General features: G+C 71.3%; 58 protein-coding genes and 1 pseudogene (1 of these 59 only partly in view). 27 read left to right on the forward strand and 32 right to left on the reverse strand.

Annotated features, from left to right (window positions below):
• On the forward strand, positions 1 to 496 hold a 496-nt coding region (locus FQY64_RS14705), incomplete at its 5' end, for a hypothetical protein (RefSeq protein ID WP_186760863.1).
• Between the two features lies 1 nt (position 497).
• Here the strand turns inward: FQY64_RS14705 and FQY64_RS05335 are convergent.
• From FQY64_RS05335 to FQY64_RS14710, 8 genes are all read right to left on the reverse strand, one after another.
• Positions 498 to 905: a hypothetical protein gene (locus FQY64_RS05335; RefSeq protein WP_146472668.1), complete on the reverse strand. Its 408-nt coding sequence runs from the start codon at positions 903 to 905 to the stop codon at positions 498 to 500.
• 55 nt (positions 906 to 960) lie between these two features.
• Positions 961 to 1,326, reverse strand: coding sequence for a hypothetical protein (locus FQY64_RS05340; RefSeq protein WP_146472669.1), 366 nt, complete (start codon positions 1,324 to 1,326; stop codon positions 961 to 963).
• 129 nt (positions 1,327 to 1,455) lie between these two features.
• On the reverse strand, positions 1,456 to 1,818 hold the full coding sequence (locus FQY64_RS05345; protein ID WP_146472670.1) for a hypothetical protein: 363 nt from the start codon (positions 1,816 to 1,818) through the stop codon (positions 1,456 to 1,458).
• A gap of 148 nt (positions 1,819 to 1,966) precedes the next feature.
• Positions 1,967 to 2,704 (reverse strand): DUF6683 family protein, encoded by a 738-nt coding sequence (locus FQY64_RS05350; RefSeq protein WP_146472671.1) that lies wholly within the window; start codon positions 2,702 to 2,704, stop codon positions 1,967 to 1,969.
• A 102-nt stretch (positions 2,705 to 2,806) separates the two neighbouring features.
• Positions 2,807 to 3,139 carry an EscF/YscF/HrpA family type III secretion system needle major subunit gene (locus FQY64_RS05355; RefSeq protein WP_146472672.1) on the reverse strand — a complete coding sequence of 111 codons (333 nt, stop codon included), beginning with the start codon at positions 3,137 to 3,139 and terminating at the stop codon, positions 2,807 to 2,809.
• 107 nt (positions 3,140 to 3,246) lie between these two features.
• Complete coding sequence (locus tag FQY64_RS05360) at positions 3,247 to 3,660, reverse strand: hypothetical protein (RefSeq protein ID WP_146472674.1); 414 nt, start codon at positions 3,658 to 3,660, stop codon at positions 3,247 to 3,249.
• Positions 3,661 to 3,806: 146 nt separating this feature from the next.
• Entirely contained in the window at positions 3,807 to 4,112 is a 306-nt protein-coding gene (locus tag FQY64_RS05365; RefSeq protein ID WP_146472676.1) for a hypothetical protein, read from the reverse strand.
• Positions 4,113 to 4,115: 3 nt separating this feature from the next.
• A complete protein-coding gene (locus FQY64_RS14710; protein ID WP_186760864.1) occupies positions 4,116 to 4,325 on the reverse strand; it encodes a hypothetical protein in 210 nt (69 codons plus the stop codon).
• A 145-nt stretch (positions 4,326 to 4,470) separates the two neighbouring features.
• On the opposite strand from FQY64_RS14710, the gene FQY64_RS14715 reads away from it, so the two are divergent.
• A complete protein-coding gene (locus FQY64_RS14715; protein WP_186760865.1) occupies positions 4,471 to 5,073 on the forward strand; it encodes a GNAT family N-acetyltransferase in 603 nt (200 codons plus the stop codon).
• On the opposite strand, the gene FQY64_RS05375 is transcribed toward FQY64_RS14715, so the two are convergent.
• The 13 genes from FQY64_RS05375 to FQY64_RS14720 form a co-directional block, all read right to left on the reverse strand.
• Positions 5,052 to 5,654, reverse strand: coding sequence for a hypothetical protein (locus FQY64_RS05375; RefSeq protein ID WP_146472680.1), 603 nt, complete (start codon positions 5,652 to 5,654; stop codon positions 5,052 to 5,054). The two genes, FQY64_RS14715 and FQY64_RS05375, sit on opposite strands and share 22 nt — an antisense overlap.
• Positions 5,655 to 5,719: 65 nt before the next feature.
• A complete protein-coding gene (locus FQY64_RS05380) occupies positions 5,720 to 7,369 on the reverse strand; it encodes a LysM peptidoglycan-binding domain-containing protein (RefSeq protein WP_146472682.1) in 1,650 nt (549 codons plus the stop codon).
• A gap of 253 nt (positions 7,370 to 7,622) precedes the next feature.
• A complete protein-coding gene (locus tag FQY64_RS05385; RefSeq protein ID WP_146472684.1) occupies positions 7,623 to 8,294 on the reverse strand; it encodes a hypothetical protein in 672 nt (223 codons plus the stop codon).
• A 23-nt stretch (positions 8,295 to 8,317) separates the two neighbouring features.
• The gene (locus FQY64_RS05390) at positions 8,318 to 8,800 is read right to left on the reverse strand and encodes a hypothetical protein (RefSeq protein WP_146472686.1); all 483 of its coding nucleotides are present in this window, start codon (positions 8,798 to 8,800) and stop codon (positions 8,318 to 8,320) included.
• The gene (locus FQY64_RS05395) at positions 8,797 to 10,092 is read right to left on the reverse strand and encodes a FliI/YscN family ATPase (RefSeq protein WP_229814849.1); all 1,296 of its coding nucleotides are present in this window, start codon (positions 10,090 to 10,092) and stop codon (positions 8,797 to 8,799) included. Before FQY64_RS05395 ends, FQY64_RS05390 begins: the two co-directional genes overlap by 4 nt.
• Before the next feature lie 32 nt (positions 10,093 to 10,124).
• Positions 10,125 to 10,793, reverse strand: coding sequence for a FliH/SctL family protein (locus FQY64_RS05400; protein ID WP_146472690.1), 669 nt, complete (start codon positions 10,791 to 10,793; stop codon positions 10,125 to 10,127).
• On the reverse strand, positions 10,790 to 11,392 hold the full coding sequence (locus FQY64_RS05405) for a hypothetical protein (protein ID WP_146472692.1): 603 nt from the start codon (positions 11,390 to 11,392) through the stop codon (positions 10,790 to 10,792). Before FQY64_RS05405 ends, FQY64_RS05400 begins: the two co-directional genes overlap by 4 nt.
• 11 nt (positions 11,393 to 11,403) lie before the next feature.
• The gene (gene sctJ, locus FQY64_RS05410) at positions 11,404 to 12,150 is read right to left on the reverse strand and encodes a type III secretion system inner membrane ring lipoprotein SctJ (protein WP_146472694.1); all 747 of its coding nucleotides are present in this window, start codon (positions 12,148 to 12,150) and stop codon (positions 11,404 to 11,406) included.
• Positions 12,151 to 12,163: 13 nt separating this feature from the next.
• Positions 12,164 to 12,568 (reverse strand): hypothetical protein, encoded by a 405-nt coding sequence (locus FQY64_RS05415; RefSeq protein ID WP_146472696.1) that lies wholly within the window; start codon positions 12,566 to 12,568, stop codon positions 12,164 to 12,166.
• Between the two features lie 30 nt (positions 12,569 to 12,598).
• Positions 12,599 to 12,934 carry a hypothetical protein gene (locus tag FQY64_RS05420; protein WP_222431759.1) on the reverse strand — a complete coding sequence of 112 codons (336 nt, stop codon included), beginning with the start codon at positions 12,932 to 12,934 and terminating at the stop codon, positions 12,599 to 12,601.
• A gap of 108 nt (positions 12,935 to 13,042) precedes the next feature.
• Positions 13,043 to 14,308 (reverse strand): type III secretion system inner membrane ring subunit SctD, encoded by a 1,266-nt coding sequence (gene sctD, locus FQY64_RS05425; protein ID WP_146472698.1) that lies wholly within the window; start codon positions 14,306 to 14,308, stop codon positions 13,043 to 13,045.
• An 89-nt stretch (positions 14,309 to 14,397) separates the two neighbouring features.
• Positions 14,398 to 16,422: a type III secretion system export apparatus subunit SctV gene (sctV, locus tag FQY64_RS05430; protein WP_146472700.1), complete on the reverse strand. Its 2,025-nt coding sequence runs from the start codon at positions 16,420 to 16,422 to the stop codon at positions 14,398 to 14,400.
• 331 nt (positions 16,423 to 16,753) lie between these two features.
• Complete coding sequence (locus FQY64_RS14720; protein WP_186760867.1) at positions 16,754 to 17,041, reverse strand: flagellar biosynthetic protein FliO; 288 nt, start codon at positions 17,039 to 17,041, stop codon at positions 16,754 to 16,756.
• Between the two features lie 193 nt (positions 17,042 to 17,234).
• Here FQY64_RS14720 and FQY64_RS05440 point away from each other — a divergent pair, with 193 nt between their 5' ends.
• Genes FQY64_RS05440 through sctT form a run of 6 tightly spaced genes read left to right on the forward strand, consistent with a single transcriptional unit; the run spans position 17,235 to position 21,863 of the window.
• Positions 17,235 to 18,311 carry a sensor histidine kinase gene (locus FQY64_RS05440; protein WP_146472704.1) on the forward strand — a complete coding sequence of 359 codons (1,077 nt, stop codon included), beginning with the start codon at positions 17,235 to 17,237 and terminating at the stop codon, positions 18,309 to 18,311.
• Entirely contained in the window at positions 18,308 to 18,910 is a 603-nt protein-coding gene (locus tag FQY64_RS05445; RefSeq protein WP_146472706.1) for a response regulator transcription factor, read from the forward strand. Before FQY64_RS05440 ends, FQY64_RS05445 begins: the two co-directional genes overlap by 4 nt.
• The gene (gene sctQ, locus FQY64_RS05450) at positions 18,903 to 19,943 is read left to right on the forward strand and encodes a type III secretion system cytoplasmic ring protein SctQ (RefSeq protein WP_146472708.1); all 1,041 of its coding nucleotides are present in this window, start codon (positions 18,903 to 18,905) and stop codon (positions 19,941 to 19,943) included. The genes FQY64_RS05445 and sctQ overlap by 8 nt, the downstream gene beginning before the upstream one ends.
• A 3-nt stretch (positions 19,944 to 19,946) precedes the next feature.
• Positions 19,947 to 20,759 carry an EscR/YscR/HrcR family type III secretion system export apparatus protein gene (locus tag FQY64_RS05455; protein ID WP_186760868.1) on the forward strand — a complete coding sequence of 271 codons (813 nt, stop codon included), beginning with the start codon at positions 19,947 to 19,949 and terminating at the stop codon, positions 20,757 to 20,759.
• 51 nt (positions 20,760 to 20,810) lie between these two features.
• Entirely contained in the window at positions 20,811 to 21,077 is a 267-nt protein-coding gene (sctS, locus tag FQY64_RS05460; RefSeq protein WP_146472710.1) for a type III secretion system export apparatus subunit SctS, read from the forward strand.
• Positions 21,078 to 21,080: 3 nt separating this feature from the next.
• Positions 21,081 to 21,863, forward strand: coding sequence for a type III secretion system export apparatus subunit SctT (gene sctT / locus FQY64_RS05465; protein WP_146472712.1), 783 nt, complete (start codon positions 21,081 to 21,083; stop codon positions 21,861 to 21,863).
• Between the two features lie 7 nt (positions 21,864 to 21,870).
• Here sctT and sctU read toward each other — a convergent pair whose 3' ends face one another.
• A complete protein-coding gene (gene sctU / locus FQY64_RS05470) occupies positions 21,871 to 22,941 on the reverse strand; it encodes a type III secretion system export apparatus subunit SctU (RefSeq protein WP_146472714.1) in 1,071 nt (356 codons plus the stop codon).
• A gap of 196 nt (positions 22,942 to 23,137) precedes the next feature.
• Here sctU and FQY64_RS05475 point away from each other — a divergent pair, with 196 nt between their 5' ends.
• Complete coding sequence (locus FQY64_RS05475; RefSeq protein ID WP_146472716.1) at positions 23,138 to 23,461, forward strand: hypothetical protein; 324 nt, start codon at positions 23,138 to 23,140, stop codon at positions 23,459 to 23,461.
• A 3-nt stretch (positions 23,462 to 23,464) separates the two neighbouring features.
• Complete coding sequence (locus tag FQY64_RS05480; RefSeq protein WP_146472718.1) at positions 23,465 to 24,160, forward strand: hypothetical protein; 696 nt, start codon at positions 23,465 to 23,467, stop codon at positions 24,158 to 24,160.
• Positions 24,161 to 24,249: 89 nt separating this feature from the next.
• Here the strand turns inward: FQY64_RS05480 and crcB are convergent, their stop codons facing one another.
• The 6 genes from crcB to FQY64_RS05510 all read right to left on the reverse strand — a co-directional run bounded on the left by crcB (position 24,250) and on the right by FQY64_RS05510 (position 31,203).
• Complete coding sequence (gene crcB, locus FQY64_RS05485; RefSeq protein ID WP_146472720.1) at positions 24,250 to 24,651, reverse strand: fluoride efflux transporter CrcB; 402 nt, start codon at positions 24,649 to 24,651, stop codon at positions 24,250 to 24,252.
• Entirely contained in the window at positions 24,648 to 26,030 is a 1,383-nt protein-coding gene (locus FQY64_RS05490) for a replication-associated recombination protein A (RefSeq protein ID WP_386112639.1), read from the reverse strand. Before FQY64_RS05490 ends, crcB begins: the two co-directional genes overlap by 4 nt.
• Positions 26,031 to 26,102: 72 nt before the next feature.
• Entirely contained in the window at positions 26,103 to 26,783 is a 681-nt protein-coding gene (locus tag FQY64_RS05495; protein WP_146472722.1) for a hypothetical protein, read from the reverse strand.
• 125 nt (positions 26,784 to 26,908) lie between these two features.
• A complete protein-coding gene (lolA, locus tag FQY64_RS05500; RefSeq protein WP_146472724.1) occupies positions 26,909 to 27,538 on the reverse strand; it encodes an outer membrane lipoprotein periplasmic chaperone LolA in 630 nt (209 codons plus the stop codon).
• An 89-nt stretch (positions 27,539 to 27,627) separates the two neighbouring features.
• Positions 27,628 to 29,982, reverse strand: a complete 2,355-nt coding sequence (locus FQY64_RS05505) for a DNA translocase FtsK (protein WP_146472726.1) — start codon at positions 29,980 to 29,982, stop codon at positions 27,628 to 27,630.
• 153 nt (positions 29,983 to 30,135) lie between these two features.
• Positions 30,136 to 31,203: an alanine dehydrogenase gene (locus tag FQY64_RS05510; protein ID WP_146472728.1), complete on the reverse strand. Its 1,068-nt coding sequence runs from the start codon at positions 31,201 to 31,203 to the stop codon at positions 30,136 to 30,138.
• Positions 31,204 to 31,411: 208 nt separating this feature from the next.
• On the opposite strand from FQY64_RS05510, the gene trxB reads away from it, so the two are divergent.
• The 6 genes from trxB to FQY64_RS05540 all read left to right on the forward strand — a co-directional run bounded on the left by trxB (position 31,412) and on the right by FQY64_RS05540 (position 35,482).
• Positions 31,412 to 32,365 carry a thioredoxin-disulfide reductase gene (trxB, locus tag FQY64_RS05515; RefSeq protein WP_146472730.1) on the forward strand — a complete coding sequence of 318 codons (954 nt, stop codon included), beginning with the start codon at positions 31,412 to 31,414 and terminating at the stop codon, positions 32,363 to 32,365.
• A complete protein-coding gene (locus tag FQY64_RS05520) occupies positions 32,365 to 32,790 on the forward strand; it encodes a GNAT family N-acetyltransferase (RefSeq protein ID WP_146472732.1) in 426 nt (141 codons plus the stop codon). The genes trxB and FQY64_RS05520 overlap by 1 nt, the downstream gene beginning before the upstream one ends.
• The gene (locus FQY64_RS05525) at positions 32,787 to 33,947 is read left to right on the forward strand and encodes a GNAT family N-acetyltransferase (RefSeq protein ID WP_146472734.1); all 1,161 of its coding nucleotides are present in this window, start codon (positions 32,787 to 32,789) and stop codon (positions 33,945 to 33,947) included. The genes FQY64_RS05520 and FQY64_RS05525 overlap by 4 nt, the downstream gene beginning before the upstream one ends.
• A complete protein-coding gene (gene aat / locus FQY64_RS05530; protein WP_146472736.1) occupies positions 33,916 to 34,665 on the forward strand; it encodes a leucyl/phenylalanyl-tRNA--protein transferase in 750 nt (249 codons plus the stop codon). Before FQY64_RS05525 ends, aat begins: the two co-directional genes overlap by 32 nt.
• A gap of 83 nt (positions 34,666 to 34,748) precedes the next feature.
• Positions 34,749 to 34,967, forward strand: a complete 219-nt coding sequence (gene infA / locus FQY64_RS05535; RefSeq protein ID WP_027083105.1) for a translation initiation factor IF-1 — start codon at positions 34,749 to 34,751, stop codon at positions 34,965 to 34,967.
• Between the two features lie 167 nt (positions 34,968 to 35,134).
• Positions 35,135 to 35,482 carry a hypothetical protein gene (locus tag FQY64_RS05540; RefSeq protein ID WP_146472738.1) on the forward strand — a complete coding sequence of 116 codons (348 nt, stop codon included), beginning with the start codon at positions 35,135 to 35,137 and terminating at the stop codon, positions 35,480 to 35,482.
• An 84-nt stretch (positions 35,483 to 35,566) separates the two neighbouring features.
• Here FQY64_RS05540 and clpA read toward each other — a convergent pair whose 3' ends face one another.
• Both clpA and clpS read right to left on the reverse strand, forming a co-directional pair.
• Positions 35,567 to 37,840 carry an ATP-dependent Clp protease ATP-binding subunit ClpA gene (gene clpA, locus FQY64_RS05545; protein ID WP_146472740.1) on the reverse strand — a complete coding sequence of 758 codons (2,274 nt, stop codon included), beginning with the start codon at positions 37,838 to 37,840 and terminating at the stop codon, positions 35,567 to 35,569.
• A 91-nt stretch (positions 37,841 to 37,931) separates the two neighbouring features.
• The gene (gene clpS / locus FQY64_RS05550; RefSeq protein ID WP_144326903.1) at positions 37,932 to 38,252 is read right to left on the reverse strand and encodes an ATP-dependent Clp protease adapter ClpS; all 321 of its coding nucleotides are present in this window, start codon (positions 38,250 to 38,252) and stop codon (positions 37,932 to 37,934) included.
• Positions 38,253 to 38,357: 105 nt separating this feature from the next.
• On the opposite strand from clpS, the gene FQY64_RS05555 reads away from it, so the two are divergent.
• The 5 genes from FQY64_RS05555 to acnA all read left to right on the forward strand — a co-directional run bounded on the left by FQY64_RS05555 (position 38,358) and on the right by acnA (position 43,934).
• A complete protein-coding gene (locus FQY64_RS05555) occupies positions 38,358 to 38,834 on the forward strand; it encodes a hypothetical protein (RefSeq protein ID WP_146472742.1) in 477 nt (158 codons plus the stop codon).
• Between the two features lies 1 nt (position 38,835).
• Positions 38,836 to 39,312, forward strand: coding sequence for an NUDIX hydrolase (locus tag FQY64_RS05560; RefSeq protein WP_146472744.1), 477 nt, complete (start codon positions 38,836 to 38,838; stop codon positions 39,310 to 39,312).
• Positions 39,309 to 40,427: a tRNA 2-thiouridine(34) synthase MnmA gene (mnmA, locus tag FQY64_RS05565; protein ID WP_146472746.1), complete on the forward strand. Its 1,119-nt coding sequence runs from the start codon at positions 39,309 to 39,311 to the stop codon at positions 40,425 to 40,427. Before FQY64_RS05560 ends, mnmA begins: the two co-directional genes overlap by 4 nt.
• Before the next feature lie 26 nt (positions 40,428 to 40,453).
• On the forward strand, positions 40,454 to 41,053 hold the full coding sequence (gene hflD, locus FQY64_RS05570; RefSeq protein WP_146472748.1) for a high frequency lysogenization protein HflD: 600 nt from the start codon (positions 40,454 to 40,456) through the stop codon (positions 41,051 to 41,053).
• A gap of 127 nt (positions 41,054 to 41,180) precedes the next feature.
• On the forward strand, positions 41,181 to 43,934 hold the full coding sequence (acnA, locus tag FQY64_RS05575; protein ID WP_146472750.1) for an aconitate hydratase AcnA: 2,754 nt from the start codon (positions 41,181 to 41,183) through the stop codon (positions 43,932 to 43,934).
• A 609-nt stretch (positions 43,935 to 44,543) separates the two neighbouring features.
• Here the strand turns inward: acnA and FQY64_RS05580 are convergent.
• On the reverse strand, positions 44,544 to 44,981 hold the full coding sequence (locus FQY64_RS05580; RefSeq protein ID WP_146472752.1) for a nuclear transport factor 2 family protein: 438 nt from the start codon (positions 44,979 to 44,981) through the stop codon (positions 44,544 to 44,546).
• Between the two features lie 122 nt (positions 44,982 to 45,103).
• Between FQY64_RS05580 and FQY64_RS05585 the strand changes: the two genes are divergently transcribed.
• Positions 45,104 to 46,783 carry a long-chain fatty acid--CoA ligase gene (locus FQY64_RS05585; RefSeq protein WP_146472754.1) on the forward strand — a complete coding sequence of 560 codons (1,680 nt, stop codon included), beginning with the start codon at positions 45,104 to 45,106 and terminating at the stop codon, positions 46,781 to 46,783.
• A gap of 207 nt (positions 46,784 to 46,990) precedes the next feature.
• Here FQY64_RS05585 and FQY64_RS05590 read toward each other — a convergent pair whose 3' ends face one another.
• Positions 46,991 to 47,761: an NAD kinase gene (locus FQY64_RS05590; RefSeq protein WP_146472756.1), complete on the reverse strand. Its 771-nt coding sequence runs from the start codon at positions 47,759 to 47,761 to the stop codon at positions 46,991 to 46,993.
• A 231-nt stretch (positions 47,762 to 47,992) separates the two neighbouring features.
• Between FQY64_RS05590 and FQY64_RS05595 the strand changes: the two genes are divergently transcribed.
• The 5 genes and pseudogenes from FQY64_RS05595 to FQY64_RS14725 form a co-directional block, all read left to right on the forward strand.
• Positions 47,993 to 51,097 carry an efflux RND transporter permease subunit gene (locus FQY64_RS05595; RefSeq protein WP_146472758.1) on the forward strand — a complete coding sequence of 1,035 codons (3,105 nt, stop codon included), beginning with the start codon at positions 47,993 to 47,995 and terminating at the stop codon, positions 51,095 to 51,097.
• Positions 51,094 to 52,257, forward strand: coding sequence for an efflux RND transporter periplasmic adaptor subunit (locus FQY64_RS05600; RefSeq protein WP_146472760.1), 1,164 nt, complete (start codon positions 51,094 to 51,096; stop codon positions 52,255 to 52,257). Before FQY64_RS05595 ends, FQY64_RS05600 begins: the two co-directional genes overlap by 4 nt.
• A gap of 83 nt (positions 52,258 to 52,340) precedes the next feature.
• Entirely contained in the window at positions 52,341 to 53,540 is a 1,200-nt protein-coding gene (locus tag FQY64_RS05605) for a PQQ-dependent sugar dehydrogenase (RefSeq protein WP_146472761.1), read from the forward strand.
• Positions 53,541 to 53,582: 42 nt separating this feature from the next.
• Positions 53,583 to 53,753: pseudogene (locus tag FQY64_RS15250) on the forward strand (hypothetical protein); the annotation flags it as partial.
• A gap of 4 nt (positions 53,754 to 53,757) precedes the next feature.
• Positions 53,758 to 53,775: the beginning of a nuclear transport factor 2 family protein gene (locus FQY64_RS14725; RefSeq protein ID WP_186760869.1), read on the forward strand. Its footprint extends 249 nt past the window's final position; only the first 18 of its 267 coding nucleotides appear in the window; it begins with the start codon at positions 53,758 to 53,760; the stop codon falls past the right edge of the window.

The raw sequence follows: 53,775 nt of genomic DNA on the forward strand, positions 1-53,775 counted from the left end.
GAACGCGCCCCTGCCGGCGGGCGAAGCGGCGGCGGCGCTCGCGATCGCCGCCGCAGGCCAGACGCAGGACGCGCGGGCGCCGCTTCCCGCGCCGCCTGCGGGCGAACGGCCCGGCACGACGCGCACGGACGCCGGCCCCGGGGTGCCGATCTACACCGCGGAAGGCCCGTTCCGCCGCCCGCTGCGGCGCGGCCTGCGCATGCTGCCGACCGCCCTGCTGCAGGCCTGGCTGTCGCTCGCCGGCCACCCGGCGACGGCCGCGCATGCGCGCCGTGCGGCCGAGCAGGACGCCGAGCGCGCGTTCCAGTGGCTGTTCTGGGCGATGACGCTGGTGGCCTACGCCTGCCTCGGCGTGGCGCTGATCGCGCTGCTGCCGCTGGGCGAGGGCGGCGCGCCTTCGGCCCTGCGCACCGGCATCGGCGCCGGTGCGCTGCTGACCGGGCTCGGCATAGCGCTCGCCGCGTGGTGGATGGCGCGGCGGATGCTCCGGCGCTGACTCAGCGCGACCGCGCGCGCAGGCGCCGCTCGCGCTCGGCCAATCCGGCCTGACGGCCCAGTTCCGACGCCACGCCCCGCAGCCACGCATCCGCACTGGCGCGCCCGTCGCGCGCGACGCGGCGCTCGTACTCCGCACGCAATGTCTGCATGTAGCGCTGCACCTGCGCCTGCCGGTGCGGATCGAGCGCCCGCGACTGCCGCGTAGCCGCGGCCGACGCGCCCGTCACCGCCTGCGGCCGGTTCCGCGCCATGTGCGCGCCAGGCTGCGCCGACTCGAGGATGCTGTCCTGCGTACTCCGGTACGCGTTCTGGCCGACATAGTCGGGCATGAGCGCCATCTCCTGGGCGTTCGCGATCGCCGGCCAGACCGCGGCCAGTGCCACGCCCATCCATACGATGCATTTCATGCGTGCCTCCCTGCCCGGCACGTCGACCGGGACCGAACACGCCTCCGTCGCGACCTCACCGCCCGTCCCCGGGTGCGCGCTCTGCGGCGCCCGCGCGCGAGCCCAGTTCCGAGGCGGCCTTGCGAAGCCAGGCGTCGGCACTCGGCCTGCCGTCCCGCCGCACGCGGCGTGCGTATTCGCTGCGAAGCGCCCGCAGCTGCGCGGCGTCCGGACGGCGTGCGGCAATGCCTGCGCCTCCTTCGTCCGATGACGGCTCGACCTCCGCACGCGGCAGCAACTGGCGATTGATCTCATCGCGCATCGTATGCTCGCGAAGCGCCTCGGCGATCATCTGCGTGGCACCCGGGTCGTACTGGGTCCGGGCGGGCACCGGTGCCGTCGTCAGAACGGCTCCGCATACCAGCATCACGAGCGTCCGCATCGGCTCACCTCCATCCGTTGCGATCCCGCCGCGCGGGAATCCACGGCATCCCGGACACCTCCGAGGGGCTGCGTGTCGCCCTGGAACACCCCGGTTCGACCACGCCGCCACTCGTGCCAAGGAGCGTCCTCACCGCCGCTCCGCGCCCAGCCGGCGTGCACGCTCCGCGCGTCCCGCCTGCCGTCCCATCTCCGCCGCCACCTGTCGCAGCCACGCATCGGCGCTCGCGCGGCCATCCACGCGAACGCGCCGCTTGTACTCGGCACGCAACGCATCCATCGAACCCGCTTGCGCCGGTGCCAGCGACGCTGCAGAGCCACGTTGCCGACGCGCCGCATCGTCGCGAATCGACTTCGACACAGCCGCGTTGCCGGCGATGTCGACGATATTGCGGCTGGCATCGTTGAACGCGCCCATGTAGGCGTCTTCCTGCGCAAGCGCGGGCGGGACCGCGAGCATCAGCGTCACCAGCAACGACAGCGTTCTCGTCATGACAGGTGTCTCCTTCGTTCGCACGTACCTTCGGCGTTGGTCCACTACGGCGCCTGGCCCCGGACGCTGGCCAGTGTCGACGAACCGGCGTTGCGAACCGGTGGAAAACGGGTCTATCACGCTCGCGCTACCTGCGCAAAGACGCCGGTCAACGGACGAGTCCCTCTTCGGTGAGCCGGTACTGCAAGAGATCGAGCCCGATCGTCTTGCGGACCTGCTCGCGCGCGCCCTTGGCGATCTGTGCTTGTTCGGCGGGATTAGGCGTGCGGGCATAGTCCGCCAGGATACTGGCCATCATCTGCGCACGTATGAGCATTTCATCCGCGTAGCGCTGCTTCCTTTCGTCGCTGACGCCACGCAGGCGCTCCGGCTGGTCGCGCAGCAGCGCAGCGGCCATCTGCTTGCGCAACGCGCGCAGGGGCTTCCCGGTAGGCACGCGCGTCGTGCCATGCGCCGCTGCCCAATACACGCCGACCATGTAGGTCGCGACGTCCACCAAGCTGCCCGGTGTCAGACCCTCGCGCGCCAACGCGTCCTGAATGTCGAACCTGCGACTGACTTTCAGAAAGTGCTCGGCCGCTTCCGGATTCCCACGGCGGATGTCGCTCGCGATCGCGGCACGCACTTGCTCGGTGATGCGCGGGTCCCGCCTGAAGCTGAGCAGTTGACCGATATCCGATGGCGCGCGCGAAGCCGCCACGACCTTTGGCGCTTCGTCCTGACGGCGACGCAGCTCGTTCTCGATCGACTTACCGACCGCTGCATTGCCGGCAATGTCCGAAATGATGGAACCGGCGTCGTTGAAGGCGCCCATGTGGATGTCGTCCTGGGCCGCCGCACTCCCTGCAGAAGCAAGGACCGCAATCGTGACGATATGTCTCAGCATGGTGCTGTCCTCCGACAACTCCTCTCGGCGATTCTTGCGAATTCCGGCTGACAAAAATGCGAAGCGGGCCCGTAGGCCCGCTTCGTGGGATCCCCGAGGGGATCAACCCTTACGACCGGCGGTCGTGTTGCCTTCGCCGAGCGTCTTGATGGCGTTCGTGAAGGTGTTCATCATCAGCGAGAACTCCTGCGTGTCCGCCTGGATCTTCATCATTTCGCTCGGCTTGGCGTCATCCGGCAGGCTGTTGATCGCGCGCTCAAGCTGAGCAGCCTTCTGATCCGCAAGCCGGCCCATCGCCTGCGCGATCGCGTACAGCCAGCCCTTGCCGGAAATATTGCGGCCGCCACGGGCGGAGATCGGGCCGGTGTCGTCGTCGATGCCGTTCCCGTTCTGCACCAGGTTGTTGACGATGTGGACGTGGAGATGGGTGCTCATATGCGCCTCCGGTAGTTGGACAGGGGAAAGTCCGATGCGAGGGCCATCCTCTGCCTGGGGCCGCCCGGTCACAATCTGTGGCGTACCCTAGGTCGGGTCCGCCCCAGTCATGCGCCAGGCCGGACGTCGACCTGGCCGGCCGACGCGCTTCGGTGCTCGCGGTTGCGTCGCGCCAGCCACTCAGCCGCGGGGGCGTCGCCCTCGGCCTTGCGCCGCCTCTCGTACTCAAGCGCGTCCTGTACCGCGCGGTGCTGCAGGGGTTCGAAGGCCTGCTCGATACGACGCGCCAGCGCGTCGCGCTCGCTGGCGTCCAACTCCTCGCCGAAGCGGTCGACCAGGCTGAGCCAGGCATCCCGCAACGCCGCGACGTCGAGCGTCGCCGGTGCCGCTTCGTGACGCTCCAGCGCTTCGCGCACTTCGCGGATGACGGCGGCACGATCGGCCTCGGACAGGCCTGGCTGCTCCTGCAGCATCGCCTCCATCTGCTGGAGCAGTTGCATGCGATCGGTTCCCAAGGTCATGGCACCCTCGTTCGTTGTCGATGACCCCGCCTTCCCGGGGCCCGGAGAGCAGAACGTCGTGGCCGTCAGCGCACGGTGATCGGCCGCCACGCAAAAAAGGCGGCCCGCGAAGCGACGCGGACCGCCGGTTGCGTCGGACGACGCGCTCAGTGCGTCACGCCGGTAACCGCCGACAGCCGCTGCGTCAGCCGCCGCGTCGCCTCGCCGTAGTGACGACCGAGCGTTTCGGCCACTTCGGTAAGCCAGTGATCCGCCGCCGGCTGCCCGTCGTCGCGAAGCCGGCGCGAGTACTCCGGCTCCAGGCGGGCCATCTCCTCGCGCAGGTCGCGCTGCATCGAATCGAAATGCTCCAGCAGCTCCGCATGCTCGGTGGCGCTGATGGCGCCTTCGTTGCGCAGCTCGTCGAGGCGGTCGATCAAGGCCTGACGATCGAGGGCAGCCGTGGCGTTCATGGATCAGGCTCCGTTGAGCGCGTCGTTGAAGGCGCTGGTGAACACGCTTTCGAACAACTGGTCGAATTGCGCGTTGCCGGTGCTCAGCGAACCGCCGCCGAACAACGCGTCGCCGATCATCTGGCCGATCATCCCGCCGATCATGCCCCCGATGGGGCCGCCGAAGTACGTGCCGATCGCCTGGCCGATGCTCTGGAAGATGTTGCTGGACATGGTCTCTCTCCTTGCAGAGGGTGGGAGTCGATGGCGCCAGTTTCCGCAGCGGGAGAGCCGCTCCAAGCTAGGTCGTACCCCATTAGGGCGGGCCCTAGGTTCATCGGCGGTGAAGCCTGCGCACACTGGGCGCGTGAGTGCCGCGATGCCCGCCATCCCGTCTTCCGCCGCGCCACGCGAGTTCGCCGGCGCCGAGCTGCTGCGCACGCGCCGGATGCGGCTGCGCGGGCTGCGCTACCACGACGTGCCGGCGCTGTGGCAGATGGGCCGGGATGCGCGTGTCACCGGGCATCTGCTGGATGCGCCGGTGTCGACACTGGCATCGGCGGTGGCGCTGGTGGAGATGGCGAACGCCCTCTACGTGCGGCGGCCTGGGCTGGGGCTGTGGTGCGCGGAGGATGCGGAGGGCCGCTTCGTCGGGTTCTTCTCGCTGATGCCCGAGCCGGACGCCGACGAAGTCGGCATCGGCTGCCGCCTGGTCCCGCGCGCCTGGGGACGTGGCTACGCGCTGGAAGGCGGCGCGGCGCTGTGCCAGCACGCGTTCGCGACGCTGGATCTGCCGTATCTGGTCGGCGTCTGCGCGCCGGAGAACCGCGCGGTGCCGCCGCTGCTGGCGCGACTGGGATTCGCGGCCGATGGCCGGACGCAGCAGGCCGGCAAGCCGGCGCTGCGCTTCGTGCTCGCGCGCCGGGACTGGCGCGGGATCGTGCCGCGGCGACGCGCGCTTCAGGGCGATCCGGTGACGTAAGCCGCGCCGTCGTAGCGCAGCGTGGACACCAGCGGCTGTCCGCGTCCGGAAACGGCGTGCAGTTGCAGATCGTGGAAGCCGCGCGTTCGCGTGCGCATGACCTCCAGCGCGGTCGCGCGTTCGCCGCGCATCAGCGCGCGGGCGCCATCGGCGGTGCCCGCGTAGACCCACCAGAACGCGTTCTCCGCCTCGCGCAGGCACGGGTGCACGCCGCCGACCACCCAGTCGGGCCGCACATCGCCGTCGAGATCCACGCGATGCGCGGCGACCCAATCCGGGCGGAACCGGCTGACGCCGTCGCGCACGCCTTCGCCGCAATCCAGCACGCGTTCGTCGGTCTGCAGCGCACGGGCGATCGGCTCGGGCAGCGCGTCGCCGCCGGCCTGCCCCGCCTCGAAGCGCGCCGGGCTCGCGGGTGTCGACGGCGGCGCGACCGGCGCCGCGTCGCGTCCGCCCGGCGCGGTCAGGCGCGCGGGGCGCGGCGCGGACGGCAGCGAATCGGCATCGCAGGCGGTCAACGCGGGCGCGAGCAGCAGCGCAAGACCGCAGGCGCGGAGGAGATCGAAGGCGCGCGACGTCATTCCCGATCGGCTGGCAACGGCGATGCGCAAGGCTCGCGCAGCGCGCGTTCAGGCCGCGTGGTGGCTCAACCGCGGCGGCCGTCGAAACGACCGTCGAGCAGATCGTGCACCCAGCGGTCGATCACCGCGGAAGGCGCTTCGATATGCACGTGCGGGCCGGTCGAGTGGCCGGTGGAGCCCTGATTGCCGAGATCCTGTCCGTAGCCCACGCGCTGGCCTTCGCGCACGTCGATCGACGACATGTGGAAGATGTAGACGAGCTGGCCGTTGTCGCCGCGCAGGATGACCGCATTGCCGGCCGCGCCGAGCGGCCCGGCATGCACCACGGTGCCGGCGATCGGCGACGGGATCGGCTGCTGCGTCTGCGACTGGCCGGCGCGATGCAGGACGACGTCGCGCACTTCCAGCGTCTGTCCTTCGCGCACGCGCGTCTGGTAGTCGTGATGCGGCTGCATCTGATCGGGATGCGAGACCGCGAACGCCGGCCGGTGACCCGTGCTGTACACCGTGAACGGCGCATAGGTGGGCGCCTCGCCGGACGGCGGGGCGGGCGGTGCGCCTTCGCTTCGCGGCGGGCCGACTTCGGTGCGCGGAGGCGCCGATCCGCCGCCCGGAAGGTTCACGCTCTGGCCGGGATGGATCAGATTCGGGTTGCGGATCTGCGGGTTGGCGCGCAGCAGCGCATCGAGCGACACCCCGTGCCGTTCGGCGATACCCGACAGCGTGTCGCCCGCGCGCACGGTGTAGCTCGACGCACGCTCTGCGCCGCCGCCGGGAATGTGCACGCTCTGGCCGGGATGGATCAGATTCGGGTTGCGGATCTGCGGATTGGCGCGCAGCAACGCATCGAGCGACACCCCGTGCCGCTCGGCGATACCCGACAGCGTGTCGCCCGCGCGCACGGTGTAGCTCGACGCACGCTCTGCGCCGCCGCCGGGAATGTGCACGCTCTGGCCGGAATGGATCAGATTCGGGTTGCGGATCTGCGGGTTGGCGCGCAGCAGCGCATCGAGCGACACCCCGTGCCGTTCGGCGATACCCGACAGCGTGTCGCCCGAGCGCACCGTGTACGTGCTCGCTCGCCCCGGTGGCGGCGACGCCGGCGGCTCCGGCCGCGGCGGCGTTTGCGTCGGCGGCGGCGCCTCGCCCTGGATGCGCGCGCGCACGAACGAGGTCGCTTCGCCGGCGGTGATGCGGCCGTCGCGGTTGATGTCGAGCGGCGCGTTCATGCGGTACGCCGCGGTGCCCTGCGCGAACAGGGTGGAGTTCGGGTCCGGCCGCGGGCTGCCGTACAGCACCGTCGTATAGACGCCTTCCAGCGTGTTGAGATCGCCGGGGTCGGAACGGCGTGCGAAGTAGCGTTCGACGTACTCGAGCTGGTCCACCGCGCTCATGCGCGCCAGCGCGTCGGTGCTGGTGCCGAGCTCGCGCGCGGTGCCGGGCATGAACTGGATCAGGCCGGTGGCGCCGCTGCCGGCGGCGTTGCGCACGTCCGGGCGGAAGGTGCCGCCGGTCTCGAAGCTCATCACCGCCATCAGATACTCCGGACGCGTGCCGAGGCGTTCGGCCATCTCCTCGACGCGGCGGATGAACGCCTCGGTGACGTGCGGATTGCCGCGCACGCCCTGGATGCGGTCGTAATCGAATCCGCCGGGGCTGATGCGGTCGCCGGCGACGTTGCTGTTGCGATCGGCGGATACCGCGCTGACGGTCATGCCTTCGCTCCGGACTGTCGATGCGCCGATTGCATGCGATGGCCGGCGGCGGCGCCATCTGGTGCTCACCCTAGGGGTGCGGCGGTCGCGCGGCCTTGTAGGAGCAACTGTCTTTTTGCCTGGACGGGCGCGGGCTTCCGACGCCACCCCTCCCAACCCTCCCCTGCACGCAGGGGAAGGAGACGCCGCCGCGTCCGCCACGGTTCGGGTCGTGGCCGAGGCCGCTCCTGCGGCGAAGGGGCGGGCGGCGCGCTCAGCCGTGCAGGTGCGGATCGATCGTCAGCGTGCCGAGATTGCGGGCGGCGAAGCGGCGGGCCAGTTCGGGCGCGGCTTCGCGGATGGCGTCGTAGCTCGCGCGCGAGCGCACGTCGGCGCGCAGCGTCCAGCCGTCGGCGGTGCGGCTCAGCAGCAGATCGGTGCCCGGCAGCGTGGCGTCGGCCATGCGCAGCAGCACCTGGCCGTCGTCGCGCTCGCGCGCGTCGGGGCTGACCGCGAGCTGGCGCACATGGCGCTCCAGCAGCTCGGCAAGGCGCGGCGCCGCCGCCTGCTCCAGCGCCTGCGGCGGCAGCGGCCGCTCCGCTGCGGGCGCCAGCGCGGCCGCCATCGCCGCGAGCGCGGCGTCCTGCGACAGCGGCTCGCGCTGCGGTTCCCCGTCGCGCGCATACGCCTTCCGCTTGAGCGCATCGTCGAACTCGCGCGCCTCTACCCGCGCGGCATCGTCGGCGCGCTGGGCGAGCAGCGATTCGATCCGGGCCTCGGGCTGCGCGCCGGCTTGACGCTGCAGCATCAACGCGCGGAACCGGTCCACTTCCTCGGGGTGCACCGGCCGTCGGACGCCGCCGGCCGCGGCCTCGCGCACGGCGCCGGACGTCCGCGCCGGATCGGCAGCCGCCGTGCCGGAATTGCGTTGGTGGATCACGCTCATCTCCGTTCTCTCCGCGATGCCCGTCAACCCCGCGCCACTGCCGCACGCGGCGGCAGGTCGGCCGACGCGCTCTCCTCGGCGCGCGCCGCCAGCCGGCGCTGTTCGCTGCGCCACAGATCCTTGCGCTTCTCCAGCGCGTCCAGCCGCGCCTGCGCGCGGAAGAACGCGGCGCGCGCCTCCTCCACCGCCAGCTCGGCCTGCCGCAACTGTTCCTGGGCGGCGAACAGCCGTTGCCGCACGATGTCGGCAAGCGTCTCCAGATGCGCGATATGCGCCTCGCGCTGGGCGAACGCCTGCGCCGGCGACAGGCCGTCGGGCGGCGGTTCGAGCAGACGCGCGCGCTGCCGGCCGCGCTCGAACTGCAACGCGATCAGCTCGCCCTCGATGCGCACGCACGCATCGCGACAGCGCTGCGCCTCCTCGCGACGCTGCAGCAGCGTCTGCCGCGCCTGTTCGACGCGGTGCGCGCGCAGGCTCAGCAGCACCTGCAGCGGAAAGCGCTTCATCCGAACAGCCTCCGCAGGGCGTCGACCGACGCGTCGAACGGCGCGAGCTGATCCGGCGGCTGCCGCAGCAGCGCGCGGATCGCCTCGATGCGGTCGATGGCGACGTCGGCGTCCGGGTCGCTGCCTTGCCGGTACTCGCCCAGCTGCAGCAGCAGTTCGATTTCCTGGTACTTCGCCAGGTACCTGCGCAGCAGGCCGGCCGCGCGCCGATGCGCCGGGTCGGCCACGCGCGCCATCGTGCGGCTGAGGCTTGAGAGCACGTCGATCGCCGGATAGTGGTGCGCGGCGGCGAGCTTGCGCGAGAGGATCACGTGGCCGTCGAGGATCGAGCGCACTTCCTCCGCGATCGGGTCGTCGCCGTCCTCGCCTTCCATCAGCACGGTGTAGAACGCGGTGATGGTGCCGTGCTCGTTGTTGCCCGCGCGCTCGAACAGCGCCGGCAGCGCGCTGAACACGGACGGCGGAAACCCGCGCCGCGCCGGCGGCTCGCCGATGGCGAGGCCGACGTCGCGCAACGCCCGCGCGAAGCGCGTCACCGAATCCACCAGCAGCAGCACGCGGCGGCCGCGGTCGCGGAAGTGTTCGGCGATGGCGGTGGCCACCCAGGCCGCGCGGCTGCGCTCCAGGGCCGGGCGATCGGAGGTCGCCACCACCACGACCGAGCGCGCCAGCCCCTGCTCGCCGAGGTTGTCGTGGATGAACTCGTTGACCTCGCGTCCGCGCTCGCCGACCAGCGCGATCACGTTGACGTCGGCGTTGCCGCCACGCGCCAGCATGCCCAGCAGCGTGCTCTTGCCGCCGCCGGCGACCGCGAAGATGCCCATGCGCTGGCCTTCGCCGGCAGTCAGCACGGTGTCGATCGCGCGCACGCCGGTGGCGAACGGGCGGTCGATCGCCCGGCGTGCCAGCGGGTTGGGCGAAGCCGCGTAGATCGGCGCCTCCACCGTGGCGCCGAGCGGGCCGCGGCCGTCGATGGGCTCGCCGTGGGCGTCGAGCACGCGACCGAGCAGGCCGTCGCCCGCGCGCACCGCGGCCCGGCGGCCGGTGGCGTAGACCTCGGTCTCGGCCGAAATGCCGTCGAGCGCGCCCAGCGGCGTCAGCAGCGTGTGCTGGCGCGAGACGCCGACCACTTCCGCCATCAGCCGGAACGCCCCCTCGCCCTTCGGGGCGCGCAGCTCGCACAGCTCGCCGATCGCCGCCTTGACGCCCGTCGCGCGGATCAGCGTGCCGTAGGCTTCCGCCACGCGGCCGACCCGTTCGACCGGCTGCACGCGCGCCAGCGCGGCCAGCAGCGCATCGTCCGGCGGCGACGGCGACAGCGCGCTCACGAACGCTGCACTCCCGCCAGCGCGGCGCGGATCGCCTCGATCTGCTGCGCGACGCCGGCGCGCACCTCGCCCGCCTCGGACACCACCACGCAACTGAGCGGATCGAGGCTTTCGTCGTCGACCAGCTCGATCACGCCCACCACCGGATGCGCCTGACGCACGGCGCCGAGCCCGGCCGCGACCGATTCGCGCACGCTCGGATGCACCCGGATCAGCAGGAACTGTTCGGCCTGCGCGGCTTCCACCGCCTGCGCCACCAGCGGCGGCACCACCTCGCGCGCATCGAACGTCGGCGCGATGCGGGCGACGATCGCGCAGGCGAGGTCGCTGACGCGCGCGGCGGCTTCGCCCAGCACGCGCGCGCGGCGCTCGTTGAGATCGGCCAGTTGCTGCGCCATCTGCGTCTGCGCGCGCGACAGGCCCTCCGCGAAGCCCGCGGCATAGCCGCGCTCGCGCGCCTGCGCGATCTCCGCCTCGGCCTGCGCGTAGAGCGCGTTCATGCGCTCGATCAGCGCGTCGATCTCCGACAACCGCGCCCAGGCTTCGGCCGGCACCACGCCCGCCGCCAGCGCGCGCTCGAAGCGGCGCGGCTCGAACACCGCGACCGCGCCCTCGTGCGCGGCGAGCGCGTCGCGCGCGGTCGCCATCGGCAGCGCCGCGTTCATGCCGCCGCCCTCAGGTGATGCGCGTGGGCGCGCGCCACCAGCGCGGGGGACAGATGCGCCGGCGGCAGGGTCTCGGGTTCGTGCAGCAGGCGCGACCACTCGCCCAGCGCCGGCGCGTGCTCGCGGCACCAGGCGTCCAGCTCCGCACGCCCCTGGCGGTCGATGCGCGGCAGCAGCGATTGCCGCGCCAGATCCTGCGAAGCCAGCGCCTCGCGCAGCTCGCGGGCGACCCGTGCCTCCGCCTCGCCGTCGAGCGTTCCGTCCCACAGCGACCGATCCAGCGCCAGCGCGTAGCCATCGCCCAGCAGCGCCTTGAGCCAGCGCACCGGCTCGCGCCGCACCTCGGCGCGGATCGCCGGCGCGAACGCGAGCGTTCCCAGGTCGCGGATCAGCCGCTGCAGACGCGCGCGCGGCCAGGCGGTGACGGTGGTGAGCGCCGCGCCGTCGGGCGAAGGAGCGAGCAGCGCCGGCGCCTTCGCCTGCAGCCAGCGCGACAGCATGCGCCGGCCCAGCGCGCTCTGTTGGGCGTGCGCGAGCAGCGCGCCGTCCACCCCGAACCACGCGGGTTTGGTCTCCACCAGCAGCGTGCGCACGCGCATGGGCGGCTCCGTCACAGGCGCGAGACCGGCGCCGGCGCCTTGCGCTGCGGCCACCAGCGGCGACGCAGCGCCACCGCGGCGCCCGCCAGCATCACCAGACCCGCGCTGATGCCGACCGCCACCGGGCTGATCGCCGCCACCGCCGCGGCCGCGCCCTGCCGCTTCGGCGGCGGCGCGGACTGCACCTCGAAGAACTTGATCGTCACCTTGTTGACGTCGTCGAGGCCCTCGATGCTGTCCTTGATGAACACCTTGAGGTCGGTCTCGCGCGCGCGCAGGTTGGCGCCCGGCCGCTCGAACAGGATCACCGAGGCCGACGAGTCCGCGTTCTGCCCGCCCAGCGGGTCCTTGTCCGGCAGCGCGATGTGCACGCGCGCCTCGACCACGCCGTCGATGCGCGAGAGCGTGCGCTCCAGTTCCTGCGACAGACCGAACAGGTAGCGCGCCTTCTCCTCCAGCGCCGAGGAGGCGAAGCCCTCCTTCTTGAACACGTCGCCCAGCGAGCGGTGCTGCGCGCGCGGCAGCCCGCGCGCGTTGAGCACCTGCATCGCATACGGAATGTCGCCGCGGTTGACGCTCACCTCCCAACCGGTCTTGCTGGCCGAAGGCGCCTTCTCGGCGGGAATGCCGGCGTCGAGCAGCGCCGCCATCAGCTCGTTGGCCTGCTGTTCGTCGAGCTGGCTGTAGAGCGCGGTGCGCCCGCAGGCGGCGAGCATCAGCGCGAGGAGCGCGGCGGTCAGGATGCGTCCGGCGTTCATGACTGCTCTCCCGTCACGATTGCTGGCGGAACAGTTGCGCGATGCCGTCGGACGTGCGGTTGGCCACGTTGGCGGTCAGCTCCGAGGTGAACAGGAACTGGTGGCAGCGCATGGTCATCTGCATCATCTCGCCGGGGGTGAGGTCGGCGGCGTTGGCGCTCATCGCCTTGGAGATCTCGCCGATGTTCTGCGCGCCGCCGTTCAGCCGTTCCAGCGCGGTGAGCACCATGCGCGTGCCCTCGAACGACACCGCCTGCGCGCCTCCGGCACCGGCCGGCGGCGCGCCCGCGGCCGCGCCGGCGCGTTCGTAGGCCTCGGCGAACTGCCGCACCTCCATCGCCGACGCCTGCGGCTGCAGCGCGGCGGCCTGCGGCGCAAGGTTCGTGGCCTCGGCGGCCACCTGGATCGCTTCGATCATGAGGTCCTCCCTGCCCGTGTGCGGGCGGACTTACTGCCGCTTGCCCAGCGTCTCCAGCGCCTGGCCGACGCTGTTCTGCGAGGTGGCGGCGTTGTTGGACATGAACTGCATGCGCAGGCTCTCGGCGGTGAGCGCGATCATCTGCGACGGCTGATCGGAACCGCTGCCGATCGAGCTCGACAGCTCGCTGATGCGCGCCGCCTGGGCGTCGAGCGTCTGACCCCACGCGCGCGACATCGCCTCGTACCAGCTACCGCTGTCGGCGGCCGACACCGCGCCGCGCTCGGCGCGCGAGCGCGCTTCGATCGTGTTGGCGGCGCCGACGAACGTGGTGATCAGGTTGGGGTTGATGGTGTTGTCGCTCATGACGGCTCTCCTGCGATGCGCGGCGTCGCCGCGGGGGGATGGCAGCGCTGCGCGCGTGCGGTTAGCGGGCAGCGGAAACAGGCTGCGGTGGGGGATCTCATGCCGGCCTCACATCCGCACCGTGGTGCGGCCGGGGGCGATGCGCGCGCCGGCGGCGAGTGCGCCGGGCTGGCGTTGAGCGGTCGCCGGCGCCGCGGGTGCGGGCGCGGTCGCCTGGGTGCGCGCGACCAGCTTCACCGGCACCACCTGCCCGCCGTCCATCACCCACACCTGCCGCCCGATCGCCACCAGCGTGCGCCCGCTGGGCAGCGTGGCGCCGATGCGGTACTGCGTGCCGTCGGCGGCGACCACGTGCGGATCGTCGCCGTGCACCACCTCCACCAGCTCCTCCTGCCGCGAAGGCGCGGCGGTGCCGCCCGCCCGCGGCGCGGCATAGGCGGCGGTCGCGACCAGGTTGCGCGGGATCACGCGCCGCACGCCGACCACCTCGCGCATCGCGCGCGAGGTCGCGGCCTGCCGCAGCGCGGTCTCGTCCTCGAAGCGGCCGACGATCTCGACGTCGCCGTTGCCCAGCCAGCGGGTGCGCGCCACCAGGCCCTGACTGCGCAGCACCTCGCGCACGTCGCTGGCGATGTCGTCGCCGGTGCGCACTTCCACGCGCGCGGCGATGCCCTCCGCGCGCAGGCGCTGGCGGATGCGCTCGCGGGTGACGGTGTCGTTCACCGTGCCATGCACGGTCACGCTGCCGTCCGCGCCCGGCTCGACACGCAGACCGGCGACGCCGAGGCCGTTCAGCGCACGCTGCGCACGCACGGCGGGCACCGGCTCGCGCGCGCTCCGCGGCGGCATCACCGCGGCGAAGATCGCCACCGACACCAGCGACAGCGCGGCCAACGCGGCCACCCACGGCAGATGCCGCGTGCGGCGCGCGCGCGCACCGGGCGCGGCCTCCGTTTCCGCCAGCAGCGACCAGCCCGGGTCGCGCTCCTCGCCCACCGCGAACGCCGCGCTGCCGAGCGAGACGCGCTGCAGCGCGGGCAACTCGACCGGATCGCCCGGTCGCAGGGTGCCGTGACCGAGCCGCACCGGCGCATCGATCGCCCGCAGCAGCACGCTCCCGCCCATCACGGTCAGCAGCGCGTGGTGCGGCGCGACGTCGGGGTCCGACAGCACCAGGTCGCAGTCGTCGCCGCGTCCGATCAGCAGCATCTCCTGCGCGGCGAGCGGACGCACGGCACCGGCGTGAACGCCGGAGACGATCCTCAGGACACGGGCGGCGCTCGGCTCGGTCTCATGAGGGGACGGTGGGGGAACGGGGGCAGCCATGGGGGAAGCTCCAACGGGATGCGTCGTCGCCGACGCCAAGGCGCGCATCCACGGCGGGGGAACCGGGGGGAAGGACGCGCGCGTCTGCGCGGAAGTCGCGGCCGGGATGTCGAAGTCGCATCCGCATGTCCGTCGCCTCACGCATTGATCTGGCCCGCCTGCACGATCCGCAGATCGGGCGCGAGTTCCTGGTAGGAGAGCACCGGCAGATCGAAGAAATCGATCTCCAGCAGCTTGCGCAGATGCCGGCGCACGTCCAGCGAGCACAGCAGCACCGGCCGCACGCCCTCCGGCTGGCGCGCGCGCTGCGCGCGCACCTCGGCCGCCAGCCGCGAGGCCAGCTCCGGCGAGATCGCGAGCTGGCTGGCGCCGCCGCTGACCCGCACCGACTGCCGCAGGCGGTCCTCGAGTTCCGGATGCACCAGCAGCACGTGCAGCGTGCGCTCGGCATCGGCGTAGCGGTCGGCGATCTCGCGCTTGAGCGCCACGCGCACGTACTCGGTGAGCAGCACGACGTCCTTCTCGCGCGCGCCGACGTCGGTGATCGCCTCGAACACGTCGCGCAGGTTGCGGATCGGGACGCCCTCCTCCACCAGCCGCCGCAGCACGTCCGACACGCGCTGCGGCGCGACCACGCGCAGCATCTCCTTCACCAGGTCCGGGTAGTCGCGCTGCATGCGGCCGAACAGGTTGGCCGTCTCCTGGATGCCGATGTAGCTACCGAGACGGCGCTCGAGCGCAAGCCTCAGGTGGGATGCGATCGCCTCGTGGCGGTCGAGGCCGTGCGCGTCGTCGCCCGCCACCCACTGGGCGTGCAGCGCCGGGTAGAAGCCCGGCAGGCGCTCGCCGTCGTGGCCGGCGGGCGCGATGCGAAGACGCGCGTCCTCGCGCACGTGGCCGTTCGCCAGCCGCGCGCCGAACGCGGTCGCCCGGTACTCGCCGTCGGCGAGCGCCGGGTTGGCGCGCACGGCCGGCGCCGGCAGCGGCACGCCGAACTGCTCGCGCAGCGCGCGCGTCACCTCGCCGAGGCGCTCGCGCAACGCACCCTCGCCCAGCGCGGCCAGCAACGTTGGCGCAAGCTCGATCTGCAGCGGCGCCGGCGGCGCCAGTCCGTCGTCCTGCACCGCCGCATCCTCCGCGGCGACCTCGCCCGCCGGCACGCGGAAGGCGCGCCGCAGCAAGGGCGAGCGGTGCCGGTAGCGCCACGCCGCCACGCCCAGCAGCGACAGGCCCAACGTCAGGAACACCAGCTTCGGGAAGCCGGGCACCAGCGTCAGCAGCAGCGCCAGCGCGCCGGTCACCAGCGCCACGCGCGGCTGGCCGGAGACCTGCCGGCTGATCGCATCGCCGAGATGGCGGTCGTCCTCGTCGCCCGCGGTGCGCGTCACCACCAGACCCGCCGCGATGGTGGCGAGGATCGCCGGGATCTGCGACACCAGCCCGTCGCCGATGGTGAGGATGCTGTAGGTGCGGGTCGCCTCGCCGAGCGGCATGTCGCGTTGGAGCACGCCGATGGCCAGGCCGCCGAGCAGGTTGATGATGATGATGACGATGCCGGCGATGGCGTCGCCCTTCACGAACTTCATCGCGCCGTCCAGGCTGCCGTGCAGCTGGCTCTCGACTTCCAGCAAGCGGCGCTTGCGACGCGCCTCGTCCTTGTCGATCAGGCCCGAGCGCAGGTCGGAATCGATCGAGAGCTGCTTGCCCGGCATCGCGTCCAGCGTGAAGCGCGCGGCCACCTCGGCCACGCGCTCGGCGCCCTTGGCGATCACGATGAACTGCACCACGGTGATGATCAGGAACACCACCAGACCGACCACCAGATTGCCGCCGGCGACCAGGTTGCCGAACGTGTCGACGATGTGGCCGGCCTCGGCGTGCAGCAGGATCGAGCGCGTCACCGCGATCGAGATCGCCAGCCGGAACAGCGTGGTCAGCAGCAGCACGCTCGGGAAGCTGGAGAACGCCACCGGCGTCGGGATGTAGATCGCCAGCAGCAGCAGCGCGATGCCGATGGTGATGTTGAGCGCGACCAGCGCGTCGATCACCACCAGCGGCAGCGGCAGGATCATCGCGGTGAGGATCATCACCACGCCCGCCGCCAGCACGATGTCGCTGTAGCCCGCGCGGCGCGGCCCCGACGCCGCCGCGGGCGCCGTCATGATCGTTTCGATCAGCGCCCGCATCGCCGCCCCATCTCCATGCGCGCGGCGCTCGCGACCGCTTGCGACCCCGCGACGCGCCCCGCATTCCCGCGCCCGCGGCACCGCTCACGCGGTCTGCCGCACCCTGCACTCCATGCAATGAACGCCTGCGTCTTCACCGCGCGCCACCGAGGCCTTGTTCGCGATCGATACTAAGCAGGCGCCTCGCCGATGTGTGTAAAGCTCATGTGAACCATGCATGCGACACGTGCGCCATTTCGCACTTCCGCCGCAGTTGCATGAAGTGTCGCCGAACGATGACGCGGCGTTAACGCCGCAGCGCCAAGCTCTACTCATCCATGTGATCAACGGATTGAGCGCGCGTGCCGAGATCGTCTTCGCCGAGTGACGCGATCAACCGCACCGAGTGCGACGCGACACCCACCGCGAGCGCGCGCCCCGAGCGCGTGCGCACGACCACGATCCGTTCGCGCGCGCCGACCGCCAGCACCTGCACCACGCTCAGCGGCGCATCGCGCGAGGCGATGCCGTGCCGCTTGCGCAGCAGATACAGCACGGCCGCCAGCGCGCCGATCAGCAGCACGATCGGCAGCACGATGCCGGCGATCTCCGCCACCAGCGGCACTTCCCCCGCCGTGGGAGCGACCGCAGCGAAAGCGGGAGCCGGCAGCGACGCCAGCGACGAGACGAAAGCAGGGAAAGCAGTCATGGGCGGAGCGCGGCTCGACGTTGCGGAACCGGAAGCGTGCGTCGCGCGGCGTGTGTCGCGCAACCGGGGCGCCCTTCGGGGCGCCGCAGGAGGCTGAGCGATGGCGCGCGCACGCCCGACCGCCACCGCCGCCGCCCGTCCCCCGCCGCCCGCGCACGACGCGGTGCTGCAGGCGTTGCCGCATCCCTGCGCGCTGTACGACCGCGACGACGGCCATCTGCTGCGCTGCAATCCGGCGTTCGAACGCGCGTTCGGCGCTCTCGACGAGCACGTCTCGCGCGATGCCCTGCTGCGCCGGCTGGGCGTGCCCGAGCAACACGCCCCGCGCGAGGCCGAGGTGATGGCGCCGCACAGCGGCCGCTGGTACGCGGTGCACCGCGGCGCCAGCGGGGACGGCTTCGAACTGCTGACGGCGGTCGACGTCACCGAACGCATCGAGGCGCTCAACGCGCAGAAGCGCCGGCAGGAGAAGCTGCTGTTCACCTCGCGGCTGATGTCGGTCGGCGAGATGGCGGCGACGCTCGCGCACGAACTCAATCAACCGCTCGCCACCATCGTCAACTACCTCAACGGAAGTCTGCGGCTGGTGGCGCAGGCCGGCGGCCCGGTGCAGGTGGAACGCGCCCTGCAGGCCGCGCGCGCGCAGGCCGAGCACGCCAGCGCGGTGATCGCGCGGGTGCGCGAGTTCGTGCGCGCGCGCGAGCCGCGCCGCGATGCCCACCGCCTCGACGCCATCGCCGGCAACGTGGTCGAACTGCTGCGGCTGGAGGCCGAGCGCCTGCAACTGCGGATCGAGCTCGCGCTCGCGCCCGATCTGCCGGCGGTCTACGCCGACCGCGTGATGATCGAGCAGGTCCTGCTGAACCTGGTGAAGAACGCCATCGAGGCGATGCGCGAGGTGGCGCCGCCCCAGCGCGCGCTGCGCGTCGAAGGACGCGTCAATCTCGACGGCGACGTCGAAGTCCGGGTCTGCGACCGCGGGCCGGGGCTGACGCCCGCCGAGCAGGGCCAGTTGTTCTCGCCGTTCTTCACCACCAAGAGCGACGGGCTGGGCATCGGCCTCGCCATCTGCCGTTCGATCGTCGAATACCACGAAGGCCGCCTGTTCCACGAACCGCGCCAAGGGGGCGGCAGCGTGTTCGGCTTCACCCTGCCGCGCGCGGAGGGCCGCGCATGAGCGTCACCCGCGTCTACCTGGTCGACGACAATCCCGGCTTCCGCGAGTCGACCGCGTGGCTGCTGGAGACCGCCGGCTACGAGGTCGACGCCTACGCCGGCGCGCGCGAGTTCCTCGACGACTACGCGCGCCAGCGGCACGGCGCCGCCGCCGAATGTCTGGTGTCCGACATCCGCATGCCCGAGATGAGCGGCCTGCAGCTCCAGGAAGAACTGCGGCGGCGCGGCGTTCCGCTGCCGCTGGTGTTCGTCACCGCGCACGGCGATGTGCCGATGGCGGTGGAAGCGATGCGCAAGGGCGCCTCCAACTTCATCGAGAAGCCGTTCAGCGACGAGGCCCTGCTGGATGCGATCCGCCTCGCCTGCGCGCCCCGGCGCGACGCAGGCGGTCCCGTGGTGCACAACGAGCGGCTGGCCAGGCTCAGTCCGCGCGAGCGACAGGTGCTCGACCTGGTGGTCGCCAGCAAACCGAACAAGATCATCGCCGACATTCTCGGCATCAGCATCAAGACGGTGGAACTGCATCGCGCGAACATGATGGCCAAGCTCGGCGTGAAGACGCTGCCCGAACTGATGAAGGTCGCGCTCGGACATGGCTGACGCGACCCGCGAATCCCTCGCCCATGCGCCCCTCGCGACGCCGCTGCGCGAACGCCTGCCGCGGCTTTCGCACGCGCATGCCGAGGCCCTGCGCCTGCTGTTCGGCGCCCCTCTGCGCTGGCCGCTGCGCGACGGCGCGCTGCGCCTGCGGCCGGGCGTGCGGGCGGAGCACGCGATCGCGCTGGATGCCGACGGCGATCGGCTGGCGCTCGCGTTCGCGCCCGGCACGCCGTGCGCGGAGCTGCACAACGGCCTGCGCTGGAGCGACCACGTGGGGCGCGCGCGCGTGCTGGCCTGGGCGCTGGCTTACGAACCCGCGCTGGTGCGGCTGAGCGAGGCATTGGGCGCCGCGCTGCTGCCGCTCGCCGACGAGGATCTCGCGCAGGCCGCGGCCGCCGAAGCCGCCGCCGAACGCGAGGCGCTGTGGCTGCGCTTCGAGGTCGACGGCGGCGCGGCGCTGTCGGGCGCGCTGCGCGTGCCGCTGGCGTGGGCGCCGCGGCTGGCCGAACGCGCCGAACGCGTGGCGGCGGAGAACGCGCCCTGGTCGGCGCTCCCGCTGCCCGCGCGCGTCGCCCTGCCGGGCCCCGCGCTCGATGCGTCGCAATGGCGCGCGCTGCGCCCGGGCGACGTGCTGGTGATCGGCCCGCACGCGCGACTGCAGCGCGCCGAGCTGCGCATGCACGGACGCCTGTGGCCGCTGGCGCGCGACGCCGCCGGCTGGCGCGTCGACGGCGCGGGCCAACCTTTCTTCCCGTCGCAGGAGATTCCCGTGAGTTCCGACGTCGCTCCGACCGCGCCTTCCGCTGAAACCGCGAGCGTCCCGGACGTGCCGGTGCGCATCGAGTTCGAGGTCGGCAGCCTCGAGCTCACGCTCGACGCGCTCGGCGCATTGCAGCCCGGCTACGTGTTCGCGCTGCCGGCGCCGGCCGAGGGCGCCAACGTCGTGCTGCGCGCCAACGGCAAGGTGGCCGGCCGCGGCGAGCTGGTGGCGGTGGGCGACACGCTCGGAGTCCGGCTGCTGTCCTGGAGCTGAGCGATGGACTTCAGCACGTTCTCGCCGGCGCTGGTGCTGGTGGTCGTCGTCAGCCTGGCGCTGGCGCCGTTCGTCGCGGTCATGGTGACCTCGTTCACCAAGATCGTGGTGGTGCTCAGCCTGCTGCGCAACGCGCTGGGCCTGCAGCAGGTGCCGCCCAACGTCGTCATCAACGGGCTGGCGCTGATCCTGTCGATCTACGTGATGTATCCGGTGATCCTCGACACCCACGCCGCGGTCAAGGCGCGCGCGGAAGGACGTCCCGCGCCTGCGCTGGCCGCGCCGGCAGCCGCCGCGGCGGCGCCGATCGTCGATCCGGAGATCGTGGCCGACGTGCGCTCCACCGAGGAGATCCGCGCGCCGTCCGCCGCGGCCGCGAGCGCAGGCCCCGCGCTGCCCGCCGCCGGACCGGGCGGACGCATGACCACCGACCGCCTGCTGGCGCTGATCGAGGCCGGCAAGGAGCCGCTGCGCGCGTTCCTGATCCGCCACTCCAGCGAGGCCGAGCGCGCCTTCTTCCTGCGCAGCGCGCAGCGGCTGCTGCCGCCGGAGCGGCGCCACACGGTGACGGCGAACGACTACATCGTGGTCGTGCCCGCGTTCACCGTGAGCGAGCTGACCGCGGCGTTCCAAATCGGCTTCCTGATCTTCCTGCCGTTCCTGATCATCGATCTGGTGGTGTCCAACATCCTGCTGTCGCTGGGGATGATGATGCTCTCGCCCACCACCGTGTCGCTGCCGTTCAAGCTGTTGCTGTTCGTGCTGATCGGCGGCTGGGCCAAGCTGGTGCACGGCCTGGTGCTGACCTACGCCTAGCCATCCCGATCCCCAATCCCGCACCCAAATCGCGAATCCTCGAGCCCGCCCATGGCCGACATGCTCGAACTCACCAAACAGGCGCTGTGGCTGACGCTGATCCTCTCGGGTCCGCCGATCGCCGCCGCGTCAATCGTCGGCCTGGTGGTCGCCTTCATCCAGGCCGCCACGCAGTTGCAGGAGCAGACGTTCACCTACGCGGTGAAGTTCGTGGTGATCGTGATCACCCTGTTCGTCACCGCATCCCTGATCGGCGGCACGCTGTACACCTTCGCCGACCGGCTGTTCATGGACTTCCCCACGCTCGTGCGGCGCTAGCGGATGGCCTTCGACCCGCTCGGCAATGCGCTGCTCGCTTTCGGCATCACCCTGCCGCGGGTGATCGGCGCGTTCCTGATGCTGCCGCTGATGACCCCGGAAACCGTGCCGGCCACCGTGCGCAACAGCTTCATGGCGAGCCTGGCGCTGGTGGCGATGCCGGTCGCGCTGGGCGGCACCGCGCTCGATGCGGTGACGGTGCCGGACTGGCCGTTCATCGTGCTCAAGGAACTGTTCCTGGGCGCCGCGATCGGGTTCGTGTTCGGCATCGTGTTCTGGGCCTTCGGCGCCGCCGGCAACCTGCTCGACAGCCAGGTGGGGATGGCGCTGGCGTCGGTGTTCGATCCGATCCAGGGTCACCAGACCTCGCTGCATGGCGAATTCATGTCCGAGTTCGCGGCGATGCTGTTCATGGCCAGCGGCGCGTTCCTGATCTTTCTCGACCTGCTGATCTCCAGCTACGCGCTGTGGCCGGTGACGTCGTACTACCCCGAACTGCACCGCAGCGGCATCGCCTTCTTCACCGGCCAGTTCAGCTATCTCATGACCACGCTGCTGGTGCTGGCCGCGCCGGCGATCGTGCTGATGATGCTGATCGATCTCTCGTTCGGCCTGGTCAACCGTTACGCGCCGCAGCTCAACGTGTTCGCGCTGACCATGCCGATCAAGGCATGGCTGGCGACCGCGGTGCTGATGCTCTCGCTGGGCGTGTACGTCGAGATCGTGCTGGAGCGGCTGGGCGCCAACCGCGGCCTGCTGGAGGCGCTGCGGCGCCTGTTCGCCTAGCCCCGCTTCACCCGTTCCGCTCGCGCTCCCGCCGCACGCCCTCGGCCCAGTGCAGCACCTCGGCGACGGCCTCGAAGAATTCGCTGCCGATGTACTCGTCGAGCTCCGCGCGCGCGTTCAGACCGCGCGCCAGTTCGATGTTCTGCAGGATCGGCACGCCCGCGTCCTCCGCCACCTGCTTGATCTCCTCCGCCAGCCAGCCCTCGCCCTTGGCCACCACCACCGGCAGATCGGTGACGCCGTGCTCGTACTGGATGGCGATCGCGATGTGGGTCGGGTTGGTGACCACCACGTTGGCCTGCCGCACCGCGTTGAGCATGTTCTGCTGCGCCCACTCCTGGTGCAGTTGCCGCCGGCGCTGCTTGATGTACGGATCGCCCTCGTTCTCCTTGACCTCCTGCTTGATGTCGCGCCGGCTCATGCGCAACTGCTTCAGGTAGGAGAACTTCTGGTACCACGCATCCAGCACCGAGATGAAGAAGAACGCGAAGATCGTCCAGATCACGATGCGCAGCAGGCCGTGCCAGATGCCGGCGCCGATCGCTTCCGGCGGCGCCAGCGGCAGCGTCAGCAGCTCGCCGCGCATGGCCCATACCACGTAGGCACCGATGCCGATCAGCGCCGCGCTCTTGAAGATGGACTTCACCAGCTCGACCAGGTTGTCCATCGAGAACATCTTCTTCAGGCCTTCGACCGGATTGAGCTTGCTCAGGTCGGGCTTGACCTTGGCGAGCGTCGCGATCGGTCCCACCTGCAGGAACTCGACCACCGCACCGACGAACACCGCCATCGCCAGCAGCGGCAGCGTGAGCCACAGCAGGGTCTCGAACGCCGCCCAGCCCAGCAGCGGGGCGGCCTGCTCGAACGGCAACGCGATCGCCTTCAGGCTCAGCTCGAACAGCGCCGACAGGCGCTGGCCCATGAAGTCCAGCAGCATCCAGCCGCCGATGAGCCAGGCCAGCACCAGCACCGTGCTGGTCAGCTCGCGGCTCTTGCTGACGTTGCCTTCCTTGCGGGCGTCCTTGATCCGTTTCGGAGTCGGCTTCTCGGTCTTGTCGGCGCCCTGGTCCTTCGCCATGCGCGTGCCCCCTTGCTGCGGACGGCCCGACCGTAGTGAAGGCCGCGTTCGGCCGCGGTGAACCCGCGAACGCGTTCGACCGGCCGACGACCGCGCTGAACGCCCCGCCTGCCCCTAGGGTCGACCCCAGATGCTCCCCTCCTGCCCTCGGCGTAAAGTGGCGGCCGTCGAATCCCAAAGCCTTCCGCGCGCGCCGATGAGCAGCATCCGTCCCGATCCGCGACTCGACCGCCCCGGCCTCGATGGCCTGGGCGGCGATGCGCCGTCGCTGGAGGAACTGCGCGGCCGCGATGTTCCGCGCGCCGCCGACGCCGCCGCCGAGGCGGTCCTTGCCGATACCGCCCCGCCGGGCGCGGCGGTCGATGCCGGCGAGCACGTGCTCAATGCGCCCGCGTGGGCCGGCGTCGCCCCGCCGCGGCTGCTGAACGCCGAGCCGGTCCTGCAGCGCACGCTGGCCGCGCTGGAGCTCGCGCCCGCCGCCGATCACGCGGCCGACGCCGTGCTCGACCCGCTCGTCTGACCCATGCACGCCGCGCTGGCCGGCAGCCCGGTTCCCTCCGCGGAAGCGCTGCGGCGTTCGGCCGCGCGGCTGGTCGCCGCGCTCGCGGCGCACGACGATGCCGAGTACCGGCTGGCCGTGCTCAAGCGCGTGGTCAGACGGCTGGGCGAGGAGCAGTACCCGCTGTTCCTGCGCCTGCTGAACGTGATCGCCGAAAGCGACGACACGCGCGCCAAGCGGCTGGTCGCCGACACCTTCGGCACCGCCCTGCGGCGCATGGACCTGCCCGGCGGCGCGCTCAGCTCCTGGGGCGCGACGCGGCTTCCGGAAAGCACCGGCCCGCTGGCCGCGAGCGCGCTCTCCGGCCACTTCTTCGGCGCCACTCCGCGCCGTCTGCTGGGGCCGGTCGAATACCTCGTCGTGTGGCACCTGCAACGTACCCAGCGGGTGACGCTCGGCATCGGAACCTTCCAGCAGGCGCTCGCGAAACTGATCGGCCTGCTCGACCACAGCGCCGAGGCGCGCGTGCTGTATCCGCAGAAGCTCGCGGCCGACGCGCAGAACGAACTGGAAGGCGCCTACACCCGCACCACCCGCGAACACCTCGCCGCGCTGGCGCGCGCCTGGCAGGCGGGCCTGCCGCCCGGGGACATCGCGCGCGCCGCCGCCGAATCGCACGCGGACACGCCACAGCGCACCTGGATCGTGCGCGACCTCTGACCACCCCACCGCTCCCTGCTGGAGCAGCTTCAGCCGCGACCCGCGCGCCTGCGAGGACCCATCGCGGCCGCAGCCGCTCATGCAGGACGCTACGCTTGCCCCACGAGCGCACGCACCGCGCGCACGGTAGCCAGGCCCAGCGCGGTCGCCAGCAGCGAACCCACCACGTGCGTCGTCACCGCAAGCGCGGCGCCCGCGAACTGCTGCCGCTCCAGCAGCGCGATCACTTCGATGGAGAAACTGGAGAACGTGGTCAGCGCGCCGAGCAGGCCGGTCACCACGAACAACCGCCACTCCGGCGCCATGCCCGGCGCGGCGGCGAAGCACGCCACCGCCACGCCGATCGCATAACCGCCGATCAGGTTGGCCGCCAGCGTGCCCAGCGGCACGCCGTGCCAGGCCGGCAGCCAGAGCGACAGCGTCCAGCGCGCCCATGCGCCGAGCACGGCGCCGAGGCCGATCGCGCCGAGCTGCAGCGCCAGCGTCCTCATGCGTCCTCCCCGCGTGCCCGCGCGCGCTCGGCGCGCAGGCGGTCGAGCTTCTCCTTGAGCTTCAGCTCCAGCCCGCGCTCCACCGGCCGGTAGTACACGCGCTCGCCCATCGCATCGGGAAACGCGGTCTGGTCGAGCGCGGTGCCGCCCTCGACCTCATGGTCGTACTGGTAGCCGCGGCCGTAGCCGAGCTGCTTCATCAGCTTCGTCGGCGCGTTGCGCAGGTGCAGCGGCACCTCCTGCGTGCCGTACTCGCGCACGTCGCGGCGCGCTTCGCCGAAGGCGAGGTAGCCCGCGTTCGACTTCGCGGTGGAGGCGAGGTAGATCGCCACCTGCGCCAGCGCCAGCTCGCCTTCAGGGCTGCCGAGCCGCTCGAAGGTGTCCCACGCCTCCAGCGCCATCGTCAGCGCGCGCGGGTCCGCCAGTCCGACATCCTCGACCGCCATCCGCGTCAGACGGCGCGCCAGATAGACCGGATCGCAGCCGCCGTCGAGCATGCGCGCCAGCCAGTACAGCGCGGCGTCGGGGTTGGAACTGCGCACCGACTTGTGCAACGCCGAGATCTGGTCGTAGAACTGCTCGCCGCCCTTGTCGAAGCGGCGCGTGCGGTCGGCCAGCACCTGCGCGAGCGTCGACTCGGTGACCTCGCCGGCCTCGCTTTCGGCAAGTTCCGCGGCGATCTCCAGCAGCGTCAGCGCGCGCCGCACGTCGCCGTCGGCGGCGCCGGCGATCTCGCGCAGCGCGCTGTCCGACACCCGCAGCCCGCGCCCGCCCAGGCCGCGCTCCTCGTCGTCCAGCGCCCGCCGCAGCGCCTGCTCGATGTCGTCCGCCGACACCGCCTCCATCACGTGCACGCGGCAACGGGAAAGCAGCGCCGAGTTCAGTTCGAACGACGGGTTCTCGGTGGTCGCGCCGACGAACAGGATCGTCCCGCGCTCGATGTGCGGCAGGAACGCGTCCTGCTGCGCCTTGTTGAAACGGTGCACCTCGTCGACGAACAGCACCGTGCGGCGCCCGGCGGCGAACCGGCGCTCGGCCTCGGCCAGCACCTGGCGCACCTCGGGCAGCCCCGACAGCACGGCGCTGATCGCGTGGAATTCGGCATCGGCGTACTTCGCCAGCAGCAGCGCGAGCGTGGTCTTGCCGCAGCCGGGCGGCCCCCACAGCACCATCGAGTGCACGCGACCGCCTTCGATCGCACGCCGCAACGCGGACTTCGGCGCCAGCAGACGGCGTTGCCCCACCATCTCGTCGAGCGTGCGCGGCCGCATGCGCTCGGCGAGCGGACGCAGCGACTCGCGCTCGCCGGCGAGCAGGTCGGGCGTGGCATCGGGAGCGGAGCGGCGGGCCAGACGGGGCTCTCCGGTGGACGGGCGCATGAGCATACCGCCCGCCCGTCCCCTCGCCGCCGCGCGCGCGTTCACGCGGCGCGGCGGCGCAACGCGCGGACGCTAGCCCTCGTCCACCGCAGCCAACGCGTATTCGAAACGGCGCCAATGCGCGGCGCCCTCGTCCCAGACGGCGACCACCTCGGCACGCGCGGTGCCGTCGGCGCCGAAGCCGGCGCGCGCGTCCGCCTGCACCAGCAGGTGGCGTCCATCGAGGGTGCGGACGCGAATGTCCGTCAGCTCCACCTCGGCGGCCTGCGCAGCGAACTCGCCGGTCAGCCGCTCGCGCAGCCGCTCGCGGAGCGCGTCGCGCAGATGCGCGGAGGCCGTCGCCGGCGCCTCTCCCTCCAGCGTCAACGCCAGCACCGTCGCCTCTTCCAACCCGGCATCGGCGACCGCCTCGGCGCGGAACGGCAGCCACGCGGCGCCCTCGGCCAGTCGCAGCCGGCCCTGCATGCGCAGCAGCCGATCGCGCAGGCTGACCGGCTCGCTGGCGACCTGCTCCAGCTCGACCGCCGCCGCATGCGGAGCGAAGCTCGCGGCCACCAGGCGCTCCAGACGCGCCTGCGTGGCCACCGGTCTCGGGGGCGCATCGGGCTCGCCCACCGGCCACACGGACTCGGCCGCCGTGCCCGCCGGCCGCACGGCGATGCCGCCCGCCGCCCATGCGAGCAGGCCCACCAGCAGAACGGCCGTCGACGAGTGCCGGATCACGCGCGCCTCCACGCGATGCGTCGCAGTCACTGTCCTGCGCGTGCGGTGGAGCGGCCGTGAGCGCGTCCGCCTGCGCCTGAAGCTTTCAGGGATCGCCGATGCGGGAAGGCCCGCACGTGGCGGGCCTTCCCGGGCAGGCGAACGACGGAGCGGGCTCAGCCCTCGCCGATCACGTCCACACCCTTGGGCGGCGCGAAGCGGAAGCGGCTGGCCGCGAACGCCGGATTCCTCTTCCAGCCGTCGAAGCGGATCACCGTGCGCTGGCCGGCGGCATCGACGATCTCCAGCACGCCAAGCTGCCCGCGCGCGAAGCCGAGCCTGGCGCTGCGGAAACCGGCGTCCTCGCCCTGCTTCGGCGTCAGCGCCAGCCATTCCAGGCCATCGCGCGCGCCTTCCTCCTGCACGGTGAACTGGCGGTCGAGGCGGCCCGGATCGATCAGCGCCGACAGCGGATGGTTCTGCTCCTCCGGCCCCTGCGCGCGCACCGTGACCTGCTCCAGGTCCGGCTCGTAATTCCACACCTTGCGACCGTCGGCCAGGATCAGTTGCGGATACGGCTTCGTGTATTCCCAGCGGAACAGACGCGGCGCCGACAGTGCCACCGTGCCGCTCGCGGTTTCCTTGACCTTGCCGCGGCTGTCGAACACCTGCTGGGTGAAGCGGCCTTCCAGGCCCTTGAGGCCGCGGGTGAAGGCGGCGAGGTCGTCGCGCGCGCCGGCCCAGGCCGGGGCGACGATGACGAGCGAGAGCGCGAGCGAGGCGCCGAGCTTGAGCATCCGGTTCATGGGGCTCCTGACGGATCGGAACATGGGGCGAGTCTGCCGCGGCGATGATGAACGCGCCGCGGATGCGCGAGGACCGCGTGAACGCGCGTTCAGGGCTTGGGCGGCGGCGGCGCCAGCACGGTGCGGTCGCCGTTGTGCTCGGGCGGGCTGACGATGCCGGCCGCCTCCATCGCCTCGATCAGGCGCGCGGCGCGGTTGTAGCCGATCTTCAGCCGGCGCTGCACGCCGGAGATCGACGCGCGACGGGTCTCGGTGACGATCTTCACCGCCTCGTCGTACAGCGGATCGGATTCGTCGCCGGCGCCGCCGCCCGATTCCGGCAGCCCGGTCGGTCCGACCACCACGCCGTCGCCCAGCGTCTGCACTTCCTCCAGCACGCCGTCGATGTAGTCGGGCGCCCCGCCCTGCTTGAGGAACTCCACCACGCGGTGCACCTCCTCGTCGCTGACGAACGCGCCGTGCACGCGCTCGGGCATCGCCGTGCCCGGCGGCAGGTAGAGCATGTCGCCGTGGCCGAGCAGCGTCTCCGCGCCCGACTGGTCGAGGATGGTGCGCGAGTCGATCTTGCTCGACACCTGGAACGCGATGCGGGTCGGGATGTTGGCCTTGATCAGGCCGGTGATGACGTCCACCGACGGCCGCTGCGTCGCCAGGATCAGGTGGATGCCGGCCGCGCGCGCCTTCTGCGCCAGGCGCGCGATCAGCTCCTCCACCTTCTTGCCGACGATCATCATCATGTCGGCGAATTCGTCGATGAACACGACGATGTACGGCAGCGTTTCCAGCGGCCGCGGCGCCTCGCCGAGCTCGGCGTTCGGCTTGAACAGCGGGTCCATCAGCGGTTGGCCGGCGTCGATCGCGTCCTTCACCTTCTTGTTGAAGCCGGCCAGATTGCGCACGCCGACCGCGCTCATCAGCTTGTAGCGGCGCTCCATCTCCGCCACGCACCAGCGCAGGCCGTTGGCGGCCTCCTTCATGTCGGTCACCACCGGCGCCAGCAGGTGCGGAATGCCCTGGTAGACCGACAGCTCCAGCATCTTCGGGTCGATCATCAGCATCCGCACGTCCTTGGCGGAGGCCTTGTACAGCAGCGACAGCACCATCGCGTTGACCGCGACCGACTTGCCCGAGCCGGTGGTGCCGGCCACCAGCAGGTGCGGCATGCGGGCGAGGTCCGCCACCGTCGGGCGGCCGGCGATGTCCTTGCCGAGCGCCAGCGTGAGCGGACTGGCCGACTTGTCGTACTCCTTCGAGCGCAGCAGCTCGGAGAGGTAGATCATTTCCCGGTTGACGTTCGGGATCTCCAGGCCGATCACCGACTTGCCGGGAATCACGTCGACCACGCGCACCGACTTCACCGACAGCCCGCGCGCGATGTCCTTGTCGAGCGAGCTGATCTGGCTGACCTTCACGCCCGGCGCGGGTTCGATCTCGAAGCGGGTGATGACCGGGCCCGGATACGCGCCGACCACCTGCGCCTCGATGCGGAAGTCGCGCAGCTTGAACTCGATCTGGCGCGAGAGCGTCTCCAGCGTCTGTTCGTCGTAGCCCTTCGGCTGCGGCTTGGGGTCGTCGAGCAGCGACAGCGGCGGCAGGCCGCTCGGATCGGCGACATGGAACAGCGGGATCTGCTGCTCGCGCTTGGCGCGCTCGCTCTTCTCCACCACCGGCGCCGGCGGCGGCTCGATCTTCACCGGCGCGCGCTTGGCGCGCAGTTCGGACTCGACCTTGCGGACCTCCTCGCGCTCCTCGCGCAACGCGCGCGCCTGCTGCCACTGGCTGGCCTGCTGGGTGCCGCGGCGGAACAGCTTCTGCAGCAGCGGACCGAGCGCCAGCGTCCAGCCGCCGATGCGATCCATCACCGCCAGCCACGACAGGCCGGTGGCCAGCGTCACCGACACCAGCAGCAGCGCGGTCAGGAACAGGTTGCCGCCGACCGCGCCGAAGCCGCGGTCGAGCGAGGTGCCGACCAGCGAGCCGAGGATGCCGCCCGCGCCGGCCGGGAAATCCTCCACGCTGCCGACGCGCAGTTGCAGCAGGCCGGTGGCCGAAACCAGAAAGCCGACGATGCCGATCAGCTTCAGCGCAGGTCCGAAATCGCGGTCGGCCTCCTGCTCGCGCTCGCCGCCGAACAGCGCGATCCAGGCGACGTAGCCCAGGATCACCGGCAGCAGGAAGGCGACATAGCCGGCCAGGTAGATCAGCACGTCGGCCAGCACCGCGCCGACCTGCCCGCCGAGGTTGTGCAGCGGCGCGGTCAGGCTGCCCTGCCGCGACCAGCCGGGATCGGCCGGCGAGTAGCTGACCAGGCACACCAGCAGGTACAGCAGCACCGGCGCGATCAGAATCAGCGCGATGTCGCGCAGCAGACGCTGCCGCCGCGGCGACGGCGCCTGCTTCTCGGTACGGAGCTTTTTCCGGCTGGCGGCGGGAGCCTGCGCCACTGAGGTTCTGCCTGAGCTAGGTGCCGTTAGCCGTTGAATATACGGGATTCGGGACTGGGTATCGGGGATTCGCTGAACGACCCGTCAGGCTGCGGGGACCGCGCGAGCGCCGCACGCCGGAGGCCGGATGGCGAATCCCCGATCCCGCCTCCATCACACCCTCATGCCCTGCAGCGCCGGATGGACGATGCGTCCGCCCTCGACGTTGATGCCGCGCAGCAGCGGCTTGCTGTCGCGCCAGTTGCCGGACGCCAGCTTGTTCACCCACGGCAGGATCGCCGCGCAGATCGCCTGCGAGCTGGTCTGCGGCACCGCGCCCGGCATGTTGGTGACGGCGAAGTGGGTCACGCCCTCCTCGACGTAGGTCGGCTCCTTCCAGGTGGTCGGACGCGAGGTCTCGAAGCAGCCGCCCTGGTCGATCGAGATGTCGACCACCACGCTGCCGTCCTCCATGCCCTTGAGCATCTCGCGCGTGACCACGTGCGGGGCGACCGCGCCGGTGACCAGCACCGCGCCGATGACGAGATCGGCGGAGGCCACCTCGCGCGCGACCACCTCGTCGTACGGGTACAGCGCGGTGACGTTGTTGCCCAGGCGCATCATCGCCTCCATGCGGTCCTGGCGCTTCTCGAACACCACCACGTTGGCGCCGCCGGCCGCCGCCAGCGCCGCGGCGTTGCCGCCCGCCGCACCGGCGCCGAACACCACCACCTTGCCGCGCTCGGTCGAAGGCAGACCGCCGAGCAGCTTGCCCTTGCCCCCCATCGGCTGATGCAGCAGGTGCGTGCCGACCTGCACGCCGATCTTGCCGGCGATGATCGACATCGGCGCCAGCAGCGGCAGCGAGCCGTCGTCCAGCTCGACCGTCTCGAACGCGACGCCGGTCAGGCCGATGTCGAGCAGGCGGCGCGTCAGCTCCGGCAGCGGCGCCAGGTGCAGGTAGCAGAACAGCAGATGATCGCGGCGCAGGTGCTGCAGATCGCCCTCGATCGGCTCCTTCACCTTCACGATCAGCTCGCCTTTCTCGTACAGCGCGGCGGCATCCGGGGCGATCTTCACGCCGAGGCGGGTGTAATCCTCGTCCTTGAAGCCGCTCTTCAGGCCCGCGCCCTGTTCGATCCAGACCTCGTGGCCGCGGTTCACCAGATCGCCCGCCGCCGCCGGCACCAGCGCCACGCGGCCTTCGAGAGTCTTGGTTTCCTTCGGGATGCCGATACGCATTGCTGTCTCCGTTCGGCCCAGAAAAAACGCCGCGGTGCGCGGCGCATGCTCGGGCCTGGTTGTGGATGGATTGCGGGAAGCGGTCTGCAACGATACGTCCGCGGCGAGCGCCTTGTCTTGGCGGCATGCGGCCCCCAAGCTATGGGCCCACATCCCGGCCGCGCAGGCCGGCCCGCGCAACGTCGCATCAAGCCCGCGAATTATATACATGACCCCCACCAAGCACGCCCGCGTCCTCATCCTCGGCTCCGGCCCCGCCGGCTGGACCGCGGCGATCTACGCCGCACGCGCGAACCTCAAGCCGATGGTGGTCACGGGCCTGCAGATGGGCGGCCAGTTGATGACCACCACCGAGGTCGACAACTGGCCGGGCGACGCGCACGGCCTGATGGGGCCGGACCTGATGGCGCGCATGCAGGCGCACGCGGAACGCTTCGACACGGAAATCGTGTTCGACCACATCCACAGCGCGGACCTCTCGCGCCGTCCGTTCCGTCTGCGCGGCGACAACGGCGAATACACCTGCGACGCGCTGATCATCGCCACCGGCGCCACCGCGAAGTACCTGGGCCTGCCGTCGGAGGAGCTGTTCAAGGGCCGCGGCGTGTCCGCCTGCGCCACCTGCGACGGCTTCTTCTACAAGGACCAGGACGTCGCGGTGATCGGCGGCGGCAACACCGCGGTCGAGGAGGCGCTGTACCTGTCGAACATCGCGCGCAAGGTGTACCTGGTGCACCGCCGCGACACCCTGCGCGCCGAGAAGATCATGCAGGACAAGCTGTTCGCCAAGGCGCAGACCGGCAAGATCGAGACCGTCTGGCACCACGTCGTCGACGAGGTGCTCGGCAACGATGCCGGCGTCACCGGCGTGCGGGTGAAATCGGTGCTCGACGGCGGCACGCGCGAGATCCCGATCCACGGCCTGTTCGTGGCGATCGGGCACACGCCGAACACGTCGCTGTTCGAGGGCCAGCTCGAGATGCGCAACGGCTACATCGTGATCCGCTCCGGGCTCGAGGGCATGGCGACCCAGACCTCGGTGCCGGGCGTGTTCGCCGCCGGCGACGTCGCCGACCAGGTCTACCGTCAGGCGATCACCTCGGCCGGCTTCGGCTGCATGGCGGCGCTCGACGCCGAGAAGTTCCTGGACAAGGAAGGCTGATGCTGCGGATCAGCGCCGACCCCGGCGAACTGGACGTCGCGCTGATCCACGACTACCTCGCCCGCGAGTCGTACTGGGCGCAGGGCATTCCGCGTGCGACGCTCGAGCGTGCGCTGGCGCATTCGATCTGCTACGGCGGTTACGTCGACGGCCGCCAGGTGGCGTTCGCGCGCGCCGTCAGCGACCACGCCACGTTCGCCTATCTGGCCGACGTGTTCGTGCTGCCCGCGCATCGCCGCCGCGGCCACGCGCGGGCGCTGGTCGCCGCGCTGATGGCCGATCCGCGTCTGCAGGGCCTGCGCCGCTGGCATCTGGTCACCCGCGACATGCAGCCGCTGTACGCGCAGCTCGGGTTCGGCGCGCTGACCGAGCCCGAGCGGCACATGCAGAAGCACGATCCGGACGTCTACCGTCGCAGGACATGAGCGAAGCGCGCCTGCTGCACACGCTCGCGGACGTTCCGGCCGCGCAGTGGGACGCGCTCCACGACGGCCGCAATCCGTTCGTCGCGCATGCCTTCCTGCACGGGCTGGAAGTCCACGGCTGCCTGCAGCCGCGGTTGGGCTGGACGCCGCGTCACCTCACGCTGTGGGAGCGCGGCACGCTGATCGCGGCGGCGCCGGGCTATCTGAAGACCAATTCGCACGGCGAGTTCGTGTTCGACCACGCCTGGGCGCACGCGTACGCGCGGCACGGGCTGCACTACTACCCGAAGTGGCTGTTCGGCGTGCCCTACTCGCCGGTCACCGGCCCGCGCCTGCTCGCGCGCGACGCCGCGGCGCGGCGGCGGTTGCTGCATGCGGCGGTGGAGTCGGCGCGCGCGGCCGGGCTGTCCTCGGCGCACGTCAACTTCCATCGCGAGGACGAGGACGAGGCCTTCGACGACGCCTGGCTGCCGCGGCTGGACGTGCAGTACCACTGGACGCGCCGGGAGGGCTGGACGACGTTCGAGGACCTGCTCGGCGCGATGGACCACCGCCACCGCAAGAACATCCGCCAGGAGCGCGCCCGGCTCGCGCGCCAAGGCATCCGCTTCCGCACCGTGCACGGCGACGAAGCCAGCGCCGGCGATCTGGCCGCGATGCACGCCTTCTACCGCGACACGTTCGCGGCCTACGGCAACCATCCGGCGCTGACGTTGCCCTTCTTCGAGCATCTCGCCCGCACCATGCCGCGCGCGCTGGTGCTGTTCCTCGCCGAGCGCGACGGCCGCACCGTCGCCGGCGCGCTGTGCCTGCGCGGCGGCGACACCCTCCACGGCCGCTACTGGGGAACCCGCGAGGCGCTGCCGGGGCTGCATTTCGAGACCTGCTACTACCAGGGCCTCGAGTACTGCCTGCGGGAGGGCCTGCGCCGCTTCGAGCCGGGCGCGCAGGGCGAGCACAAGATCGCGCGCGGCTTCCTCCCCGCCCTGGTGCGCAGCCGGCACTGGATCGCGGACGACCGTTTCCGGTCCGCGCTCGCCGCCTGGTGCCGGGAGGAGGCGGCGGCGGTGCGCCGGCACGCCGTCGCGCTGGCGGCGCACAGCCCGTTCAAGCAGGATCGCCCCGATGCCCCGCCTGCCGGCCCTGCTACCGCCTGACCCCGAGGCGTCGTTCCCGCCCGCGGAAACCGCGTTGCGGGAGCCCGACGGCCTGCTCGCGGTCGGCGGCGACCTCAACCCGGCGCGCCTGCTCAACGCCTATCGCGCCGGCGCGTTCCCGTGGTACGCGCCCGGACAGCCGATCCTGTGGTGGAGCCCCGATCCGCGCACGGTGTTCCGCACCGACGGCATCCGCCTCGGCTCCAAGTTCCGCCGCGGCCTGCGCCGCAGCCGGTGGGTGGTGTGCGCCGACACCCGCTTCGACGAGGTCATCGCCGCCTGCGCCGACATCCCGCGCGCCGGCCAGCCGGGCACCTGGATCACGCCCGAGATGCGCCAGGCGTACCGGACCATGCACCGCCTCGGCCATGCGCATTCGATCGAGGTGTTCGACGGGGACCGGCTGGTCGGCGGCCTCTACGGCATGGCGCTGGGGCGGATGTTCTACGGAGAGAGCATGTTCAGCGCCGAATCCGGCGGCTCCAAGGTCGCGCTCGCCGCGCTCGCCCGCGCCCTGCACGCGTGGGGCTGGCCGCTGATCGACGCCCAGGTCGAGAACCCGCACCTGCTCGCCCTCGGGGCCGAACGCTGGCCGCGCGACGCCTTCCTCGCCGCCAACCGCGCGCTCGTCGCCCAGCCGGAGCCGCCCGGCTCCTGGCGCGAGCGCTTCGGCGAGCGGGCGGCCGCGGATCTGGCCTCGCCGCCGACCGCCGGCTGACCGCGTTTTTGCGGCTTCACCGCCCGCATGGCAGAATCCGCGGCTTCGCGGGCTCCGCCCGCTCCCCGTACAAGCACAACCGCATGGCTAAAGACGACGTGATCGAATTCGAGGGCACGGTGTCGGAGACGCTGCCGAACACCATGTTCCGCGTGCGCCTCGAAAACGGGCACGAGATCATCGCCCACATTTCCGGTCGTATGCGGAAGAACTACATCCGCATCCTGACCGGCGACCGGGTCAAGGTGGAAATGACGCCCTACGACCTGACCAAGGGCCGCATCACCTACCGCATGAAGTGACCGCCGCGCCGGGCGCCGCGCCCGGCCGCGGATGCGCCGGAGCCGCCCGGCGTCGCACCGTCCGTCGCGATACGACGAAGGTCACGACGACTTCCCGCAGATCACTCTCCGGCGCGCTCCCGCTAGCGTGGTTCCGGGCTCACGACGAGCCGCACGAGGACCCACGCATGCGCATCCGGCTTCCGATCTTCCTTCTCCTGCTTTCCGCCTCCCTGCCCGCCATCGCCGGCGAGCCCGTCGAGGGCTGCGTCGACCTCGGTCCCGGCCACCAGGCCTACCGCTACGGCAGCCAGTTCGTGCTGGTGCGCGACGGCGAGTCGCATTACCGGCTCGGCGTGGACGACTGCGGCGATCTCACGATCTCCACCCGCTTCGCGTTCGACACCGAGGGCACCGCCGGCCGCATCTGCGCCAGCGGCACCCGCGTGCGCCTGAAGAACGCCACCTGTTCCGCGTCGTCGCTCGAACGCATCGACGCCGGGACGTTCGCCCGCCTGCGCAAGCGCTCGCGCTGAGCGCGGCGGCGCCGCTTCCGCGGAGTGGCAGAACGCGAAGGGCGGCCCCGGGGCCGCCCTTCGTCGCGCCTGCGCATCCCGCGTCTACACCGTCGCCGGCAGCAGCCGCTCCGGTTCGGGCTGGGCCTCGACGTGCAACTGGTTGTCGCGCACGTCGATCAGCACGCGGCCGCCGTCGACCAGCTTGCCGAACAGCAGCTCGTCGGCGAGCGGGCGCTTGATCTTGTCCTGGATGACGCGCGCCATCGGCCGGGCGCCCATCTGCGGGTCGAAGCCGTGCTGGGCCAGCCATTCGCGCGCCACCGGGGTCGCGGTGAGCGTGACGTTCTTCTCGTGCAACTGGCTCTCCAGCTCGATGAGGAACTTGTCGACCACGCGCAGGATGTGCTCCAGACCGAGCGGATGGAACTGGATGACGGCGTCCAGGCGGTTGCGGAATTCGGGCGAGAACCCCTTGCGGATCGCTTCCATGGCGTCGGTCGAATGGTCCTGCTTGGTGAAGCCGATCGAACGCCGCGAGGCGTGCGCCGCGCCGGCGTTGGTGGTCATCACCAGGATGACGTTGCGGAAGTTCGCCTCGCGGCCGTTGGTGTCGGTCAGCACGCCGCGGTCCATCACCTGCAGCAGGATGTTGAAGATGTCCGGGTGCGCCTTCTCGATCTCGTCCAGCAGCAGCACGCAGTGCGGCGTCTTGACGATCTTCTCGGTCAGCAGGCCGCCCTGGTCGAAGCCGACGTAGCCCGGCGGCGCGCCGATCAGGCGGCTGACCGAATGCGGCTCCATGTACTCGGACATGTCGAACCGCACCAGCTCGATGCCGAGCTGCAGCGCGAGCTGCTTGGTGACCTCGGTCTTGCCGACGCCGGTGGGCCCTGCGAACAGGAAGCTGCCGATCGGCTTGTCCGGATTGGCGAGGCCCGAGCGCGCGAGCTTGATCGCCGACGCCAGCGTCTCGATCGCCTCGTCCTGGCCGAAGATCACCATCTTCAGGTTGCGTTCGAGATTGCGCAGCACGTCCTTGTCGTTGGCCGACACCTGCTTGGTCGGGATGCGCGCCATCTTGGCGACGATCATCTCGATCTCCTCGGTGTCGATGGTGGTCTTGCGCTGGTCGGCGGGCAGCAGGCGCTGGCGCGCGCCGGCCTCGTCGATGACGTCGATCGCCTTGTCCGGCAGCAGGCGGTCGGCGATGTGCTTGACCGACAGATCGACCGCGGCCTGGATCGCCTTGTCGTCGTACACCACGCCGTGGTGCGCCTCGTACTTCGGCTTGAGCCCCTTGAGGATCTCCACCGCCTCGCCCACGGTGGGCTCGACGATGTCGATCTTCTGGAAGCGGCGCGCCAGCGCGCGATCCTTCTCGAAGATCCCTCGGTATTCCTGGAACGTGGTCGAGCCGATGCAGCGCAGCTCGCCGGACGACAGCGCGGGCTTGATCAGATTGCTCGCGTCCATCGTGCCGCCGGAGGCGGAGCCCGCGCCGATGATGGTGTGGATCTCGTCGATGAACAGGATCGAGTGCGGGTGCTTGCGCAACTGCGCCAGCACCGCCTTCAGCCGCTTCTCGAAGTCGCCGCGGTACTTGGTGCCGGCCACCAGCGCGCCGAGGTCGAGCGCGTAGATGGTGGCGTGCGCCAGCACCTCGGGCACCTGGCCGTCGACGATGCGCTTGGCGAGGCCTTCGGCGATCGCGGTCTTGCCCACGCCGGCCTCGCCCACGAACAGCGGGTTGTTCTTGCGACGCCGGCACAGCACCTGGATGGTCCGCTCCACCTCCTCGCCGCGGCCGACCAGCGGGTCGATCCGCCCCTCGCGCGCGAGCTGGTTCAGATTGACCGCGTACTCGCTCAGCGCGTCGCCCTTCGGCTCGCCCTCGCCCGGCTCGCCGCCGGCGGCGCCCTCCTCGCCGTGCGCGTCCTCGGCGCCGTGTTTGGTGATGCCGTGCGACAGGTAGTTGACGACGTCGAGCCGCGCGATGTCCTGCTGGTTGAGGAAGTACACCGCGTGCGAATCCTTCTCGCCGAAGATCGCCACCAGCACGTTGGCGCCGGAGACTTCCTTCTTCCCCGACGACTGCACGTGGTAGACCGCGCGCTGCAGCACGCGCTGGAAGCCGAGCGTCGGCTGGGTATCGCGGTCGACCCCGTCGGGAATGATCGCGACGGTGGTGGCGATCACCTGCTCCAGGTCGTGGCGCAACCGGGCGAAATCGCAGTTGCAGGCCTTGAGCACCGCCTCGGCCGAGGGATTGTCGAGCAGCGCGAGCAGCAGGTGCTCGACCGTCATGAACTCATGACGGGCTTCCCGCGCGCGCTTGTAGCACTGGCCGATGCTGTACTCGAGATCTTTGCTGAACATGGGCATCAAGCCTCCGAGAACGTCTGCGCCTTAGGTGGGGGCACCCGTCCGCTTTTCCATCTCCGGAGCCGACGCCGCCGTACGGCTCTTCTTAGGCCCTTTCCATGGTGCACAACAGGGGGTGCTGGTGCAGTCTTGAATATTCGTTCACCTGCGCCACCTTCGACTCTGCGATCTCGCGGGTGAACACGCCGCAGACGCCGCGACCGCGCGTGTGCACGTGGAGCATGATCTGCGTCGCCTGTTCGATGTTGAGCGGGAAGAAACGCATCAGGACTTCCACCACGAAGTCCATCGGCGTGTAGTCGTCGTTCAGCAGCACCACCGAGTACAGCGGCGGACGCGCGAGCTCCGGCTTGCCGGTCTCCACGAGTACGCCGTGGTGATGTTCGTGCTCGGTTTTCTTTGACATGCGAACCAGTATACGAAGCGTGAGCGCGGCCGACGGTGCGTGCAAGCGGCGTGGACGGGCTCCCGGTTTCCCCGCACAATCGTTCAGCCAACCGGAGAAACCGCCATGCGCCCTGCCGTCGTCCTTGCCCTGCTCGCAACGCTCTGTCTCGCTCCGGTGGCGGCCGCCGCCGCAGAGCCCGACCCTCTCATCGGCCGCCAGCTCAAGTCCCTTGATTACCAGTACGAAATCGACGACGACGGCGATTACCAGCTCGTCTTCGAACTGGACGACGGCCGTACCCAGCTCGTGTTCGTGCGGTCGACGGTGGAGAGCTTCGGCTCGGTGCGTGTGCGCGAGATCTGGTCGCCCGGCTACGAATCCAAGGGCTCCGACCTGCCGGCCGCGGTGGCCAACCGCCTGCTGGCCGACAGCCAGGACAGCAAGCTCGGCGGCTGGGTGAAGCAGGACAAGTACGGCGTGTTCGTGGTCAAGATCCCGGCCGACGCGGATGCCGAAACCCTCGACGACGCCATGGCAGCCGCTTTCCGCACGGCCGACCAGATGGAAGCCGAGCTGACGCCCGGCAAGGACGCGTTCTGAGGTGAGCTACCGGGAGGGCCGCTTCTGGCAGCCGGACGTGACGGTCGCCACGATCGTCGTGGACGGCGGGCGGCTGCTGATGGTCGAGGAGGCGGTGCGCGGCGCGCTGGTGCTGAACCAGCCGGCCGGGCACCTGGAACCCGACGAGACCCTGCTGCAGGCGGCCCGCCGCGAGACGCTCGAGGAAACCGGCTGGGAGGTCGAGCTCACCGCGTTCGTCGGCGCCTACCAGTGGAAGGCGCCGGACGGACCGGACGGTCCCGGCCGGCACTACCTGCGGTTCGCCTTCGCCGCGGTGCCGGTGCGGCACGACTCCGTCCGCACCCTCGACGAGGGCATCGTCCGCGCGCTGTGGATGACCCCCGCCGAGCTGCGCGATGCCCGCCCGCGCCACCGCAGCCCGCTGGTCTGGCAGGCGGTCGCCGACTTCCTGGGCGGGCAGCGCCACCCGCTGCACCTGGCTCGCCACCTCGCATGAGCGGGGTGCGCACGATCGTCGGCATCTCGGGCGGCGTCGATTCCTCGGTCGCCGCCCTGCTGCTGCGCGACGCCGGCGAACCCGTCGCCGGCCTGTTCATGAGCAACTGGGCCGACGACGGCAGCGGCGACTGCCGCGCCGAGGACGACCGCCGCGACGCGGTGGCGGTGTGCGGGCGCCTGGGCCTTCCGATCCACTTCCGCGATTTCTCGCGCGAATACTGGGACGGCGTGTTCGCGCATTTCCTCGCCGAGTACGCCGCCGGACGCACGCCCAATCCGGACGTGCTGTGCAACCGCGAGATCAAGTTCAAGCATTTCCTCGACGCCGCGCACGCGCTCGGCGCCGGGTTCATCGCCACCGGGCACTACGCCCGGGTGGAGCGCCGCGGCGACCGCCACCTGCTGCTGCGCGCGGTCGACCGCAGCAAGGACCAGAGCTACTTCCTGCACCAGCTCGGCCAGGCGCAACTGGCCGCCACCCGCTTCCCGCTCGGCGGCCTGCTCAAGCGCGAGGTGCGCCGCATCGCCGCCGAGGCCGGTCTGCCGACCGCGGCCAAGCGCGACTCGACCGGCATCTGTTTCATCGGCGAACGCGACTTCCGCGAGTTCCTGTCGCGCTACCTGCCCGCCCGCGCGGGCGAGATCCGCACCCCGGCGGGCGACCGCATCGGCGAGCACCCGGGGGTGTTCTACTTCACCCTCGGCCAGCGCGAAGGGCTGAACATCGGCGGCGTGCGCGGCTATGCCGCGGCGCCGTGGTACGTGGTCGGCAAGGACGTGCGAGGCAACGTGCTGTACGTCGACCAGGGCGCGGACAGCCCGTACCTGCGTTCGCGGCGCCTGTGGTCGGAGCCCGCGCACTGGATCGCCGGCCAGCCGCCCGCGTCCGTGTTCCGCTGCTCGGCCCAGACCCGCTATCGCCAGGCGGACGAACCCTGCGAAGTCCGGGTGAGCGACGACGGCCGGCTTGAAGTCCGCTTCGACCGCCCGCAACGTGCGGTCACCCCCGGCCAGTCGGTCGTGCTGTACGACGGCGAGGTCTGCCTCGGCGGGGCGGTGATCGAACGAACCGACGCTCCGCTGGAGCAACGCTTGGGAGCACATGCCGCATGACGCCTGGCCCGTCGCGACCGCAACCGATGTCCGAGCGCGCGCTGGCGCTGGCCGGACTCGTCCAGGCGCTGGCCCAGGTGCGCCGCATCGCCGAGACCGGCCAGGCCCACGCCGCCACCCTGGCGACCGCGATCGATTCGGTGTTCCGCTTCCAGGCGCCCAGCACCGCCGCGGTGTACGGCGGCGCCGAGCGCGTGCGCGACGGGCTGGTGCTCCTTCGCGATTACTTCGAAAGCCGCGGCCAGGACGAGCAGTTGCCGCGTCTGGCCCTGTCCGTGCTGCAACTGGAACGGCGGTTCGCGCAGGACGAGGACATGATGCGGCGGGTCCGGGAGGGACTGCAGGCGCAGACCGCGCGCGCCGCGCAGCTCGGCGGCACGCATCCGGACGTGCTGTCCGCGCTCGGCGCGCTCTACGCCGACACCCTGAGCCACCTGCGTCCGCGCGTGCTCGTGCAGGGCAATCCGCATTACCTCGGACAGCCGGGGGTGGTCGCCGAGGTGCGCGCCGTGCTGCTCGCCGCCGTGCGCTCGGCCATGCTCTGGCGGCAGCTCGGCGGCAGCCTGTGGGACCTCACGCTGCGGCGCCGCGCGCTGCTGGAAGCGGTGCGCGCGCACCTCGGCTGAGACCGCGCAGGCGTGCCGATCGCTGCAGGAAGGTCGCCGTTTCCGGCATAATTGGGCGCTTGACGCCGGCGCCGTCTCCGCGCGCCGCGCGGATTCTCCCCTCCTCGCTGCAGCCACGGAGCCCCACATGGCCGACTCCTTCGCCACCCGCGCGCATCTCGACCTCAACGGCAAGACCTACACCTACTACAGCCTGCCGAAACTGGCCCAGCGCTTCGATCTGGCGAAGCTGCCGTACTCGATGAAGATCCTGCTGGAGAACCTGCTCCGGCACGAGGACGGCGTCACCGTGCTGCCCGAGCACATCGAGGCGGTCGCGAAGTGGGATCCGCTGAAGGAGCCGGACACCGAGATCGCGTTCATGCCCGCCCGCGTGGTGCTGCAGGACTTCACCGGCGTGCCCTGCGTGGTCGACCTCGCCGCGATGCGCGACGCGGTGACGCGGCTGGGCGGCAACCCGGCCCAGATCAATCCGCTGATCCCGTCCGAGCTGGTGATCGACCACTCGGTGCAGGTCGACGTGTTCGGCCGTCCGGACGCGCTCGACCTCAACGGCAAGATCGAGTTCGAGCGCAACAAGGAGCGCTACAGCTTCCTGCGGTGGGGCCAGAAGGCGTTCCGCAACTTCAAGGTGGTGCCGCCCAACACCGGCATCGTGCACCAGGTGAACCTCGAGCATCTCGCGCGTGTGGTGGTCGAGCGCGAAGTGGACGGCGTGCTGCAGGCGTTCCCGGACACCGTGTTCGGCACCGACTCGCACACCACCATGATCAACGGCATCGGCGTGCTCGGCTGGGGCGTCGGCGGCATCGAGGCGGAAGCGGCGATGCTCGGCCAGCCCTCGTCGATGCTGATTCCGCAGGTGGTCGGCTTCAAGCTGACCGGCAGGCTGCCGGAGGGCTCCACCGCCACCGACCTCGTGCTCACCGTCACCCAGATGCTGCGCAAGCTCGGCGTGGTCGGAAAGTTCGTCGAGTTCTTCGGCGACGGCCTGCAGCACCTGCCGCTGGCCGACCGCGCCACCATCGCCAACATGGCGCCCGAGTACGGCGCCACCTGCGGCATCTTCCCGATCGACGCCGAGGCGCTGAACTACCTGCGCCTGTCCGGCCGTCCGGAGGCGCAGATCGCGCTGGTCGAGGCCTACGCCAAGGCGCAGGGCCTGTGGCACGAGCCCGGCCAGGCGGAAGCGCAGTACTCCGCGGTGCTGCATCTCGACCTCGGCGACGTCAAGCCGTCGCTGGCCGGCCCGAAGCGCCCGCAGGACCGCGTGCTGCTGCAGGACGTGCAGGCCAACGCGCGCGACGCGATCGCCGGCCTCACCGCCAAGCGCACGCCGAAGGCGGCGGTCGAGACCATGGCCGCCGAGGGCGGTGCGCAGCCGCAGGCCGCGCACCTGGCCGCCCGTCCGATCTCGAAGCTGCGCATCCAGGACCAGGACTGCGAGCTCACCGACGGCTCGGTGGTGATCGCCGCGATCACCTCCTGCACCAACACCTCCAACCCGGCGGTGATGCTCGGTGCCGGCCTGCTGGCGCGCAACGCCGCCCGCCTCGGCCTGAAGGCCAAGCCGTGGGTGAAGACCTCGCTCGGACCGGGCTCGCTGGTGGTCACCGACTACCTGAAGAAGGCCGGCGTGCTCGACGATCTGGAGAAGCTCGGCTTCTACGTGGTCGGCTACGGCTGCACCACCTGCATCGGCAACTCCGGCCCACTGCCGGACGAGGTCTCGCGCGCGATCGCCGAGAACGACCTCGTGGTCGCCTCGGTGCTGTCGGGCAACCGCAACTTCGAGGGCCGCGTGCACCCCGAAGTGAAGATGAACTACCTCGCCTCGCCGCCGCTGGTGGTCGCCTACGCGATCGCGGGCACGGTCGACATCGACCTGAGCAAGGATCCGCTGGCGCACACGCCCGACGGCAAGCCGGTCTACCTGCGCGACATCTGGCCCAGCAACAAGGAGATCGGCGACGTCATCGCCGCGACCATCGGCCCGGAGATGTTCGCCAAGAACTACGCCGACGTGTTCAAGGGCGACACCCGCTGGAACCAGATCGAATCGCCGGAGGGCGAGTCGTACGAGTGGGACGCCTCGTCGACCTACATCAAGAACCCGCCCTATTTCGACGGCATGAGCATGAACGTCGGCACCATCGACGACGTGCACGGCGCGCGCGTGCTGGGCCTGTTCGGCGACTCGATCACCACCGACCACATCTCGCCGGCCGGCAGCATCAAGAAGGACTCGCCGGCGGGCCGCTACCTGATCTCGCGCGGCGTGCAGCCGGCCGACTTCAACAGCTACGGCTCGCGCCGCGGCAACGACGACGTGATGGTGCGCGGCACCTTCGCCAACATCCGCATCAAGAACCTGATGCTGGGCGGCGAGGAAGGCGGCAACACGATCTACTTCGGCAAGGACGGCTCGCGCGAGAAGCTGGCGATCTACGACGCGGCGATGAAGTACAAGGCCGACGGCGTTCCGCTGGTGGTGATCGCCGGCAAGGAATACGGCACCGGCTCCTCGCGCGACTGGGCGGCCAAGGGCACCAACCTGCTGGGCGTGAAGGCGGTGATCGCCGAGAGTTTCGAGCGCATCCACCGCTCCAACCTGGTCGGCATGGGCGTGTTGCCGCTGCAGTTCCTCGACGGCCAGAACGCGCAGACGCTCGGCCTCGACGGCACCGAGACCTACGACATCGTCGGCCTCGCCGACGGCCAGTCCAAGACCGCCACCGTCATCGCCCGCAAGGCCGACGGCGGCGAGGTCCGCTTCGAGGTGCGCGTGCTGCTGCTGACGCCGAAGGAAGTCGAATACTTCCGCCACGGCGGCATCCTGCATTACGTGCTGCGCCAGCTCGCCGCGAAGAAGGCCGCCTAAGCCGCTGCGGATCGGGCGGAAGCCCCGCCCGCGCCAGCGGCGCGGGCGTTCGGAAGGGCCGCGCGGCAGTGCCGCGCAAGCGGCCCTTCCTCACCCGCCACGGCGGCATCCTGCATTACGTGCTGCGCCAGCTCGCCGCGAAGAAGGCCGCCTAAGCCGCTGCGGATCGGGCGGTCGCGCCGTGTCACGCCATAGACCCGCGGCCCGGCGTCCTTCGATAAGTTCAGGATGAACGAGCCGGGCCCACCGTGTTTGCAGCGCGGCCAAATGGATCCCGGCTTTCGCCGCGATGAGGGGCAAGGGAATCTCGCGGGCGCGTTCGCCGGCTGTGCAACGGCGCGCGACAAGCCTTCTTGCCGCTCCCATCCCGTCGCCCCGGCGAAGGCCGGGGCCCAATTCGTCCCGACCCAACCAATGGATCCCGGCTTTCGCCGGGGTGACGACCAATGGAACCGCGCACTGGTGCTAGTGCGTTGCGGCTGTGCGCAGGTAACAGCGCGCGACCAGCCGCCCCATCCCCGTCGTCCGGCGAAAGCCGGGGCCGATTGGTCCCCGACTGAGCTTGTCGAAGGACGCCGGCATGGCGACGGGCAAAGCGCGGCGCGGCAGCTACAGACGCGGCTCCCACTCGGCGCTCACCAGCCGCCACTCGCCATCCTCGAGGCGCCATCCGGTCACCACGTCGTACGCCTGTGCGCTGCCGGGCAGCGCGCCCGCACCGCCCGTCAGCATCGCGGAGCCACGCACCGTCGCGCGGCGCTCGTGCAGCTCGACCTGCAACGGCCCGAGCACCACGCCGACCCGGCGGTAACGCAGGAAACTGATCTGCGCGAGCCGCACCGCGTCCTCGCGGTCCATGCCGTCGTTGCCGACGAAATCGTCGGCGAGGAACCCACGCAGCTCGCCGGCGTCGCGCGCCTGCACCGCCCGTTCCAGATCGGCGATCCGCTCGCGCAGCGCATCCTCGGCGCTCTCCCGCCGGCACGCCGGCAGGCACGACAGCAGCGCCACCAGCATCCACATCAGCACCCCGCGCCGACCGCGCATCGAACCTCCCGAGGCGTATTGCACAGCGCCTTGTCACTGCCGGGGGCCTATGCTCCAATCCGGCGAAACCCGTACGGTGCCGAACCGCGCGCGGCAAGACAACAGGTGCAAGGGGGAGAACGATGAGTCTGGAACGCCCGTGGCTTGCGGAATATCCGGCCGGCGTGCCGGCGGAGATCGACGTCAACCAGTATTCGTCGATCGTGGCCATGCTGGAGGAGTCGATCGCCCAGTTCCGCGACCGGCCCGCGTTCTCCAACCTCGGCAAGCAGATCACCTACGGCGAGCTCGACCGCCTCAGCCAGCAGTTCGCCGGCTACCTGCTCGGCGAGCTGAAGCTGAAGAAGGGCGATCGCGTCGCGATCATGATGCCCAACTGCCTGCAGTACCCGGTCGCGCTGTTCGGGGTGCTGCGCGCCGGCCTGACGGTGGTCAACACCAATCCGATGTACACCGCGCGCGAGCTGAAGCATCAGCTCGAGGACTCGGGCGCCAGCGCGATCCTGGTGCTCGACAACTTCGGCCATGTCGTGCAGCAGGTGGTGCGCGAGAAGCCGATCAAGGTGATCGCCACCGGGCTGGGCGACATGCTCGCCTTTCCGAAAGGCGCGGTGGTCAACTTCGTGCTGAAGTACGTCAAGAAGATGGTGCCGGATTACGACATTCCGGGCGCCATCCGCTTCCGCGATGCGCTCACGCTCGGGCAGATGCACCGCCTGCCGGAGATCGACATCCTGCCGGAGGACATCGCGTTCCTGCAGTACACCGGCGGCACCACCGGCGTCGCCAAGGGCGCGATGCTCACCCATCGCAACATGATCGCCAACATGCTGCAGGCGGCGACGTGGTTGGGCGATCGCATCAATCCGGGCGGCGAGACCATCATCACCGCCCTGCCGCTGTACCACATCTTCGCATTGACCGCGAACTGCCTGGTGTTCATGCGCATCGGCGGGCTCAATCACCTCATCACCAACCCGCGCGACATGCCGGGCTTCGTGAAGGAACTGAAGAAGGTCCGTTTCAGCGCGATCACCGGCGTCAACACGCTGTTCAACGGTCTGCTCAACACGCCCGGATTCGACGAGATCGACTTCTCCTCGCTCAAGCTCACGCTGGGCGGCGGCATGGCCGTGCAGCGCGCGGTGGCGGATCGCTGGAAGAAGGTCACCGGATGCACGCTGATCGAGGCGTACGGCCTCACCGAAACCTCGCCGGCCGCCTGCATCAACCCGATGGACCTGTCCGACTACAACGGCTCGATCGGCCTGCCGATCCCCTCGACCGATGCCTGCGTGAAGGACGACAACGGCAACACGCTGCCGGCCGGCCAGGTCGGCGAGCTGTGCATCAAGGGCCCGCAAGTGATGAAGGGCTACTGGCAGCGTCCTGACGAGACCGCCAAGGTGATCGACGCCGACGGCTGGCTGCACACCGGCGACATGGCGAAGATGGACGAGCGCGGCTACTTCTACATCGTCGACCGCAAGAAGGACATGATCCTGGTCTCGGGCTTCAACGTGTACCCGAACGAGGTCGAGGACGTGATCGCGATGATGCCGGGGGTGCTGGAAGTGGCGGCGGTCGGCGTCCCCGACGAGAAGTCGGGCGAGGCGGTGAAGGTGGTCATCGTCAGGAAGGACCCCAATCTGACGGCTGAGCAGGTCAAGGCTTTCGCGCGCGAGAACCTCACCGGCTACAAGCAGCCGCGGTACGTCGAGTTCCGCACCGAGCTGCCGAAGACCAACGTCGGCAAGATCCTGCGCCGGGAATTGCGCGAGCCGTCCAAGCCGGCGGCCTGATCGGGCGACCGTGGCTGCCGCGTTGCGGCCGCGGATCCGTGCGGCCGATGCCCGGCTCGTTCGTGGATGTTCGGGTCGCGGCTGAAGCCGCTCCTGCACGGCGGGGCGAAGCTTCGGCTGCACCGGGCGCGCGGTGGTCATGGGGGTCGGTCGCGGCTGAAGCCGCTCCCACGCGGACGATGGCGGAGTGCGGGGCGGGCGCCCTGCTCAGGTCGCGAACTGCTCGGTGAGCATGCGTTCTTCGAGGTTGTGCTCGGGATCGAACAGCAGGGTCACGGTGCGGTCGCGCGATTCGCGCACCACGACCTCGACCACGTCGCGCACCTCGTGCGAGTCGGCGGTGGCGCTGACCGGCCGCTTGTAGGGATCGAGCACGCGGAAGCGCACTTCGGTATCGGACTTCAGCAGCGCCCCGCGCCAGCGGCGCGGACGGAACGGCGCGATCGGCGTGAGCGCGATGACCGAGGCGCCGAGCGGCAGGATCGGCCCACTGGCGGAGAAGTTGTAGGCGGTGCTGCCCGCCGGCGTGGCGACCAGCACGCCGTCGCAGATCAGTTCCTCCAGCCGGTTCTTGCCGTTGAGCACCACCTGCAGGTGGGCGGCCTGCCGCGTCTGGCGCAGCAGCGAGACCTCGTTGTAGGCCAGCGAACCGACGGTGGCGCCCGACTCGGTCTGCGCCAGCATCTCCAGCGGTCGCAGCACCGCGGGTTCGGCGGCGGCCAGACGCGCGAGCAGGTCCTCCTCGCGCTGCTGGTTCATGAGGAAGCCGATGGTGCCGAGCTTCATGCCGAACACCGGCTTGCCGAGCGCGCCGAACCGGTGGAGCGTCTGCAGCATGAAGCCGTCGCCGCCGAGCGCGACCAGCACCTCGGCCTCCTCCGGCGCCCGCTGCCCGTGCTGCGCGACCAGCCGCTGCAGTGCGCGCTGGGCGTCGTCGGCGGGACTGGCGAGGAAGGCGATGCGGGGCGTGGCGGTCATCGGCGGCATCCTGTCGGCTCCTGGTCCGAAGCATACCGGTTGACGGTGGCGGTTCGTCGCCACGGCGCCATGCGGTGGCCCGTCGCCTGTCCGTGAGCGCGTTGCGGCCGAGCCGCGCCGTGCTCGCTTCGTCGCGCGCGCACCACGGCCCGTCGCAGGGCGTGACTTCCGGCCAACGCGATCGCGTGGGCGCGGGCGCAAGGTCCGCGCCAGTCCACCGGGCGCGCCGTCATGAAACTCACCGAATCCGCCCTGCGAAACCCGGCTGCGGTCGCCGTCGCGGTCGCGCTGGTCATGCTGTTCGGACTGCTCGCGCTCGCCGGACTTCCGGTCCAGCTCTTTCCCGACATCGACCGCCCGCAGTTGTCGATCCAGACCAACTGGCGCGCCGCTTCGCCGCAGGAGATGGAGTCGGAGATCGTCGAGCCGATCGAGTCGGTGATGCAGGGCCTGCCCGGCATGGAGGAGATGACGTCCGACATCGGCGCCGGGTTCGGCGTGGTCAACCTCACCTTCGCCGTCGGTACCGACATGGAAGCGGCGCTGGTGGAGGTGCTGGCGCGGATGAACCGTCTGCCGCCGCTGCCGCGCGATGCCGACCGGCCGGTGGTGCAGACCGGCAACAACGACGCCAATGCCTCGCTCACCTACTTCTTCGTGCAGAAACTGCCGGGCACCGGCGGCGACATCCTCGACTACCGGCAGTTCATCGAGGACCGCGTGGTGTCGCGGATCGAGGCGGTGGAGGGCGTCGCCGGCGTCGAGATCAACGGCGGCGCCGGCGAGGAAGTGGCGATCACCATGCACGTGGATCGCGCCGCCGCGCTCGGCGTCGCGATCCCGGACGTGGCCGCGCTCGCCGCCCGCGCCACCGACGCTTCCGCCGGCGCGCTGGAGAACGGACGGCGCGAATACCTGCTGCGCTTCGCCGGCCGTTACGACCCGCAGGCGCTCGGCGATCTGATCCTCGCCTGGCGCGACGGACGGCCGGTGCGCCTGGGCGACATCGCGACGATCGAGGTGCGCCGCCCCGAGCAGCGCTTCTACGCCTACCAGAACGGCAATCCGGCGATCGGCTTGCGCATCCTGCGCGAGAACGGCGCCAACGTGCTGGCCACGCTGGATGCGGTGAAGCAGGTGGTCGAGGAGGTGCGCGAATCGGAACTGCGCGAGCGCGGGCTCGACATCCGCCAGAGCTTCGACGCCTCGGTGTTCATCAACCGCGCGATCGGCCTGCTGTCCGGCAGTCTGACGGTCGGCGTGCTGCTGGCCGTGGGCTGCCTGTGGTGGTTCCTGCGCGATGCACGCGCGACGCTGCTGATCGCGAGCGCGATCCCGATCTCGCTGCTGGCGACGTTCATCGTGCTGGACCTGGGCGGGCGCAGCCTCAACGTGATCTCGCTGGCCGGTCTCGCGTTCGCGGTCGGCATGGTGATGGACGCGGCGGTGGTGGTCGCGGAAAACGTGCTGCGCCTGCGCGAAGCCGGCCTGCCGGCGCATCGCGCGGCGCTGGAAGGTACGCGTCAGGTCGCCGGTGCGCTGTTCGCCTCGACGCTCACCACCATCGCGGTGTTCCTGCCGGTGACGTTCATGGAGGACGTCGAAGGCCAGCTCTTCGCCGATCTGGCGTTGACGATCTCGATCGCGGTCGCGGTGTCGCTGCTGGTGGCCGTCACCGTGCTGCCGGTGAGCGCCGGCCGCTGGCTGCGTCCGGGCGGCGCGGCCGCCAGCACCGGCGGCGGTTGGCCCCGGCTGACCGCCTGGGCGATGCGCGTCACCGACGGACGCCGCCGGCAACTGGCGTGGATCGGCGGGCTGGTGCTGCTGCCGGCGGCGCTCGCGATCGCGCTGCTGCCGCGTATCGATTACCTGCCCCCGGTCAAGCGCGCGGCGGTGGACGCGTTCTTCAACTTCCCGCCCGGCATGAGCCCGGCGGCGGTGAACCGCGAGTACGCGCCGATCCTGCTCGAGCGGATGGCGCCCTACATGCGCGGCGAGAAGCAGCCGCAACTCAGCAACTGGTATCTCAGCCTGTGGCCGGGCGGCGGCACCATCGGCGCGCGGGTGGTCGAGCCCGAGCGGATCGGCGAGCTGGAACGCATCATGCGCGAGGAGATCGTCGTCGGTCTGCCGGACACGCGCGCGTTCGCCAGCGAGGGCGAACTGTTCGGCGGCTTCGGCGGCTCGGCGCGGGCGATCGCGATCCACCTGCAGCACAGCGACGGCGATGCGCTGCTGCGCGCCGCCGAACGCGGCCGGCAGCGGCTCACCGAGCGCTTCCCCGGCGCCAACGTGCAGGCCTGGCCGCAGGGCGACGGCGCCGCGCCCGAACTGCGCGTGCAACCCGACGACCGCCGCCTCGCCGAAGCCGGCTGGCAGCGGCCGGAACTGGCGACCGTGGTGCGCACGCTCGGCGACGGCCAGTGGCTGGGCGAGTACTTCGACGGCGAACGTCGGCTGCCGATCATCCTGCGCGGCGACCGCGGCGATGCCATCGAACGGCTCACCGCCGCGCCGCTGGCGACGCCGCGCGCGGGCACCGTCAGCCTGGGCGCGCTGGCGACGGTGGACACCGTGCTCGCGCCGAACCAGCTTCGCCGCGTCGACCGCCGGCGCACCGTCACGCTGACCGTCGATCCGCCCGCCGACCTGTCGCTGGAGGAGGCGCTGGAAATCGTCGAGCGCGACGTGGTGCCGGCGCTGCGCGAGGCGCTGCCGGCCGACGCCGCGGTGCGCGTCGCCGGCAGCGCCGACCGCCTGTCCGGGGTGGTGCGCAGCATGGGCGGCAACTTCGCGATGGCGCTGCTGGTGCTGTTCATGCTGATGGCGGCGATGTTCCGTTCGCTGAAGGACAGCGCGTTCGTGATGGCCACGCTGCCGCTGGCGCTGCTGGGCGGCGTGCTGGGCCTGCGCGCGCTCGACCTGGCGGCCGGGCAGACGCTCGACCTGCTGTCGATGATCGGCTTCGTGATGCTGCTGGGCATGGTGATCAACAACGCCATCCTGCTGATCGCGCAGGCACGCGACGGTCAGGCGCAGGGGCTGGCGCTCGACGATGCGATCCGCCAGGCGCTCGACCAGCGCATGCGGCCGATCATGATCGCCGCGCTCACCGGCGTGGTCGGCGCGCTGCCGATGGCGGTGAACCCCGGACCCGGCGCGGTGATCTACCGCGGCCTGGCGGCGGTCACCGTGGGCGGCGTCGCGCTCAGCCTGCTGTTCACCGTCGTGCTCGTGCCCGCGCTGCTGCGGCTGGCGGCCTCGCTGCGCAGCGCGCATGCGGCTTCCCGCGCCGCCCCCCTCCCCCACGTCGATGCCGTCGAAGGTGCCCCATGAACGCTCTCCGCCCGCTTGCGCGCCACCCGATCGTCGTGGCGCTCGGCGCCAGCCTGCTGCTGCTGGCCACCGGCAACGCCCTGCTGCGCCGGCAGGCCGATGCCACTCCCACGCCGCCGGCGCCGCCCGCGCCGGCCGTCAGCGTCGCCGAGGCCGAGCGCGTCCGCTTCGCACCGCGCCAGTGGGTGCCCGGCAGCGTGATCGGCCGCCAGGACGCGCGCGTGGCCAGCGAATTCGGCGGCCGCGTCGTGCGCGTGGCCGAGGTCGGACAGGCCGTGCGCGCCGGCGACGCGCTCGCCGTGCTGGACGACACCGGCATCCGCCTGCGCGCGCAGGAAGCGCAGGCGGAGCTGGGCCGCATCCGCGCGCAGCTCGAGCTGGCGACCTCGCAGGAACGGCGCTACGCCGCGCTCGCCGCGCAGCAGAACGTCGCCCGCTCCCAGCTCGACCAGCTTCGCGCCGAGCGCTCGGTGCTGGCGCAGGAGCTGGCGCGGGCGCAGGCGACGCTGGCGCAGGTGCGCCATCAGCAGCAGCGGATGGTGGTGCGGGCGCCGTTCGACGGCGTGGTCGCCGAACGCATCGCGCAGCCGGGCGAGTTCCTCGCGCCGGGCGGCGCCATCGCGCGCCTCGTCGATCTCGCCACCCGCGAGGTGCAGGTGCGCGCGCCGGTGGATCTGGCATCGCATCTTGGCGTCGGCACGCCCGTGCTGCTGCGCGCCGCCGGGCCGTCGGGCTCCGCGGCGGCCACACCGCTGCGCGTGAGCGCGCTGGTGCCGGTAGGCGATGCCGCCTCGCGCCAGCTCGAACTGCGCATCGCGCTGCCGTCCGCCGGCGCCGCCGCCGCGTGGCCGATCGGCAGTGCGGTCGACGTCGGCCTGCCCCGCGGCCCGCAGCGCGAGGTGGTGGCGGTGCCGCGCGATGCACTGGTGCTGCGCCGGGAAGGCGACTACGTCCTGCGCGTGGGAGCGCGCGACGTCGCCGAGCGGGTCGGTGTCGAGGCCGGCGATACCGTCGACGGCCAGGTGGAAGTGCGCGGCGACGTGCGCCCGGGCGACCGCCTGATCGTCCGCGGGGCCGAGCGCGTACAACCCGGGCAAACGGTGCGCGTGCTGGCGGCCGCACCGCTCGCGCAGGCCACGCAGGCGCGCGCGGCGCGGTGAGCTGCCCGCCGCGCGCGATCGCTCGCGCGGGCTCGGGTAACCTCGCGCTGCGGCGTCCGCCGCGTCGTCCACCGGGAGCCCCCATGCGTGCGTCCGCGATCGTCGCTGCCCTCCTCCTGGCCTGCTCGCTCGGCGCCTGCGAGGCGCAGATGCAGGCGGCCGATGCCCCGCGCGGTGGGCCGGCGGGCACGACGGCCGCGCCGGCCGACCGCACCGTGGACAGCGAGGCGGGGCCGGTCGCGATCGCGACCCTGGCCACCGGCTTGGAACACCCGTGGGCGGTCGCGCTGCTGCCCGACGGCCGCTTCCTGGTCACCGAGCGCCCGGGGCGCATGCGCATCGTCGGCACCGATGGCGCGCTCTCGGCGCCGCTGAAGGGCGTGCCGGCGGTGTTCGCCGAAGGCCAGGGCGGTCTGCTCGACGTCGTGCTCGCGCCCGATTTCGCGCAGAGCCGGCGGATCTGGTTCAGCTATGCCGAACCTGGCGCGGACGATACCGCCGGCACCGCGGTGGCGACCGCCCGGCTGGGCGAGGACGCGCTCGCCGACGTGCGCGTGGTCTACCGCCAGGAGCCGAAGCTCGAAGGCGGTTACCACTTCGGCTCGCGCATCGCCTTCGACGGCAAGGGCCACGTCTTCGTCAGCCAGGGCGAGCGCAACGAGCGGCCGACGGCGCAGAAACTGGACATGCTGCAGGGCAAGCTGGTGCGGCTGAACCTCGACGGCAGCGTGCCGAAGGACAACCCCTTCGTCGGCCGCCCGGGCGCGCGCCCGGAGATCTGGAGCTACGGCCACCGCAACGCGCAGTCGCTGGCGGTCGACCCGCGCACCGGCCGCCTGTGGGAAGCCGAGCACGGCCCGCGCGGCGGCGACGAGATCAACCTGCCGCAGCCGGGGAAGAACTACGGCTGGCCGATCGTCACCCACGGCATCAACTACTCCGGGCTGAAGATCCCCGAAGCGGTCGGCACCGAGGCGCCGGGCATGGAGCCGCCGCACCACGTCTGGGAGAAATCGCCGGCGCTGTCGGGCATGGCCTTCCTCGTCGGTCACCCGCAACTGGCGTGGAACGACAGCCTGTTCCTCGGCGCGCTGGCCGGCCGCGCGCTGATCCGCCTGCAGCTCGACGGCGACCGCATCGTCGGCGAGGAGCGCCTGCTGCGCGAACTGGGCGCGCGCATCCGCGACGTGCGCGTCGGCCCGGACGGCAGCGTCTACGTGCTGACGGACGAGGAGAACGGGCAACTGCTGCGCCTGACGCCGCCGCGCCGCGCCGCGCGCTGAGCGATCGGCGATACTGCCCGGCCGCCCCGGACGATGCAGGCGATGATCCGCTATCCCGCCCTGTTGCTGCTCCTGCTCGCGCTCGCGCTGCCCGCCCGCGCGTCCGCTTCCTCCGACGAGGACCTGCTGGCGCTGGACGCGCGCTGGAACACGCTGCGCCTGCAGCCGGACGCGCCGGCGCTCGAGGCGCTGCTGGCGGACGACTGGATGCTGACCCATTCCGACGGCCGCGTGC

The sequence above is a fragment of the Vulcaniibacterium thermophilum genome (assembly GCF_007923255.1).
Classification (GTDB): domain Bacteria; phylum Pseudomonadota; class Gammaproteobacteria; order Xanthomonadales; family Xanthomonadaceae; genus Lysobacter_F; species Lysobacter_F thermophilum.

What these genes read in the sequence shown, in the direction of transcription:
- FQY64_RS05455 (WP_186760868.1), top strand. Translation starts at nt 19,947, where the DNA reads ATGGACTTCAGCACGTTCTCGCCGGCGCTGGTGCTGGTGGTCGTCGTC.
- FQY64_RS05390 (WP_146472686.1), bottom strand. Translation starts at nt 8,800, where the DNA reads ATGAAGCGCTTTCCGCTGCAGGTGCTGCTGAGCCTGCGCGCGCACCGC.
- sctQ (WP_146472708.1), top strand. Translation starts at nt 18,903, where the DNA reads ATGGCTGACGCGACCCGCGAATCCCTCGCCCATGCGCCCCTCGCGACG.
- FQY64_RS05520 (WP_146472732.1), top strand. Translation starts at nt 32,365, where the DNA reads ATGCTGCGGATCAGCGCCGACCCCGGCGAACTGGACGTCGCGCTGATC.
- FQY64_RS05490 (WP_386112639.1), bottom strand. Translation starts at nt 26,030, where the DNA reads ATGCGCCCGTCCACCGGAGAGCCCCGTCTGGCCCGCCGCTCCGCTCCC.
- sctT (WP_146472712.1), top strand. Translation starts at nt 21,081, where the DNA reads ATGGCCTTCGACCCGCTCGGCAATGCGCTGCTCGCTTTCGGCATCACC.
- FQY64_RS05580 (WP_146472752.1), bottom strand. Translation starts at nt 44,981, where the DNA reads ATGCGCGGTCGGCGCGGGGTGCTGATGTGGATGCTGGTGGCGCTGCTG.
- clpS (WP_144326903.1), bottom strand. Translation starts at nt 38,252, where the DNA reads ATGTCAAAGAAAACCGAGCACGAACATCACCACGGCGTACTCGTGGAG.
- hflD (WP_146472748.1), top strand. Translation starts at nt 40,454, where the DNA reads ATGTCCGAGCGCGCGCTGGCGCTGGCCGGACTCGTCCAGGCGCTGGCC.
- FQY64_RS05475 (WP_146472716.1), top strand. Translation starts at nt 23,138, where the DNA reads ATGAGCAGCATCCGTCCCGATCCGCGACTCGACCGCCCCGGCCTCGAT.
- sctU (WP_146472714.1), bottom strand. Translation starts at nt 22,941, where the DNA reads ATGGCGAAGGACCAGGGCGCCGACAAGACCGAGAAGCCGACTCCGAAA.
- acnA (WP_146472750.1), top strand. Translation starts at nt 41,181, where the DNA reads ATGGCCGACTCCTTCGCCACCCGCGCGCATCTCGACCTCAACGGCAAG.
- trxB (WP_146472730.1), top strand. Translation starts at nt 31,412, where the DNA reads ATGACCCCCACCAAGCACGCCCGCGTCCTCATCCTCGGCTCCGGCCCC.
- FQY64_RS05420 (WP_222431759.1), bottom strand. Translation starts at nt 12,934, where the DNA reads ATGAGCGACAACACCATCAACCCCAACCTGATCACCACGTTCGTCGGC.
- FQY64_RS05445 (WP_146472706.1), top strand. Translation starts at nt 18,308, where the DNA reads ATGAGCGTCACCCGCGTCTACCTGGTCGACGACAATCCCGGCTTCCGC.
- FQY64_RS05555 (WP_146472742.1), top strand. Translation starts at nt 38,358, where the DNA reads ATGCGCCCTGCCGTCGTCCTTGCCCTGCTCGCAACGCTCTGTCTCGCT.
- FQY64_RS05405 (WP_146472692.1), bottom strand. Translation starts at nt 11,392, where the DNA reads ATGCGCGTGCGCACGCTGCTGGTGGAGACCAAACCCGCGTGGTTCGGG.
- FQY64_RS05510 (WP_146472728.1), bottom strand. Translation starts at nt 31,203, where the DNA reads ATGCGTATCGGCATCCCGAAGGAAACCAAGACTCTCGAAGGCCGCGTG.
- FQY64_RS05525 (WP_146472734.1), top strand. Translation starts at nt 32,787, where the DNA reads ATGAGCGAAGCGCGCCTGCTGCACACGCTCGCGGACGTTCCGGCCGCG.
- aat (WP_146472736.1), top strand. Translation starts at nt 33,916, where the DNA reads ATGCCCCGCCTGCCGGCCCTGCTACCGCCTGACCCCGAGGCGTCGTTC.
- clpA (WP_146472740.1), bottom strand. Translation starts at nt 37,840, where the DNA reads ATGTTCAGCAAAGATCTCGAGTACAGCATCGGCCAGTGCTACAAGCGC.
- FQY64_RS14715 (WP_186760865.1), top strand. Translation starts at nt 4,471, where the DNA reads ATGCCCGCCATCCCGTCTTCCGCCGCGCCACGCGAGTTCGCCGGCGCC.
- FQY64_RS05400 (WP_146472690.1), bottom strand. Translation starts at nt 10,793, where the DNA reads ATGAACGCGGCGCTGCCGATGGCGACCGCGCGCGACGCGCTCGCCGCG.
- sctV (WP_146472700.1), bottom strand. Translation starts at nt 16,422, where the DNA reads ATGACGGCGCCCGCGGCGGCGTCGGGGCCGCGCCGCGCGGGCTACAGC.
- crcB (WP_146472720.1), bottom strand. Translation starts at nt 24,651, where the DNA reads ATGAGGACGCTGGCGCTGCAGCTCGGCGCGATCGGCCTCGGCGCCGTG.
- FQY64_RS05605 (WP_146472761.1), top strand. Translation starts at nt 52,341, where the DNA reads ATGCGTGCGTCCGCGATCGTCGCTGCCCTCCTCCTGGCCTGCTCGCTC.
- FQY64_RS05365 (WP_146472676.1), bottom strand. Translation starts at nt 4,112, where the DNA reads ATGAACGCCACGGCTGCCCTCGATCGTCAGGCCTTGATCGACCGCCTC.
- FQY64_RS05375 (WP_146472680.1), bottom strand. Translation starts at nt 5,654, where the DNA reads ATGACGTCGCGCGCCTTCGATCTCCTCCGCGCCTGCGGTCTTGCGCTG.
- FQY64_RS05335 (WP_146472668.1), bottom strand. Translation starts at nt 905, where the DNA reads ATGAAATGCATCGTATGGATGGGCGTGGCACTGGCCGCGGTCTGGCCG.
- FQY64_RS05440 (WP_146472704.1), top strand. Translation starts at nt 17,235, where the DNA reads ATGGCGCGCGCACGCCCGACCGCCACCGCCGCCGCCCGTCCCCCGCCG.
- infA (WP_027083105.1), top strand. Translation starts at nt 34,749, where the DNA reads ATGGCTAAAGACGACGTGATCGAATTCGAGGGCACGGTGTCGGAGACG.
- sctD (WP_146472698.1), bottom strand. Translation starts at nt 14,308, where the DNA reads ATGCGCGCCTTGGCGTCGGCGACGACGCATCCCGTTGGAGCTTCCCCC.
- FQY64_RS05590 (WP_146472756.1), bottom strand. Translation starts at nt 47,761, where the DNA reads ATGACCGCCACGCCCCGCATCGCCTTCCTCGCCAGTCCCGCCGACGAC.
- FQY64_RS05350 (WP_146472671.1), bottom strand. Translation starts at nt 2,704, where the DNA reads ATGCTGAGACATATCGTCACGATTGCGGTCCTTGCTTCTGCAGGGAGT.
- FQY64_RS05480 (WP_146472718.1), top strand. Translation starts at nt 23,465, where the DNA reads ATGCACGCCGCGCTGGCCGGCAGCCCGGTTCCCTCCGCGGAAGCGCTG.
- FQY64_RS05380 (WP_146472682.1), bottom strand. Translation starts at nt 7,369, where the DNA reads ATGACCGTCAGCGCGGTATCCGCCGATCGCAACAGCAACGTCGCCGGC.
- FQY64_RS14710 (WP_186760864.1), bottom strand. Translation starts at nt 4,325, where the DNA reads ATGTCCAGCAACATCTTCCAGAGCATCGGCCAGGCGATCGGCACGTAC.
- sctS (WP_146472710.1), top strand. Translation starts at nt 20,811, where the DNA reads ATGGCCGACATGCTCGAACTCACCAAACAGGCGCTGTGGCTGACGCTG.
- FQY64_RS05340 (WP_146472669.1), bottom strand. Translation starts at nt 1,326, where the DNA reads ATGCGGACGCTCGTGATGCTGGTATGCGGAGCCGTTCTGACGACGGCA.
- FQY64_RS05595 (WP_146472758.1), top strand. Translation starts at nt 47,993, where the DNA reads ATGAAACTCACCGAATCCGCCCTGCGAAACCCGGCTGCGGTCGCCGTC.
- lolA (WP_146472724.1), bottom strand. Translation starts at nt 27,538, where the DNA reads ATGAACCGGATGCTCAAGCTCGGCGCCTCGCTCGCGCTCTCGCTCGTC.
- FQY64_RS05355 (WP_146472672.1), bottom strand. Translation starts at nt 3,139, where the DNA reads ATGAGCACCCATCTCCACGTCCACATCGTCAACAACCTGGTGCAGAAC.
- mnmA (WP_146472746.1), top strand. Translation starts at nt 39,309, where the DNA reads ATGAGCGGGGTGCGCACGATCGTCGGCATCTCGGGCGGCGTCGATTCC.
- FQY64_RS05600 (WP_146472760.1), top strand. Translation starts at nt 51,094, where the DNA reads ATGAACGCTCTCCGCCCGCTTGCGCGCCACCCGATCGTCGTGGCGCTC.
- sctJ (WP_146472694.1), bottom strand. Translation starts at nt 12,150, where the DNA reads ATGAACGCCGGACGCATCCTGACCGCCGCGCTCCTCGCGCTGATGCTC.
- FQY64_RS05345 (WP_146472670.1), bottom strand. Translation starts at nt 1,818, where the DNA reads ATGACGAGAACGCTGTCGTTGCTGGTGACGCTGATGCTCGCGGTCCCG.
- FQY64_RS05415 (WP_146472696.1), bottom strand. Translation starts at nt 12,568, where the DNA reads ATGATCGAAGCGATCCAGGTGGCCGCCGAGGCCACGAACCTTGCGCCG.
- FQY64_RS05585 (WP_146472754.1), top strand. Translation starts at nt 45,104, where the DNA reads ATGAGTCTGGAACGCCCGTGGCTTGCGGAATATCCGGCCGGCGTGCCG.
- FQY64_RS05360 (WP_146472674.1), bottom strand. Translation starts at nt 3,660, where the DNA reads ATGACCTTGGGAACCGATCGCATGCAACTGCTCCAGCAGATGGAGGCG.
- FQY64_RS05385 (WP_146472684.1), bottom strand. Translation starts at nt 8,294, where the DNA reads ATGAGCGTGATCCACCAACGCAATTCCGGCACGGCGGCTGCCGATCCG.
- FQY64_RS05540 (WP_146472738.1), top strand. Translation starts at nt 35,135, where the DNA reads ATGCGCATCCGGCTTCCGATCTTCCTTCTCCTGCTTTCCGCCTCCCTG.